General features: G+C 36.0%; 44 protein-coding genes, 1 other RNA gene and 1 riboswitch (1 of these 46 running past the window's edge). Of the genes, 21 read left to right on the plus strand and 24 right to left on the minus strand.

Annotated features, from left to right (window positions below):
• Window positions 1-292: 292 nt before the first annotated feature.
• The 13 genes from HHU12_RS03080 to thiS form a co-directional block, all read right to left on the minus strand.
• A complete protein-coding gene (locus tag HHU12_RS03080; protein ID WP_169654903.1) occupies window positions 293-1,315 on the minus strand; it encodes a glycosyltransferase family protein in 1,023 nt (340 codons plus the stop codon).
• Window positions 1,296-2,438, minus strand: coding sequence for a glycosyltransferase family 4 protein (locus tag HHU12_RS03085; RefSeq protein WP_169654905.1), 1,143 nt, complete (start codon window positions 2,436-2,438; stop codon window positions 1,296-1,298). The genes HHU12_RS03080 and HHU12_RS03085 overlap by 20 nt, the downstream gene beginning before the upstream one ends.
• 173 nt (window positions 2,439-2,611) lie before the next feature.
• Window positions 2,612-3,346 carry a polyprenol monophosphomannose synthase gene (locus tag HHU12_RS03090; RefSeq protein ID WP_169654907.1) on the minus strand — a complete coding sequence of 245 codons (735 nt, stop codon included), beginning with the start codon at window positions 3,344-3,346 and terminating at the stop codon, window positions 2,612-2,614.
• A gap of 63 nt (window positions 3,347-3,409) precedes the next feature.
• Window positions 3,410-4,276 (minus strand): glycosyltransferase family protein, encoded by an 867-nt coding sequence (locus HHU12_RS03095; RefSeq protein ID WP_169654909.1) that lies wholly within the window; start codon window positions 4,274-4,276, stop codon window positions 3,410-3,412.
• Window positions 4,277-4,291: 15 nt separating this feature from the next.
• Entirely contained in the window at window positions 4,292-5,293 is a 1,002-nt protein-coding gene (locus HHU12_RS03100; RefSeq protein ID WP_205959763.1) for a glycosyl transferase family 90, read from the minus strand.
• A 237-nt stretch (window positions 5,294-5,530) separates the two neighbouring features.
• A complete protein-coding gene (moeB, locus tag HHU12_RS03105) occupies window positions 5,531-6,643 on the minus strand; it encodes a HesA/MoeB/ThiF family protein (RefSeq protein WP_240970836.1) in 1,113 nt (370 codons plus the stop codon).
• Window positions 6,644-6,681: 38 nt separating this feature from the next.
• The gene (thiH, locus tag HHU12_RS03110; protein WP_169654911.1) at window positions 6,682-7,788 is read right to left on the minus strand and encodes a 2-iminoacetate synthase ThiH; all 1,107 of its coding nucleotides are present in this window, start codon (window positions 7,786-7,788) and stop codon (window positions 6,682-6,684) included.
• Between the two features lie 99 nt (window positions 7,789-7,887).
• On the minus strand, window positions 7,888-8,661 hold the full coding sequence (locus HHU12_RS03115) for a thiazole synthase (RefSeq protein ID WP_169654913.1): 774 nt from the start codon (window positions 8,659-8,661) through the stop codon (window positions 7,888-7,890).
• 67 nt (window positions 8,662-8,728) lie between these two features.
• On the minus strand, window positions 8,729-9,373 hold the full coding sequence (locus HHU12_RS03120) for a thiamine phosphate synthase (RefSeq protein WP_062618795.1): 645 nt from the start codon (window positions 9,371-9,373) through the stop codon (window positions 8,729-8,731).
• Window positions 9,370-10,131 (minus strand): hydroxymethylpyrimidine/phosphomethylpyrimidine kinase, encoded by a 762-nt coding sequence (locus HHU12_RS03125; protein ID WP_169654915.1) that lies wholly within the window; start codon window positions 10,129-10,131, stop codon window positions 9,370-9,372. The genes HHU12_RS03120 and HHU12_RS03125 overlap by 4 nt, the downstream gene beginning before the upstream one ends.
• Window positions 10,104-10,826, minus strand: coding sequence for a thiamine phosphate synthase (locus HHU12_RS03130; protein WP_169654916.1), 723 nt, complete (start codon window positions 10,824-10,826; stop codon window positions 10,104-10,106). Before HHU12_RS03130 ends, HHU12_RS03125 begins: the two co-directional genes overlap by 28 nt.
• A gap of 59 nt (window positions 10,827-10,885) precedes the next feature.
• Window positions 10,886-12,730 carry a phosphomethylpyrimidine synthase ThiC gene (gene thiC, locus HHU12_RS03135; protein ID WP_169654918.1) on the minus strand — a complete coding sequence of 615 codons (1,845 nt, stop codon included), beginning with the start codon at window positions 12,728-12,730 and terminating at the stop codon, window positions 10,886-10,888.
• Window positions 12,731-12,910: 180 nt separating this feature from the next.
• Entirely contained in the window at window positions 12,911-13,117 is a 207-nt protein-coding gene (gene thiS, locus HHU12_RS03140; RefSeq protein ID WP_169654920.1) for a sulfur carrier protein ThiS, read from the minus strand.
• Between the two features lie 104 nt (window positions 13,118-13,221).
• Window positions 13,222-13,316, minus strand: a riboswitch (TPP riboswitch).
• 235 nt (window positions 13,317-13,551) lie between these two features.
• On the opposite strand from thiS, the gene HHU12_RS03145 reads away from it, so the two are divergent.
• A complete protein-coding gene (locus HHU12_RS03145) occupies window positions 13,552-14,604 on the plus strand; it encodes a helix-turn-helix transcriptional regulator (protein ID WP_169654922.1) in 1,053 nt (350 codons plus the stop codon).
• Here the strand turns inward: HHU12_RS03145 and HHU12_RS35575 are convergent.
• The 6 genes from HHU12_RS35575 to HHU12_RS03175 all read right to left on the minus strand — a co-directional run bounded on the left by HHU12_RS35575 (window position 14,588) and on the right by HHU12_RS03175 (window position 21,470).
• Window positions 14,588-15,223 carry a DUF4915 domain-containing protein gene (locus tag HHU12_RS35575; protein ID WP_169654924.1) on the minus strand — a complete coding sequence of 212 codons (636 nt, stop codon included), beginning with the start codon at window positions 15,221-15,223 and terminating at the stop codon, window positions 14,588-14,590. The genes HHU12_RS03145 and HHU12_RS35575 overlap by 17 nt on opposite strands.
• The gene (locus HHU12_RS35580) at window positions 15,183-15,653 is read right to left on the minus strand and encodes a DUF4915 domain-containing protein (RefSeq protein WP_169654926.1); all 471 of its coding nucleotides are present in this window, start codon (window positions 15,651-15,653) and stop codon (window positions 15,183-15,185) included. The genes HHU12_RS35575 and HHU12_RS35580 overlap by 41 nt, the downstream gene beginning before the upstream one ends.
• Before the next feature lie 107 nt (window positions 15,654-15,760).
• Entirely contained in the window at window positions 15,761-17,992 is a 2,232-nt protein-coding gene (locus tag HHU12_RS03160) for a T9SS type A sorting domain-containing protein (RefSeq protein ID WP_169654928.1), read from the minus strand.
• Window positions 17,961-18,998: a hypothetical protein gene (locus HHU12_RS03165; protein ID WP_169654930.1), complete on the minus strand. Its 1,038-nt coding sequence runs from the start codon at window positions 18,996-18,998 to the stop codon at window positions 17,961-17,963. Before HHU12_RS03165 ends, HHU12_RS03160 begins: the two co-directional genes overlap by 32 nt.
• 20 nt (window positions 18,999-19,018) lie before the next feature.
• Window positions 19,019-20,887 carry an FG-GAP repeat domain-containing protein gene (locus HHU12_RS03170; RefSeq protein WP_169654932.1) on the minus strand — a complete coding sequence of 623 codons (1,869 nt, stop codon included), beginning with the start codon at window positions 20,885-20,887 and terminating at the stop codon, window positions 19,019-19,021.
• Window positions 20,853-21,470 carry an FG-GAP repeat domain-containing protein gene (locus tag HHU12_RS03175; RefSeq protein WP_169654934.1) on the minus strand — a complete coding sequence of 206 codons (618 nt, stop codon included), beginning with the start codon at window positions 21,468-21,470 and terminating at the stop codon, window positions 20,853-20,855. The genes HHU12_RS03170 and HHU12_RS03175 overlap by 35 nt, the downstream gene beginning before the upstream one ends.
• Before the next feature lie 6 nt (window positions 21,471-21,476).
• Between HHU12_RS03175 and HHU12_RS35585 the strand changes: the two genes are divergently transcribed.
• The 3 genes from HHU12_RS35585 to HHU12_RS03185 all read left to right on the plus strand — a co-directional run bounded on the left by HHU12_RS35585 (window position 21,477) and on the right by HHU12_RS03185 (window position 23,791).
• Window positions 21,477-21,608, plus strand: coding sequence for a hypothetical protein (locus tag HHU12_RS35585; RefSeq protein ID WP_262889370.1), 132 nt, complete (start codon window positions 21,477-21,479; stop codon window positions 21,606-21,608).
• 177 nt (window positions 21,609-21,785) lie between these two features.
• Window positions 21,786-22,400 carry a tRNA-(ms[2]io[6]A)-hydroxylase gene (miaE, locus tag HHU12_RS03180; protein ID WP_240970838.1) on the plus strand — a complete coding sequence of 205 codons (615 nt, stop codon included), beginning with the start codon at window positions 21,786-21,788 and terminating at the stop codon, window positions 22,398-22,400.
• A gap of 107 nt (window positions 22,401-22,507) precedes the next feature.
• Entirely contained in the window at window positions 22,508-23,791 is a 1,284-nt protein-coding gene (locus HHU12_RS03185; RefSeq protein WP_169654936.1) for an anthranilate synthase component I family protein, read from the plus strand.
• Window positions 23,792-23,882: 91 nt separating this feature from the next.
• Here the strand turns inward: HHU12_RS03185 and HHU12_RS03190 are convergent, their stop codons facing one another.
• Together HHU12_RS03190 and HHU12_RS03195 are read right to left on the minus strand one after the other, a co-directional pair.
• Entirely contained in the window at window positions 23,883-24,650 is a 768-nt protein-coding gene (locus HHU12_RS03190; RefSeq protein ID WP_169654938.1) for a sulfite exporter TauE/SafE family protein, read from the minus strand.
• 84 nt (window positions 24,651-24,734) lie between these two features.
• Window positions 24,735-26,543, minus strand: a complete 1,809-nt coding sequence (locus tag HHU12_RS03195) for an SLC13 family permease (protein ID WP_169654940.1) — start codon at window positions 26,541-26,543, stop codon at window positions 24,735-24,737.
• Window positions 26,544-26,723: 180 nt separating this feature from the next.
• Here HHU12_RS03195 and HHU12_RS03200 point away from each other — a divergent pair, with 180 nt between their 5' ends.
• A complete protein-coding gene (locus HHU12_RS03200; protein ID WP_169654942.1) occupies window positions 26,724-29,870 on the plus strand; it encodes a PAS domain S-box protein in 3,147 nt (1,048 codons plus the stop codon).
• Window positions 29,871-30,144: 274 nt separating this feature from the next.
• On the opposite strand, the gene HHU12_RS03205 is transcribed toward HHU12_RS03200, so the two are convergent.
• Window positions 30,145-30,702, minus strand: a complete 558-nt coding sequence (locus HHU12_RS03205; protein WP_169654944.1) for an NADPH-dependent FMN reductase — start codon at window positions 30,700-30,702, stop codon at window positions 30,145-30,147.
• Window positions 30,703-30,947: 245 nt separating this feature from the next.
• On the opposite strand from HHU12_RS03205, the gene HHU12_RS03210 reads away from it, so the two are divergent.
• From HHU12_RS03210 to HHU12_RS03240, 7 genes are all read left to right on the plus strand, one after another.
• Complete coding sequence (locus HHU12_RS03210) at window positions 30,948-31,982, plus strand: threonine aldolase family protein (RefSeq protein ID WP_169654946.1); 1,035 nt, start codon at window positions 30,948-30,950, stop codon at window positions 31,980-31,982.
• Between the two features lie 168 nt (window positions 31,983-32,150).
• The gene (locus tag HHU12_RS03215; protein WP_169654948.1) at window positions 32,151-32,603 is read left to right on the plus strand and encodes a DUF4199 family protein; all 453 of its coding nucleotides are present in this window, start codon (window positions 32,151-32,153) and stop codon (window positions 32,601-32,603) included.
• Between the two features lie 299 nt (window positions 32,604-32,902).
• Window positions 32,903-34,033: a T9SS type A sorting domain-containing protein gene (locus tag HHU12_RS03220; RefSeq protein WP_169654950.1), complete on the plus strand. Its 1,131-nt coding sequence runs from the start codon at window positions 32,903-32,905 to the stop codon at window positions 34,031-34,033.
• A 404-nt stretch (window positions 34,034-34,437) separates the two neighbouring features.
• Window positions 34,438-35,613, plus strand: a complete 1,176-nt coding sequence (locus HHU12_RS03225; RefSeq protein ID WP_169654952.1) for a T9SS type A sorting domain-containing protein — start codon at window positions 34,438-34,440, stop codon at window positions 35,611-35,613.
• A 727-nt stretch (window positions 35,614-36,340) separates the two neighbouring features.
• A complete protein-coding gene (locus HHU12_RS03230; RefSeq protein WP_169654954.1) occupies window positions 36,341-37,438 on the plus strand; it encodes a T9SS type A sorting domain-containing protein in 1,098 nt (365 codons plus the stop codon).
• A 254-nt stretch (window positions 37,439-37,692) separates the two neighbouring features.
• A complete protein-coding gene (locus tag HHU12_RS03235; RefSeq protein WP_169654956.1) occupies window positions 37,693-39,528 on the plus strand; it encodes a hypothetical protein in 1,836 nt (611 codons plus the stop codon).
• A 407-nt stretch (window positions 39,529-39,935) separates the two neighbouring features.
• Window positions 39,936-41,606: a T9SS type A sorting domain-containing protein gene (locus HHU12_RS03240; RefSeq protein WP_169654958.1), complete on the plus strand. Its 1,671-nt coding sequence runs from the start codon at window positions 39,936-39,938 to the stop codon at window positions 41,604-41,606.
• Window positions 41,607-41,689: 83 nt separating this feature from the next.
• Here the strand turns inward: HHU12_RS03240 and HHU12_RS03245 are convergent, their stop codons facing one another.
• Window positions 41,690-42,553: a glycerophosphodiester phosphodiesterase family protein gene (locus tag HHU12_RS03245; RefSeq protein ID WP_169654960.1), complete on the minus strand. Its 864-nt coding sequence runs from the start codon at window positions 42,551-42,553 to the stop codon at window positions 41,690-41,692.
• A gap of 35 nt (window positions 42,554-42,588) precedes the next feature.
• Window positions 42,589-42,971, minus strand: an RNA gene (gene rnpB, locus HHU12_RS03250) — RNase P RNA component class A.
• Between the two features lie 445 nt (window positions 42,972-43,416).
• Here rnpB and thrA point away from each other — a divergent pair.
• From thrA to HHU12_RS03295, 9 genes are all read left to right on the plus strand, one after another.
• The gene (thrA, locus tag HHU12_RS03255) at window positions 43,417-45,879 is read left to right on the plus strand and encodes a bifunctional aspartate kinase/homoserine dehydrogenase I (RefSeq protein WP_169654962.1); all 2,463 of its coding nucleotides are present in this window, start codon (window positions 43,417-43,419) and stop codon (window positions 45,877-45,879) included.
• A gap of 196 nt (window positions 45,880-46,075) precedes the next feature.
• Window positions 46,076-47,008, plus strand: a complete 933-nt coding sequence (locus tag HHU12_RS03260; protein ID WP_062618763.1) for a homoserine kinase — start codon at window positions 46,076-46,078, stop codon at window positions 47,006-47,008.
• Window positions 47,009-47,891: 883 nt separating this feature from the next.
• Window positions 47,892-49,754, plus strand: coding sequence for a GMC family oxidoreductase (locus HHU12_RS03265; RefSeq protein WP_169654964.1), 1,863 nt, complete (start codon window positions 47,892-47,894; stop codon window positions 49,752-49,754).
• A 59-nt stretch (window positions 49,755-49,813) separates the two neighbouring features.
• Window positions 49,814-50,296, plus strand: a complete 483-nt coding sequence (locus HHU12_RS03270) for a hypothetical protein (RefSeq protein WP_169654966.1) — start codon at window positions 49,814-49,816, stop codon at window positions 50,294-50,296.
• Window positions 50,297-50,621: 325 nt separating this feature from the next.
• The gene (locus HHU12_RS03275; RefSeq protein WP_169654968.1) at window positions 50,622-52,526 is read left to right on the plus strand and encodes a GMC family oxidoreductase; all 1,905 of its coding nucleotides are present in this window, start codon (window positions 50,622-50,624) and stop codon (window positions 52,524-52,526) included.
• Window positions 52,516-53,637 (plus strand): ferritin-like domain-containing protein, encoded by a 1,122-nt coding sequence (locus HHU12_RS03280; protein ID WP_169654970.1) that lies wholly within the window; start codon window positions 52,516-52,518, stop codon window positions 53,635-53,637. Before HHU12_RS03275 ends, HHU12_RS03280 begins: the two co-directional genes overlap by 11 nt.
• Window positions 53,630-54,895: an FG-GAP repeat domain-containing protein gene (locus tag HHU12_RS03285; RefSeq protein WP_169654972.1), complete on the plus strand. Its 1,266-nt coding sequence runs from the start codon at window positions 53,630-53,632 to the stop codon at window positions 54,893-54,895. The genes HHU12_RS03280 and HHU12_RS03285 overlap by 8 nt, the downstream gene beginning before the upstream one ends.
• A 2-nt stretch (window positions 54,896-54,897) precedes the next feature.
• Complete coding sequence (locus HHU12_RS03290; protein ID WP_169654974.1) at window positions 54,898-56,919, plus strand: amylo-alpha-1,6-glucosidase; 2,022 nt, start codon at window positions 54,898-54,900, stop codon at window positions 56,917-56,919.
• Window positions 56,916-57,671: the 5' end (the start) of an MGH1-like glycoside hydrolase domain-containing protein gene (locus HHU12_RS03295; protein WP_169654976.1), read on the plus strand. Its footprint extends 1,944 nt past the window's final position; 756 of the gene's 2,700 nt are visible here — the first part of the coding sequence; it begins with the start codon at window positions 56,916-56,918; its stop codon lies off the right edge, out of view. Before HHU12_RS03290 ends, HHU12_RS03295 begins: the two co-directional genes overlap by 4 nt.

Below are 57,671 nucleotides of genomic sequence, written 5' to 3' on the forward strand. Positions count from 1 at the left end.
CAAAAACACTCACCAAAAAGAATAAATATCCTGATTTTAGTGAGTGCTAGAGTCTATTTACCAAGACTCCCTATGTAGTTAATATTACTAAGTACAAATTCAAGATTATCTAATACTAATTCTATTTATTGTTTTGGGATTAATTCCTTCAAAAAACTTTTAATAGAACCACTATTAACACATTTTTTAGCGTTGTACTCACAAAAAATAAATTAGAATGAACTATAATTTATTTTTGACTTAGTACTTATCAATTTATTCAGATAGTACTTACTATGAACATGTTGTGATATTATAAATATTGATTATAGCGTTGAGACTGTGTCCCCAAACTTAATCTTTTTTGTGGAATATATGAATGATCCAAGGATAAATTCTCAATGATCTCATTAATTTTATCCATTGAATAAAAAATAGTATTGTCTTTAAACTCTTGATACTTATTGAAAGAATGATCCATAATCATTACTTTTTCATAAGCATAAGCAAGGTTAAAGGCACCAGTGATTCTTGTTTTATACATATCATTACTGAATGAAGTATCCACTAATGGAAGTATAAAATCACTGAGTTGAATGTAAGTATGAAAATCCTCATTGGACATAAATGAGTTTTTCAATTCTATATTCTTTTGAAGGCCCAGTCGCTTTACCTCTTCTAAAAGTTTCTTGTAATGTTCTTCATTACCTTTTCCTAAAAAGATAAATTTTACATTTGAAGGAACATTTTTTAATGCATTGATGAACCTCAAATATGGTTTTCTTTCAAAGAAAATCCCGCCAGGAATTGTGATCCATATCTCGTTTGCATCACTTTTTTTTATAGAGGGGTTGGTTTCAAACTTTGGAAAAAATTTAGGATAATAGGCTGTGAATTTATTTTTATCCGTAGAAAGTTCTTCAATTAGATAGTCACTCAATGCAAACAGTTTCTTACACTTTTTAGCAATAATCTTATAGCCAATACTTCCATTACACTTTTGTAAATTATGTAAAGTCCCAGTAAAATTGACGTTAGAAGGGAAAGGTAGCAGACACAAGTATTTTACAAAGTTGCCTTGCGCAGTATTGAAGATTACGGTATCAAACTTTTCTTTTAGAATATATGATCTGATTTTAAATGCCATTAAGATGTCATGATACTTATCCGTATCAATAACTTCCTTATGTTCATATAAATGATCATAGTCGATTAATTTCTCAACTTTTGGATCAAGAATTAAAGTGATTTTAGCTTCTAAATTTTGTAAGAAAAGTACCTGTGAGTAAATACATTCAGAGTGAGATCCTCCGATTTCAATGATTGCTACTTTCATAGTTTAATAGTTCGTTAAATTTTTTACGCCATATACCCCAATTAAGTCTTGAATGATATTCATTTAAAGAAGCTTTTCTCAAGCTGATCAATTTTTCTTTATCATTCCATAATTTTTCAATAGTATCAGCATATTCAGATGGCGTAGCATTAAGATCAAAGGTATAACCGTTTTTACCTTCCAAGATCACACTCTCCGTTCCTCCGACTTTAGTAGTGATTACAGGCAAAGAGTATGCCCCAGATTCAGAAAATACAATTGGTGTACAATCAGCAACGGTTGGAAGCACAAAAAATGTGGAATTTTTAAAATATTTCGTAAATAACTCCAGGTCTTTTTTAATGTTCTTATTTAGAAAAGGAATAATAGTGACATTTTTATCTCTAATAGATGGATTGCATCCAATAATCACCAATTCGGTATTTATTCCTCTTTTCGTCAATTCTCTTGTGATTGCCAATGCAGTTTCTCCTCCCTTTCTTTTCCAGTCTACTCCACTAAATAACAAACGGCATTTGTTATTGACATATTCTGAAGGGATATTTTCAGTATAATCTTCTAATGGAAGATTTGCCCCAAAGTCAATAAAAGAAACTTTATTTTTATCTGCATTGTAATAATTGACGGCACTGTCTACTGCCCATTGTGAACTATAAACTACTTTTGAAGCTCTCTTTAATAAGGCTCTTTCAATTTCGTGTCCTTCTTTGATTCCCTTTTTACTTAACCCCATAAAAGGTGCATAGAAATCAATCATATTTTCAAAAGTAGCATCATTAAGATAGATCATAGGGATTGTGGTATTTTTGATAAATGCTCCCATGAAAGGAACAGCACATACAAAAATATAATCGAAGTCCTGTGATGCTATAAATTCATCCATTTTGGAAGAATAGACCTTGGAGATTTCTAGATTTCGTTCATTAGCTAACCTTCCTTTCCCAATTTTATTGACATATTTATTGAAAAAGAGGCTTGCTTTTTCAGATTTGCTTAACTCTATTTTACCGTGCCAATAGACATCAAAATCTTTCTTTAATGTCATAAAGATAGTGTGAGCGGTACCGGACCAAGCCCTTTTATCATTAGGATTATCTTGAGATATAAATGCTATTTTTTTCATCTGAAATTTATTACAATAAGGTAAATGCAAGAATCAATGACTTTCTATTATACACAGAAAAAACCTGTTAAATGACTCATTAACAGTATTGATTTGAAAATTTATTATTTATGAACCTAGGAAATGTAATGATATCTTATTGATAAAATCACAAAGAAGGTGTTTATAAGTGTTTACTTCTCGAACTTTCTAAAGTAGCTCCTTATTTTTAAGGTGATGACACCAAAGAATGCTTCCTTAAAGATACTGCCACTCATTTTAGAATCACCTCTTGTTCTATCTGTAAAAACAATTGGCACCTCTTTAATTTTATAGCCGTATTTCCATGTTTTAAACTTCATCTCAATCTGGAAAGCATAACCCACAAAATGGATTTGATCTTTGTTGAGAATAGTGGTTAAAACTTTATTCGTGTAGCATTTGAAACCTGCTGTAGTGTCATTGATCGGTAAACCTGTAATAAACTGTACATATTTGCTGGCAAAGTAAGACATCAGTACTCTTCCCATAGGCCAGTTGACTACATTCACTCCAGACTTGTATCTAGAACCGATCGACATATCATACCCTTCTTCCTTACAAGCTTTATACAACTTTTCCAAGTCATTAGGGTTGTGAGAGAAATCGGCATCCATCTCATACACAAACTGATAGTCGCGGGCAAGTGCCCATTTAAAACCATGAATATAAGCTGTACCTAATCCATTTTTACCTGTTCTTTCTTCCAAATATAAACGGTCAGGAAACTCTTGCATGAGTTCTTTTACTTTTGCTCCTGTACCATCAGGTGACCCATCATCAACAATTAGCATATCAAAATGGGTTTCGAGATTCATCACTGCACGTATGATCAACTCTACGTTCTCAATCTCGTTATAGGTCGGTGTTATTACTAGATTCTCTTTCACTCTGCAAAGATAGAAGTTTTGTTCTTAGTTATGGACTAGTAGAATTTAAACTTTATATATTATTTATTTAATAATCTTATAATTTCTGTATTCACCAATAATATACCCTCCTGTAAGTTTCATAACTAGCTGTTTTACAGTTTCTTTGAATGAGGTGTTCTTAATTGAAATATCTCTTTCAAACTTCCAATTCTGTTTGTTTATTCTCTCCTGCATTACTTTCGGGTGCTTACCTTCAAAGAGGCTCAGCATATCAATTTCAGAATAATCAAATTCTTCATCTGACACAATTTTTTCACCTCCATTATATAATGACCCAAAATTGTTTTGTTTTGCCGTCATTTTCTTAGGAGGTCTCACCCAACCGTAATGATAGATCCATGCATCAATTGGAATAACATTCAACTTCTGATTGTTACCTTTCCTAAATCCTTGGGCGTCTCTGTAAGAGTAAATATCAGGATTGTTTTTTATAACACGTATTTCATTTCTATACCATTTTGTAGATGAACCAATATAGTCATACGAGCCATAAAAATGTTTGTAATTGAAAAGAAGCCCATCAACTTTTGGATTGTCTTTATACTTTTCCATGGCCTGTCTGACCACCGGAAGGAAATCCTCTTGAAGGGCTTCATCACCTTGTATATAAAAACACCAATCTGTGTCTTTTGAAATCTCTTTGAAAGCTTTATCAGTTTCAATTGCCAATACGCGTCCGCCTTCTCGTAAATTATCATCCCAGATAGTCTCAATAATTCTGATTTTTCCGGGATCAATATTCTTGATTAAATCCAATGTAGCATCATCAGAATTACCAACGGCAACAACAAATTCATCGCAGATTGGTAAGATTGATTTGATTGCTTCTACAATGGGATAGTCATATTTTATAGCATTACGTATGAAGCTGAAGCCTGTGACTTTCATAGTTTAGATTGTATTTTATTGAGTAGATGCTCGAAAATACTTATCTAATACTAAAAGTTCAATTTTTTTCTCTCTTTTATCATTCTTGAATTGTTCCACAAATCGGTGAGCATTTTTAAGAATTTCTAATGCTTTCTTGGTGTTTTTTGAATAATATTCAATTTTTTCAGGCAAATCAGACAGATCATCCTTTACATGAATATAATGATAATCCGGTATCAGTTTGCCTTCCATAAACCATGTTTCCATTGTTGGAGTGGGCATTACTGCGATAGAGTTGGAGGACATTACCCACTTCAAGTTTGTGGCCACATCATTTCCTTCCCAACAATAGATAAATTTGTAATGCAATTGCTCTTCAATGGTCATCTTTTCTTTGATGAATCGATTGTCAGTGTAGTTTTCAGCATTTGCTTCGCTGAAGTTCACTTTTCCGATGTCACAAAGAGGATGATTAAAATATTTTTCTAAAAATAGTAATCTGTTGTCATGATTATTAAAAACATTCCCTCTTGTCACGAGCATATCTTTTTTATTTTCAAATTTTATCCAATCATTGACAAAATTGAAATGTCTGATTTTATTCAGTTTTAAAAGAATACTGTTTTCATTTTGATCTGAGATCGGTCGGCTTTTAACAATAGAAGGAACCTCAGGAATGTGGATGACATCACCAAAGATAAAATCAATTTTTAACCAAGGGTTGAAGTATTTAATTCTTGATTTCAGGTCAAAAAAATAGGCACTGCCATGATTATCTAATTTAAATTCACCAACAGAAGTTGCTTGCTTGGAAGTACTAAAATTGGTTTCTTTTTTCATATAGTAATCCACCCTTGCATCAATATACTCTTGTTCTTTTTTATCAATCTTCAGATGCTCATCTTTCCTAGAAGGAAATAATGCAGTTGGTAAAATTATTCCACCGAAGATATTTTTAATAAAGTAATTGATTTTGATAGGTTTGTGTCTAAAGTGAAATATACTCCCTAGAGCATACATACCTTTAATGTACATGTTTAGTCGCTTTTATTATGATTGATTAAATAGGAATCGTGACGCTATCTGAAAAAATGATAGGTACTAAAAAAGAAAAATTGTTGCTTCAATTAGTAACTTTTCGTGAGTTCCAGCTCGTTAGCAAAAATACGGAAAACTTTTGATATTTTCCCAATAGTAAGATTTAAGATAGGTTATAATTAGGGCAAAAGTACAATTACTTCTACCCTGATGATTGTGAAAGGCGGGTGGAGCTTAGATTAATTCCATTCCACCTTTTAAACTGAAAAGCTTAGAATTATTGTTGTGAATAGATTGATACATCTCAATTGCTTTTCTACTTCTTTTACCCGATTGACAATAGAAAATGATATGATCCACCTCAGGAATTTCAGCTATTCTTTCTTCTAATTCAGCTAACGGAATATTGATCCCGCCAATATCATCAATATCTCTTTCGTATTCTTCGCGAACATCAATTAACACTGAGTTATCAACATTGTCGGTGAGTAGTTGCTCCACTTGTTCATAACTGATCTCAATTTCATCATCAGGAATGGCACAAAAATCAAAATTATAATCACCTAATGTTGATATGTTGGCAACTTTTGGATTTTTCTTGAATCTCAACGTCTGAAATTGCATATCTAAACCACTTACCAACAAAAGTTGACCACTTAATACATTTCCTGCTCCGGTGATCAACTTAATCACTTCTGTGGCTTGCATCGTTCCCATAATGCCCACCATTGAACCGACGACTCCAATTTCATTACAATTTGGAGCTTCTTCTTGTGATGGTGGATTAGGGAAAATACAGCGATAAGTAGGACCTCCTTTGTAATTGAATACAGAAAGTTGTCCATCAAAACTCTGAATAGAGGCGGAAACCAAAGGTTTGTCTTCTATCACACAAGCATCGTTGATAAGGTACCTTGATGAAAAATTATCTGTTCCATCTACCACAACATCTGCTTTTTTGATGATTGATAAAGCATTTTCTTTTGAAAACTGCTCTAAAATCACCTCCACATTGCAATCAGGGTTCATTGCAATGAGGCGGTCTTTGATCACTTCTGCTTTGGGTTTGCCAATATCAGAAGTTGTGAAAAGTACTTGACGTTGAAGATTAGAAACGGAAACGACATCATGATCAACAATAATCAAATGCCCAATTCCTGCTGCCGCAAGATATTGTAATACAGGACATCCCAATCCACCTGCACCAATCACCAAAACAGAAGCATTTTTCAGTTTTTCCTGCCCTTCTGCTCCAATCTCCTTTAATCTGATATGTCTGTCGTATCGTTTGTATTCTTCTTTCGTCAACATTTTAATTCTTGTATTGAGAATTAATAATTTTTTCAATTTCGGGTCAAGACATAGCTTGACCCCTACGGGTTATATTATTGTAACGCTAAATCCCAGTCCTTCCAAACTACTTCATAACCTTGACTTTTCACCATCTCCGCAAATTCTTCCGCAGATCTTTCATCTGAGATTTCGAATTGCTCCAATGATTCAGGTTCTACAACATATCCACCTGGGTTAGTTTTAGATCCTGCTGAAGCAGAAGTAATTCCTAACTTGATGATATTGTCTCTGAAAATAGGGTGTTCTCTTGTCGATAAAGAGAGTTCAACTTCTTCATCAAACAAGCGGTAAGCACAAATCAACTGTACCAATTCTCTATCATTCATTTCCACTTTAGGTTCCAAACCTCCTGAGAAAGGTCTTAATCTTGGGAATGAAATAGAGTATTTGGTTTGCCAATAGGTACGTTCAAGGTAGTCTAAATGCAAAGCGGTAAAGAATGAATCTGTTCTCCAGTCTTCTAAACCAATCAATACACCTACACCAATTTTGTGAATACCAGCTTTTCCCAAACGGTCCGGTGTATCAACTCTGTAATCAAAGTTCGATTTCTTTCCTTTCGGGTGATGCTTTTTGTAATCCTCTTTATGGTAAGTCTCTTGATATACCAAAACAGTATTCAAACCTGCCTCAATCAGTTCTTCATATTCATCTTGGTCCATGGGTTGCACCTCCATAGAAATATGAGAGAAATAAGGTTTCATCAGTTTGATGGCATTTTTAATGTACTTTACACCCACCGTTCTGTTGGCTTCACCAGTTACCAAAAGAATGTGTTCAAAACCCATTGCTTGTATAGCTTCCGCTTCGCGAATGATTTCTTCGTCCGAAAGTGTTCTTCTTCTTACTTTATTGTCTAAAGAAAAACCACAATACGTACAGATGTTTTGACACTCATTCGAAAGGTACATTGGCGTGTACATCTGAATCGTGTTGCCAAATCTCTTCTTTGTCAACTGATGACTTAATTGTGCCATCTGCTCTAAATAAGGAGCAGCTGCAGGAGAAATTAAGGCTTTGAAATCTTCTAAATTTCTTTTCTCTTTTCCCAAAGCACGCTCCACATCATGAGCGGTTTTGGCGTAGATACTCGCCTTTACTTCATCCCAATTATGTTGATAAAATAAATCTTTATACATAAGTCAGGGAAGAGGGAACAGGGAAGAGAAACAGGGAAAAGGAGAGAGGAATCTGAATCTCCGCCTCTTACCTCTTACTTCTTACCTCTTACCTCAACATTAAAGTTGGTTCAAAAATCCTGTTAATGGCGAACTCGCTTCTGCAGTTACTCTTGGTTGAGCAACTTGCGCTAAGTGTGCCGCTCTACCTGCTTCTACTGCTTGACCGAATGCTTTACCCATAGCAACTGGGTCACCGGCAACAGCAATGGCAGTGTTGACTAAAACCGCATCAGCTCCTAATTCCATGGCGTGTGCTGCATGAGAAGGGGAACCGATACCTGCATCAACAACAACAGGAACGTTACTTTGTTCAATGATGATTTCTAAGAAATCCAATGTTTTCAGTCCTTTATTACTTCCAATTGGAGCACCTAAAGGCATTACTGCATCACATCCTACTTCCTCTAATCTTTTACATAAAACCGGATCAGCATGGATATAAGGCAATACCACAAAACCTAATTTCTTTAATTCTTCTGCCGCTTGAAGTGTTTCAATCGGGTCAGGCATTAAATACTTAGGGTCAGGGTGAATCTCTAATTTTACCCAGTTGGTTCCTAGTGCTTCTCTTGCCAATTGTGCTGCAAAAACAGCTTCTTTAGCCGTTCTGGCACCAGAAGTATTCGGTAATAAGTTGAATTGATCGTGTTGAAGGTGCTTTAATACATCATCATCAGGATTGTCAACGTCTACTCTTTTTAGAGCAACAGTGACTAACTCTGAACCTGAAGCGATTAAAGATTTCTCCATCAGATCATTTGACATAAACTTTCCTGTACCTGTGAAAAGGCGAGAATTGAAAGTTTTATCAGCTATTTTTAATTGATCCATGAGGATAATTTTTTAATTCTATAATAATTAAGCAGTTGAACAATTAAAATCATTAATGTTTAACTACTTATAAAACAGGAGTTGAAGTTCTATTCAAAATATCGTTCATTACAGTAACTACACCGGCAGGGTTGATTGCATTGGCAATTACACCTGAAACAGCGATACCGTGAACACCTGTTTTTAATATATTTTCCACATCTGTCACTTCAATACCACCAATTGCAATAATCGGCGTATCAATACCTCTTTCTTTACATTGGTCCAAAAGTGATTGGTAGCCTTCTAAACCTAAGATTGGGCTCAGTTTCTTTTTTGTTTGTGTAAAACGAAACGGTCCTAATCCAATATAATCTACACCATAATCATACAGACGTTGAATGTCTTCGATGGTATTGGCTGTGCCCCCGACAACTTTTCCTTCTCCTAAAATTTCTCTAGCTTCTGCAGGAGAAATATCCTCTTTACCCACATGTACACCATCAGCATTTACTGCTTTGGCTACGTCTGGACGATCATTGATAAGGAGAATGGCATTATGAAGATCAGTGATGATTTTAGCTTTTTTGGCTAAAGCAATGTAATCTTCAGTGCTGATATCTTTGGCTCTTAGTTGTATCCATCGACAACCCGACTCACACGCTTCTTGGATATGTTGAAGGTGGTTTTTGTCTTTTTTTTCAGTCGAAATGTAATGCAGTTTGTGTATCATGATATTGTTATGAAATGATGTTGTCCAAATTTACTTGGGTCACTTGCTAAGTAATCTTCAATATAAATTTTACCTAAACGGCAGGCTTCTTCAATTGATTTTCCATGGGCAAGGTAACTACTGATGGACGATGCCAAGACGCAACCTGAACCATGTTTTTCGAAAACCTCCATCGGTCTACCTTCAATTTTTGTGATCTTACCTTTATAAATCAGGGAGTCCGTTCCTTTTTCTGTGGGATGATGTCCCCCTTTTAAAAGAACATGCGTAGACTGACTAATTTTGATGGCTTCTTCAAGCGGACCGTTGTCAGAAAGCTGTTGCATTTCCTTCCAATTAGGAGTGATCAGGTCCACTTTCTTTAAAACTTTATCCAGCTGACGAATAGTAGTTTCATCATGAAAATCAAAGCCAGCACTCGCACTCAATACAGGATCAAGTACTACTTTACACATTGGGTAAAATCCTTTGATCAGATCAATCCAATGTCTCATCAATTTGAAATTCTCGATGATACCAATCTTTAATACATGAATAGGATAGCGTTCGATGATCGGTAAAAGCTGTGCAGTAATCACATCAGCACTTACCCAGTTCATTCCTATAAATTCATCTCCGGTCTGATACGTCAGTGCTGTGCAAATTCCGAAACCATGAACATCATGTGCTTCAAAAGTTTTGACATCTGACAATACTCCAGCTCCGGCTGAGGGATCAAACCCTGCAAGTATTAAGGCATTAGGTCGAGTGTTTTCCATGACGATTGTAATTCGAAGGCTTTATTTTTGATTTCTTCTGAAGAAGCATTCCATAAATATCCCAAAATTGCTACTCCTGTAAATGAAGACCCATCTAACTCTGAAAGAGTTTTAGGAGTGATACCTCCTAATGCAATGATTTGATGATGTGGAAAACGTTCCTTTTTCATCCTTTTCAGAATCTCTTTGTTGGAATTGTACCCAATTTTTGAAGTGCTATCAAATACGGGGCTCAGAAACAAGTAATTGAAAAGTGTCGGGATTTCTGGAATCTCGTCCATATGATGTACTGATGAACTCAATCGTAATCCTTTCTTTTTCCAAACTTTTAACGTTGCTGTATTCAACTCTTTTCGCTGAAATTCTTTAAAGTGAATTCCACCAACATTATACTTTTCAGAAAGAGTATAATGTTGGTGTAAAGTGATTCTAGAGTGAAAATGAGAAGGGATAACTTCTAGTAAGTTTTTGATTTCCTCTTCAGTGGCATTAGGTTTTCGAAGGTGAATAATGTCAATGCCATTGTTCAGCCAACAAACGATCTGATCCACTTCAGAGTCGTAAAAGCTTTCTTTAGTTAAACCTATTGTGGGAGGTAAGAGGTAAGAGGTATGAGGGATGAGGTAACTGTCGTTTTCACGCACCTCAGCTTCTCTTAACTCTTCCTTCTTAATTATCTTTCTTCCTTCCTCCATACTTCTTGCTCATTTTCGGGTAGACACATAGGTCTACCCCTACGATGGAAACCTAAATTCTAGTGATAGATTTCTCCTCCTAATTCTTTAAACTCTTCAGACTTCTGCTTCAAGCCTTCTTCTTGCTCTTGCTTCGCTGCAAAATCACGAACATCTTGAGTAATCTTCATAGAACAGAAGTTTGGTCCACACATCGAGCAGAAGTGAGCTACTTTTGCACCTTCAGCAGGAAGTGTTTCGTCATGATATTCACGAGCAGTATCAGGATCAAGAGACAAGTTGAATTGATCTTCCCAACGGAATTCAAAACGAGCTTTTGACATAGCGTTATCACGGTATTGAGCACCTGGGTGACCTTTTGCCAAGTCAGCCGCGTGTGCTGCAATTTTATAAGTGATTACACCTTCTTTTACGTCTGCTTTGTTTGGTAAACCTAAGTGCTCTTTTGGAGTTACATAGCAAAGCATTGCTGTACCGTACCAACCGATTTGAGCGGCACCAATTGCAGAAGTAATGTGGTCATAACCTGGAGCGATATCCGTAGTCAATGGACCTAATGTATAGAAAGGAGCTTCGTAGCAGTCTTGCAACTGAGCATCCATGTTTTCTTTGATCATGTGCATCGGAACGTGACCAGGACCTTCAATGATCGTCTGTACGTCATGCTTCCAAGCAATCTTAGTCAATTCACCTAATGTTCTCAATTCTGAAAGTTGAGGCTCATCGTTTGCGTCAGCAATTGAACCTGGACGAAGACCATCACCTAATGAGAAGGCTACGTCATAAGCTTTCATAATCTCACAAATCTCTTCGAAGTGAGTGTACAAGAAGTTTTCTTTGTGATGTGCTAAACACCATTTCGCCATGATTGAACCACCACGAGATACGATACCAGTCACACGTTTCGCCGTCATTGGAACGTAACGTAATAATACACCTGCGTGGATTGTGAAGTAATCGACACCTTGCTCAGCTTGTTCGATCAATGTATCACGGAAGATCTCCCAAGTTAAGTCCTCTGCTTTACCATTTACTTTTTCTAATGCTTGGTAAATTGGCACTGTACCGATTGGCACTGGAGAGTTACGGATTACCCACTCACGTGTTTCGTGGATATTTTTACCTGTAGAAAGGTCCATGATTGTATCAGCACCCCAACGGCAAGCCCAAACTGTTTTTTCTACTTCTTCTTCGATAGAAGATGTAACTGCTGAGTTACCAATGTTAGCGTTGATTTTCACCAAGAAGTTACGACCAATAATCATTGGCTCAGACTCAGGGTGGTTGATATTGTTAGGAATTACAGCACGACCCGCTGCTACTTCATCACGAACAAACTCAGGAGTGATTTTACCTACTGGAGTGTTTGCACCGAAGCTGTTACCTGGGTGTTGTGTACCGAATTTACCTTCTTGCTCTTCAATTCTTTGGTTCTCACGAATAGCAATGTATTCCATTTCTGGAGTGATGATACCCTTACGAGCATAGTGCATCTGAGAAACGTTTTGCCCTTTTTTCGCTTTCAAAGGCTTTTTGATGTGCTCGAAACGCAAGTGATCTAATTCAGAATTTTCTAAACGTTCGATACTATACTCAGATGATAATTTAGGAAGCTCTTCTACATCACCTCTGTCAAGAATCCAATCCTTACGAAGTTTATCTAAACCTTTTCTTACATCGATCTCGATTTCAGGATCAGTGAAAGGTCCAGATGTATCATAAACTGTGATTGGTGGGTTCTTCTCAACTTTGTTTAAGAATTTGTGATTGGTGTCATCTTGTTTAATCTCACGCATCGCTACTTTGATGTTGTGGATCTCACCATCTACATAGATCTTTTTCGATCCAGTGAATGGCTCACGGCTGATGACTTCCTGACTAGGGATTTTGTCTTGCTTTTTCATTTTTTCGTAAGTGTTTATTCGAGTGAAGAATTAAGAAAATCGGGCGTTTCCTATGCTTAATTCATAAAAACATCTGATTTACCAATCTCAAAAAATCAATTTTGTTTTGAGAAACCAGTAAAGAATAGAAGTGAAAGATCACCAATGTTCTTAATTCTTCAGTTTTATTCTTCAATCAAATTATCCTCCTTGTGCAGGAGCGACTATCGTGATATGATCATTTTCAGAGATCGCATGGTTTTCCCAAAGATCTTTTGAAATAATCTCATCATTAATTGCGACCGCAACAGTGCCACGTGCCACCGAAATATTCATGTGCTCTAATAATTGTGCTATAGAGTAAGCACTTGGAAGTGAAACAGACTTATTGTTTACAGTGATATTCATTTCTTCATTAAAATTTGAAATGTAGGAGTTACCATGAGTAATATGATCAACTCAAAATCAATACAATCAATAAACCTTAGGAGGGAATGCACGGAATGCGTGCAAGAGTAGAAATGACTTTTCCCTTCGTCGGTACTAACCGCATCAGGTTCAAAGGGTATTTCTCAGTCCGATTTAACGAACACCCCTAAAGTGTAAAGTGAGGCAAAATTAATAAATAAAAATTAAAAGACTAGTTTAAAATTAGTTATAAATGATTTTTAAGGGGTAATGTGGGTGAAAGTCACGTTTTGGTGTATTATTTAAGTAGTGATAACGAGCTGATTTACTCCTGTAAAAACTTCTTAGAGATTAAAATGTTGATGGAATAATTGTATTAATAGAGAAGATCATCCACCTTTATAAAGTTATTTCTACTTTTTTACTACGGGCAAATGATTGATATCTTAGATGAAAAACATCGTATACACAAGATTCTGTATAGGCTAACTCACCTGGCCTTTGCGACTACATTGATTTATATTCCATTATACTTTTTTGCAAGGAATTACACTTTTATACCTGTTCAAATTGCCACTGCTTCAGTGATAGGGTTGATATTTTTCTTTATCAAAAAGCAATTCTATGTTCTTTCTGGTTATATGCTGTCGGGAGTGTTGACACTGTCTATTGGTTTAGCTTCTTATGTTACACCAGATGTGAGTTCGGAGTTGCTCTTGATCCCAGTCGGAGTGGTTTTAACGGCTATTTTTGAGAATAAGAAACATACCGTCATTATGTTTTTGGTCGTGTTTCTCAGTTATATTTTTATTGAAGAACATCGGCTGAATTGGGAAGGGATGGTTACTTATTCTGATTATTTTAAAGATATCATCTATCATCATAATATTGCCACCATTTTTATAGTTTCCTTTCTTATCGTTTTCCATTTCAATAGAAACATGAAAAGATATGTGAAGGCCTTGAAACAGCAGAATGTGGCATTGGAAGAACAACAAAAACAAATTGAAGAACAGGCGCAAGAACTCTTAGCAGAACAAGAAAAAAACCATGAATTGGAGCTTGAATTTAAAAGAAAAGATATTGAAAAGCTGAATGCTAATAATCAGCTCAAAGTAAAACTTCAGACCAAAGCAGTGCAGACATTGAGTGATATTTTGAAGTCAGAGGACATTAAAAAAGAACTCAAGACCGTGATTCGTGAATTGAAAATCAGTAATGCAAGTCAACAGAAAATTCAATTGATGCAAGAGAATATTGATGAAGTAAACACTGTTTTTGAAGATCGTTTGGCAGGGATTTGCCCCACATTAACGAAAACGGAACGTGAAATTTGCTCTTTCATCAAACTCAATCTTTCAACAAAGGAAATTGCTGATATTCGAAATACCACACCCAATTCTATAAGAGTAACGAAACATAGAATCCGTAAAAAAATGAATATAGAAGAGGAAGTAGAATTGGAAAGCTTTATTCAGCGTTTGTAATTTTCTGCCAATAGGAAGCAATCGGAGTAGAGACCGCCATTTTACTCTCTGGACTATCCGGATGAAGGATATTAGGTCTTTTTAGGTTAGGGAAAAGTTTGACATCATAGATTTCGTCCACTGAAGATTTATAAAGGATTTCGCCTTGAAAGGACATTGTAGGTAAGTGAATTATTGCTATTCCAGCTCTATTATTTTTGATATGAGGAATCAACTGTTTGAAAGTAGAAGAATTTTCTCTCAGCTTTGACATGCCTATAAATAAGTAATCTCCAATATGATCCATTCCTCTTACAAAAGCATTGAGTGATAATAATGTATTGACTTTCCCACTTTTCAGGTCTATTTCTACAAATTCTCCTTTTGCAGAAAGCAAGCAATACATTTTACCGTTGATTAATCTTGGGGAATGAGGCATTGCTAAACCATCAGTGATAATTTGATTGGATTCTATGTCTATTAATACGCCACCCGTTGTGATTTCACTTCTCCAACTTTGTTTTTGATTTCCTTGGTTGAAGCAAGTAGCGTATTTGGGTTGACCGCCTTTCATGACCATTCCATTAAGGTGACAACGATCAAAGAGCACTGATAAATGAAGGCTTCCAATAAGGTTCAAAATTGAAGTCTTCAGAGAGTTTCATAATACAAGAAAACAAGGTGTTCACACCATAAATTCCATCCTTTCCAAACTCTAAATCATGAATATCTAAGAAGTTGGTTTTGTAAGTGACTGTAGGTAAAAATAACCCATCATATTTATTAGGGGCCTTTGGATAGAACTGAGCCAATTCAGCATTGTTTTTAAAGACGATGACCTCATCTCTGCACGCCAACGCAATTTTATTGGCATCCGACGGGTGCTTTGCAATCCCCATAGGTTTATGAAAAGTACGGGGCAATTGTACTAAGTGTTCATTGTCTTTGGGGGAAATAAGGACCAATTTTCCAGCTTGATAAGTACTGATGCCTATACTGCAATTCAGTTGTTGAAGCAGTTCTGGAATATGTGGCGTAAATGTGCAAGCAAAGGGTGCGATGTTTTTCATATGACTTAAAATTTTAGATAAAGCCTATTCAGTAAACTTAAAAAGATAAGCTTAAAGAATAGGCTATTAGGTCTAACTTATTTCAATAATAATTACTGTGTTTCTAGTTACTGTGAATTATAATTTGACAATAATTTTTGGATTGGAATAGTAGCATCATCTACTGTGATGTAGACAATATATATTCCCGATGTGCCTTTGATATACTTCTCAATGCTTTGCGTATTTTGATGATTACTAGAGCTCACCAAACCACCATTCATAGCGTATATTTTGACGTTTATATTATTTTTTATGGATTGAAATGAAATATTGATTTTATCAGTGAAAGGAGATGGGAAAATATTCACTTCTTCAATTTCTAATTCAATCGAAGTAACATCATCTTCCTCTTTACAGAAATCGCTTCCTTCTTCATGTAGTATCAAATCTAATTTTAAGATACTGCTGTCGCATCCCACTTCATTTCGAAGTGTATCATAATAAATACCTGAAGTAGAAAGAAGTCTTCCATTAAAATCATAACTTATACAAGTCTCAACGACTATTTCATCTAGCGTAGCTACCGTTTTTGTGTAATCAATAGTAACAACACTATCACAACCAACAGAACTCATCAATGTCTGAGTGTAAATACCTGTAGAGGTGAGTAGTTCACCATTGAAATCATAGTTTTCGCATGAATTGATTTCGATTGTATTTTGAATAGCGTGGTGAATAAACAAATCTAACTGTACGATACTATCACATCCGACAGCATTAGTTAAAGTATCAAAGTAAGTCCCTGATATTGTAATGACTTGGTCATTGAAGTCATATCTCTCACAAGTTTTTACCTCTTCTATTGTATAAGAAGGCTTGTTTATTATTAAGTCCAATTGCACGATACTATCACATCCGACAGCGTTAGTTAAAGTATCAAAGTAAGTTCCCGATGTTGTAATGACTTGGTCATTGAAGTCATAACTCTCACAAGTTTTTACCTCTTCAACTGTATATGAAGTCTTGTTTATGATTAAGTCCAATTGCACGATACTATCACACCCGATGATGTTGGTTAAAGTGTCAAAATAAGTTCCCGATGTTGTAATGACTTGGTTATTGAAGTCATAGTTCTCACAAGTTTTTACTTCTTCAATTGTATAAGAGTGCTTGTTTATGATTAAGTCCAATTGCACGATACTATCACACCCGACAGCGTTAGTTAAAGTATCAAAGTAAGTACCTGATGTTGTAATGACTTGGTTATTGAAGTCATAGTTCTCACAAGTTTTTACCTCTTCAATTGTATATGAAGTCTTGTTTATGATTAAGTCCAATTGAATGATACTATCGCATCCTATCGCATTGATAAGTGTATCGATATAAGTGCCAGATTCAAAGTAAGTACTTTCACCGAAAATGAAGCTTTCGCAACTGCTTTCTTCAATTGAAGTAAAAGAAGAAATTAATCTTTCGAACTGTAAAGTAACAGTACTGTCATATCCTTCTATACTTTCTAAATAAGCATAATAAGTTCCCGTTTTAGTAATACCTTGTTCATTAAAAAGAATTGGATCACAAGAAGAAATTTCAATTGTTTCAAATAACTGTCCATTATTAGTGAGTTGGATGTCTTGTTGATAAAAACCTTCAGCAGAAAGTTCGAAGATCAGCTCATCATCTTTTTGAAGTTCATCAATAGTGATAGACTGCCCTTCATCAACGTCAGCATCATAATAAGCTATAGAGGCTTGTTCTTGACAAGAATTTAAGCGGACATCAACAAACATAGCATTAGAGAAATCAAAAATGACGTTTCCATTTTCAGGGACGGTGTATTTAAAATATTTGGTTTCATTGGAAAGGATCACAGAGAAGTCATTGTCTGTAATTTCAAGAGCTGTATCACAAGTCAAACCTTCATTGTCAGTGTAACCAATTTCGAATTCATAATGATCTGAAACATTATCTCTTTGGTCGATGAAAAAGTGATACGTTTCTCCTTCTGTGACATTGACTCTTACTAAGGATTGTAATCCATTTACATCATCTGAGGAACTGATGAAACTACTACCACAATCTTGTTTTAAGTTGATCCAAGTATCTAATGAAGTTCTCCCAAGCGTACTTATAAATAAGGTTCCTGTTTTTTCAGCGGTATATTTAAACCATTGATCCCCTCTAGAGTTTTCTGCATTATAAATACCAATATTATCTAGTTGTATAGCTGATGAGCAAGAAGTACCAGGAATGGGAAGGATAGAAATGTCATAAGAATGATCTGCTTCTTTGATATCAGCGTAGATGAAAATAGAAGTACAGTTTTCATTGTATAATTTGGAGTGAGACGGTATCATTTGAGATCGAAGAAGTACCGATTAAGCTGTCAAAACATGTCGATGAATATACTTCGAAATTATTTGTCGAAGGAGAAATAATATTAATCCATTGATCAGGTTCTGTTTTGAATTCTAACCATTGTTTTTCGGAAGTAACTTGCTTGGTTCCTGAAATTAAAATGCTTTCAGCTTCAGGACATCCTCTGTCAAATGAAACTTCAAAAACATAATCATCTGGATCAAATCGGTCTGAAAGATGAAATGTAATTGCTTCATCTTTTTCTAGATCAATCTCTGTATTGAAGTTTATCCAACACTTGTCATCTATAATATAATCAAGAACACAATTTCTATATACTTCAATAAATGTGTCCTCATCAGAGATTTCACAAGTAGAAATTTTTAGTGTTCCTGCTTCTTTTGCTGTATAACGGTACCATGGAGAAGTATTTTCATCTCTCACTCTATGATAACCTTCGGTAATTTCTAAAGCTGATGCACAATCATTTCCGAAAGAAGTATCCAGATATTGCGTAGATTGAGCATAACAATCATCTATAAATGATACTTCGAAAATATAATCTTCATAGACTTCATGTTCGATCATTTGGAAGAGGATAGAATCACCTTTCGTTAAAGGAACTGTGATAGAGGATTGATCATCACAAGCGTATTCATTGAACCCAACAAACAGATTACAATCTTTATAGATGTCAATTCTTGTTTCCTCTTCAGTGAGCCCACATGTAGAAATGGTCAGCAAACCATTTTCTTCGGCAATGAATTTATAAAATGGACTTTCATCATTGTAAGTAACAGCATAAAACCCTTCTTCAACTTGAGGTGCAAGACTACAATCTTCTGTTTGGATCGCTTCATTCATTCTATAAAAATCAACTTTCACTAAACTATCACAGCCTTGAGTATTTTGAAAAGTAAAATTATATTCTCCAGATGTCTCTAATAGTGAATCATTGTCTAGTAAATAAGGCGTTTTCGATTCTATTCTTATTTCATTGATCACCTTTGGAAGTTCTATAACAATCAGATAGCAATTGAATTATTGATAGTGTCAGCCAGTACTTGTGGAGTCGTAATGATAGAGTCTTTCCAATAAACCACATCACAATCAAGACTTTTGTATTCCCAACTGTCAATCTTTTGGGTTTTGAATTCTGTAACGGATGATTCAGAAGAAACTCCCAAATATACAGAGGAATCGGCTAGCTCTACATTTACTCTAGGGAAAATTCCTTTGTTACTTTCATATACTAAAGATTGATGCGGTAACCACTCTCCATTTGTTTTTTTATAGAGTAATAGATCAGAAAATGTAGTTTCAAAACCATTGAGCAAATGCCCTTTTTCATTGCTAGAGCCAATTAGTAAAAAGTCACTTTTGATTTGTGTGAAAGTGCCATAGTGTCTATGCGTAATATTGCTAGGAAGAGCAATATTGGTTTCCATTTCCCAACGGTCATTTTCATTTTTGTGTAAAACTTTCACAGAATCGTATTGAGGGGCATTGTACTTGAATTGACCAAGAATAAATTGATTTTGATCCAATTCTCCTGAAACGAAAGTAGCATTGTTGATGGTTGTAGTTTGAGAAATTGCCCATTTATTTTTTTGATAATGATAGATATCTAGTTTATCAGGTGTACCCACAAACAAATCATGATCACTTATTTCAATAATTCTTGTGTTAGAACTTATAGGTATCTGTTGAATTTCTATCCAACTATTAGATTTTTCATCCCAATCATATAAGAATAGATTATCAGTATTAGCAATGGCCATTTTTGAATTAGAAAGGCTAATCTCTTTTCCAAAATAGCTAGACCTGTCAGTTGATGCTTTAATAAATTGGAATTCTACCCAATCACCATTGACATCTTTTTTATAGATGTAAACAAACCCAGTGTTGATGTAAGCAGGATAATCTGCTTTATCATAGGCTTTAGGTGCACCAACGATTAAGAACCTCTCATTAATTTCTACTTCAGCGCCGAACTGACTGGCAGGGTTGAGATGATCAAAAGCGAAGATTTTTTGATGAAATTTCCATTCTTGTTGTTCATTCTTTTTATACATTTCAACCGCTCCGGTTTGATACAGTTTTTGATCGCCTTCTTGGAAATGCCCATAAAAGGAACCAATGGCCATTGAAGTAGCATTGGTCTTTACATCCCATCCAAAACGATCACTAGAACCACCATAGTAGGATAAATCACTTGAAGTGTAGGTTTGATGTTGTCGAAAATGAATCGTATTATTTGTTTGCCCTATTTCACGTTGAATCATTCGTTTTGGACTTGTTTTTCCATTTTGTGCAATGCTACAACCACCGATGCCAGCGTAAGAAGGAGCTTTTCCATTAAATTCAAAAAAGAACATATTGGGATACTGTGTACCTGCGAGAATCATATCTAAATCTCCGTCATTGTCAAGGTCGCCAAAAGCCATAGCTTCCCTTCTTATATTATCTAGGCCAGTATCTTCTAAATTGAAGGGATTAGTGATGGGAATTGTAAATTGAGGAGAACAATTATTACCGATATTTTCAAAAAACTGAATGTCCTCATCCCATGTTCCTACCAAAAGATCTTGATCTCCATCATTGTCTATATCATTAAAAATGGGAGTGCCTTCAGCAATAGGAGAGTCAAATAAACCGTAATCATTGTATTGGAATTCGGGCAATCCAAAAGGAGTTTTGATGGGTGAAGCAAAACGAGGGTTTGCTTTATCTCCTATATTTTCATAATAAAATGCTTCTCCATAGTAATCCACAACTAACAAGTCGTAATCACCATCGTTATCCAAATCAACAAAATCACTCGCATTGGTGGAGTATTCGCCAATATCACCTGTAACTTCAAATCCAAAAGCATTTTTTTTCTTTTTCAGCAAATTGAGGGGCCGTAGGTGTACCGGTGTTTTCATAGTAATAAAAGTCTCCGTATTCATAGACAGAAGTAAAAAGGTCATAGTCCCCGTCGTTGTCAATATCAACAAACGATGGTTCTAATGCCGGGTGGTCAAAAGGAATTTTAAAATCAAAAGGGGAAGCAACAGGAGTACTTTCAAAATTTGGGGTGTTTTTATCTCCTGTGTTTTCCACAAAATAAAGATCAGGGTTAGAACCATAGAAGAAATCCAAATCGCCATCATTATCAATATCTACTAAAGCAGGTTTATACATAGAAGGAGTTCCTGCATCGGTGATTTGAAAATTTGCAAATTCAGAGATGTGTATTGGTGCCTCAAAACTTTGAGCATTTACGGAATTGATACCACAATAGAGTATTGCTGTTGAGAGGCATTTTTGGAATGTCGTATTTGTGCTGAATTGAAAAACTTTGTTGAATAATCGTTTTACTTCACAAGAGAGCGAGTGATAATTTGAATGATTCTTTTGTAGAGTAATTAAAGCTTCAATCTTTCTTTTCAGTTGTCTTTTTGAGCGAGAGTTAAAAGTATTTTTAAATTTCATAGTAACATGTTTGAGATGTCTTTGCAAAGACGTCACTATGATCGTTTTTTGATGAAAATGGAGCATTACAAACCATTACAATTGACAGTAATAGCATTACATATCGTTCCTGAAAAGAGTGGAAAAGTGGGTTTTTAGTATTGTTATGGCTTATTTTATTGTAATGTTTACAATTTTGCTCAAAATATGGAATATTCTTTCAGATAAGCGTTAGTTCTTGCATTATCAGATCATTTTTAAATTTTAATTCTCAATTATTGAAGGAATATCTCTAATTTCGCATCGGAATTTTTAATGGAATATTATTCATAAATAATGGAAGAAGAATTCAAAGGGCAAGGGCACATGCTTCACCTCAAATTACCGACTGATCCGAAGTGGGTAAACATGGTGGAGAAAAACAATATTGAGGAAATTTTAGTTGATCATGCATACTGTGAACAGAAAGCGGCTACGGCAAGTATGTCTATCATAGTCAACTATCCTGAATTGGATGATGTGGTGGATACTTTGATGCCAATTGTGGCGGAGGAGTGGGAACACTTTGAGAGAGTCGTAAAGCAACTTCGAAAAAGAGGGTTGTCTTTGGGACGTATGCGAAAAGATGAATATGTTAATGCGATTGTGAAGTTTGCTCGAAAAGGAGGTTCAAGAATGGATCAATTGGTGGACAAACTTCTAGTAAGTGCTTTGATTGAGGCAAGATCTTGTGAGCGATTCAAATTACTTTGGAAAGGACTGGATGATGAAGATTTAAAAAGCTTCTATTATGAATTGATGATTTCTGAGGCAGGGCATTATGTCACTTTTATTGAGTTGGCAAGAAAGTACAAGCCAAGAGAAGAAGTGGATGCTCGCTGGCAAGAATTCTTGAAGTTTGAAGCGGACCTCCTCAAAACTATGGATGTCAGAGGAGATAGAATGCATTAATATTGCTGTTAGTCAGTTTTCTATTAATTGTTCTTTTTATGTAAAGATCAATTTTAAATGATTAATTTTGCACTGTGATGTTTTTGGAAGAAATAGAAGAAAAAAGAATGCGTTTTCAAGTCGAAGATGTGGAGTCGTTTCGTCTGCAAGCATGGAACTGGGGTAAGAATGAAACTTACTGCACTTACTTGTATGATCACGAAATAGATTACCCTAATGGTGGTTTTCAGCACTTATTAGCTGTTGGGGCTAAAAAAGTTTGTGATATTGAGGAAGGAAACTCTTTTGAAAGCGTTCAAAAATTCCATAATCAACACAAAAGTTGGCTATTTGGTCATTGGGGATATGACCTGAAAAATGAGGTGGAACTATTGTGTTCTGACCATCAGGACGGTATAGAAATGTCAAATGCATTTTTCTATATCCCTAAAACTTTATTCATTTTTGAGGGAAATGAGGTTCAAATTGTTTCAGACGGTGATGCTGAAGCTATTTTTTATGAAGTTTCTCAACAAGAAGTGCCTCAACCTTCAGAAGATGGCTGGGGAGGGAAAGTGAGCCCGAAGATCTCTCATAAAATTTATATTGATACTGTTGAAAGAATACAGGAACATATTTTAGAGGGAGATGTTTACGAGGTCAATATCTGTATGGAATTCTTAGCAAGAGAAGCGGAGATTGATCCGTTTGATTTGTATTTAAGAATTTCAGCTTTATCGCCTGCACCTTTTTCAGCATTCCATAAAGTGAAAAACAAGTTTGTCGCTTGTTCTTCTCCGGAACGTTACATGAAAAAAGAGGACAATAAAGTGATTTCTCAACCTATAAAAGGAACAATCCGAAGAGGAAAAACTGAGGAAGAAGATCATCAATTGAAAGTTCAGCTTCGTAATGATGAAAAAGAAGTGGCGGAAAATATGATGATTGTGGATTTGGTGAGAAATGACTTGGCAAGAACTTGTAAGGCAGGAACGATCAAAGTACCAGAGATTTTTGGTATTTATGGTTTCAAATCTGTTTTCCAGATGATTTCAACAATTGAAGGAGAAATCAAGGAAGGTATTCCTTTTGCGAAAGTATTGAAAAATGCATTTCCAATGGGAAGTATGACCGGAGCACCAAAAGTGATGGCAATGGCATTGATTGAAACGTATGAGCGAACGAAAAGAGGCTTGTATTCTGGTTCTATAGGTTATATCACTCCTGAGGGCGATTTTGATTTTAATGTAGTGATCAGAAGTGCCTTTTATAACGCCAGAAATAAATACTTATCCTTCCAAATTGGTAGTGCGATTACGATTGACTCCAATGCAGAATTAGAATATGAAGAATGTCTATTGAAAGCGAAAGGAATGCTTGATGCATTAAATGCTGAGATGGAATTGAAATAAAGAATGTGTAATCAATATACACTGAAAATAGATCACCCTTAATTGTGAAAGCAGTTAAGGGTTTTTTCTTGTATTAAGGGGGAAGTCCTGCTTAATATTGACTCAAATCGTAAAGTGTCTTTAATAAGAATAATATCAAAATCACATTAAAAAAAGCCTTCACAACTTTTGGATTCACTTTAACGACTAATTCAGCTCCAATCCAACTTCCAAGAAAAGCACCCACTACCCCCACTAATCCATAATCCCAATACACTAAGCCTTCCATCATAAAAAAGAATAATGCGGACATAGATGAGATCATGGCCAGACTTTTAGAAAAAGCAACGTTGACCATCACAGGAATATTACTGAAAAAAGAAAGGATAAAAAAGCAGATGACACTTGTGCCAGGCCCAAAGAAGCCACTGTAAAGTCCAATTAAAAAAGCTGTAGGATACACTATTTTTGAAGGTACATTGTCATCAAAATCCGTCTCAGATTTAGGGTGCTTTCGTTTATACCATTCTAAGGTAAACAGAAAAAGAATAATGACCAAGAGAAGGTAAAGCATGTACTTTGCATTCATCAGTTTGCTCAATTCTGCTCCACAAACCGCCATTACTAATGAAATGCCACAAGCAATTAATAGTTGTCGGTTGATCTTCAAAAAACCTTTTCTATGATACTGAAAAGTGGCAGTGATTGAAGCTGTAGTGAGGATTACTTTATTCGTACCGAGAATAACAGCATCCGGTAATCCAAGGTAAATTAATGCGGGTAATGATAACATTCCGCCTCCGCCAGAAATGGAGGTAATCACCGATGAAAAACTGCACACTAAAAACCAGAAAATATATTTGTAAATCTGTTCGTCCATTATCAGAAAGTATTAGGTTTTCACCTTTAAGAGATGCTTGAAACATACTCTATATCGCACAAAAATCGTTTGCCTCAAAGGTACCTAATATAAATGATAATATAGAATAATGAAGATGATACAAGTAGTACAGTAAATGCCCATCAATGGAAGGCCTATTTTCATAAAATCTTTCGTTTTATATCCGCCGGGACCATAAACAATCCAGTTGGTCTGATAGCTGACGGGTGTCAAAAACGCAGCCGAAGCGGCAAAGGCAATAGCCACAAAGAAAGGTGTACTTGGCAAATTCAACATCTCACTCACCGAATAAGCGATAGGGAACACAATGGATATAGCGGCCACATTGGTTACGAATGAGGTCAATAAAACGGTAACTAAAAACAGTCCTACAAGTACACCAATCACCCCGAAAGGCAAGAAAATAGTAATAAACATTTTACTGACGATTTCAGAGGCTCCCGAATTAATAAATGCATCACCTAAAGTAAGGGCTGACATCAGTAATATGATAAGGTCTAGATCAAGTTCTTTATTGACGGTATTAAAATTGGTGGCTTTGATAAGCAATAGGCCGGCAAAAGAAATAATAGCTGCCGTTAGAATAGACAAGACTCCAAAACCCACTAATAAAATCAAGGAAATCAAAACACCCAAATACACTGCTTTATGCATTTGTTTTACAACAGGTCTTTGACTCTTTTCAATAGTAGACAACACATAAAACTCTTTATAAGATTTCATATTAGAAAAGAAAGTGTCCCCTGCGGATAACAGCAACATATCACCGGCTTGTAGCGTCACATTTTCAAGTTCTCCCGTTACCTTTTGTCCATTTCTATGAATAGCAACCAATTCAACATCATATTTTTCCTTGAAATTGATTTTGCTGATATATTTCCCATCCAAGAAAGAATTGGCAGGGATTACAGCTTCTACAATTTCAGAATCGTCTTCATGATTGGGCACTTCGAGTCCCAATTCTGAATTTACAATCGTCATGATGTTGTCGGTTTGTCCCATAAACATCAACTGATCTTTGTGTTTGAAAGTGAAATCATCTGGAATAGGTGTAATGACTTCACCTCCTCTGTGGACCTCGATTAAATAAGCACCTTCAAATTTTTTGAGCTCTGATTCTCCTACCGTTTTCCCTATTATTTTGGATAGTTTATGTACTTCCAGTGCCATTAAATATTCCGGAGCGATTGCTTTCGCATCATCAAAAACTTCTTTATTTTCAGGTAATAGATTATAACCTACAGTGACTAAATAGAGAATTCCCAAAAAAGTGACCAAAATACCTAAATAAAGGAAGTCTGAATAAGCTAAAAGGGGTAAGTTATTCGTTTCTATAAAACCATTGAGGACTAAATTGGTTGACGTACCGATTATGGTGATCATACCGCCTAAAATGGTACTGAAGGAAAGCGGAATCAGTAGTTTAGAAGGATGAGCTCCCATTTTTTTACACCAATTGTAAACGTAAGGAGTCAATCCTGCCACTACGGGCGTGTTGTTGGTGAAAGAAGAAAGGAATGCGGCAAAGGAAGTCACCTTTAATAAAAAGAGCCGGGGATTTTTAGATTTGCCGATCATTTTATCCAAAATAGCTTCCAGATTGAAGGTATGATAAAGGTGAGTGGTCACAATAACTAGCACAATGATTGTAGCTATTGAAGGGTTGCTCATTGAGTGCAAAATGTCATTTGAACTAATCGTTCCTGTGACGAGAAGTATCACAACACCAATAAAGAAAATCACTGATGGTTTGGTACGTTCTCTCAGAAGACCTATTACCACTAATGAAACGGTAATCAGGACAATCCATTTTTCTACTTCATGAGGAAGGTAATGACTTATATATAGAAAGGGATGAAGAAATTTAGGCATAAATTTGGGTTATTAGGTTATAACCAATATAGACTTTTTGAGATTAGAAAAAAGTGATGATTATCAACGAAATATTGATAAAGATTAAAAAAAAATGCTTTTTAAAGTAGTAAAGTTATCACTTGATTTGAAATATTAAATTCATGTAGGAAAAAATCCTATTTTTTAGATATATAAAATATGAAAGTAAGCCCAGAGTTCAGAGGTACAGCAACTATTGTAGTAGTGAGTTTACTACTGCTGATGAGTTTTGTTTCTTTCTTGAGGTCTTCACAAGCAGAGAAAAGAGAAGTGTCTGAAATCCTTCTAAATCAGGAGTATAAGATTGCAAACTTCCCTTATCATGCAAGAGAATATTATAGAACGGATGATAGAAAAACACTATTAGGTCTGAAACAGGAAGCAGATAAAGTGCTTTCTCAGATTAATGCAATGGAGAGCGGTACTAAAATGCTTTCTTCAGAGCAGCAGTCTTTTTTGATCCTTACTTCTCTTGGAGATGACGACTTGTCGCATGCTTTGGAATTGTATCGAAAGCGTTTTGAGGATTACTATGAGCAGATTGATGTAATGTGGGATGCTAGTATCAAATCTAATTCCTCTATTGAAGAACTGCAGTATGGAAGAAGAACATTGGGCTACTCTTCTTCTACAGCACAGTTGATTGGTGAAGGAGAGGGAAGCGATGTGGTAGGAAAAGCACTCGATTTTTTAGAAAGAAGAAACTCTTCATTACTACTTCATAACAGAGAAACACGTTTTCAACTGGAAGAAAACATAAGACGCACAAAATCAACCAATATCATTTTCAATGGTCTTTTGGTGGTTATTGGTGTGGTGCTTTTGATTTCTCAAGGAGCCTATTTTAGAAACAAGCTCTTGGTTCCGATGAATTTACTGAGAAAAAACCTTGAGTATTTTACTTCAGAAAAAGGAGGAGATAATATTTCTGACATCAAAGTAATTGAAGACAAGGTAAATCATTTGGAAGATGACTTTGAGAGAATCACAAAAATGATTGAGCACTTGGGTGAGAAAGATTTTGAAGCAAATACTGATGGTCTTAACCCTAGGCTGGAAGAATCTTACGATAAAGCACGTAATACCTTAATGCAGCTGGCTAATGAGGAGTTTGTAAGTAAATGGATTACTGAAGGACTGGCTAAAACAACTGAAACGCTTAATGGTGAACATTTTGATTCGATCACAGATATGAGTTTTGCTTTTGTGAGGTTTGTCACTCGTCACTTAGGTGCACTCCAAGGTGGTGTTTTCTTAAGACTGGACAAAAACAGCGATCAGGTGGTGAATCAAGTGGCAAGCTATGCTTATGGCAAAAAGCGTTTTCCTCAGAAAAAAATCTCAGCAAATGAAGGTTTGGTGGGACAGGTAATGCTGGAGAAACAATATATCTATGTGGAAGATGTACCAGATCATTATACTGCCATTTCTTCAGGACTTGGAGAGGCGGCACCTACCAGTATTATAATTATTCCAGTGGTACATGGTGCGGATGAGGTATATGGAGCTGTAGAAATTGCATCTTACAGAAACTTGACTCCTCATGAAAAAGAATATGCGAATGCAGCTTGTGAGCGTTTTGCCTCAGCCATTGCAGTATATATGATGAATGAAAATACTCGCCGCTTGCTGAAAGAGTCAATGGAAGTCAATGAAAATTTGAAAAACAAAGAGGAATCATTGATATCTAAAACAAAAGAGATGCAGGGCTTCCAGGATGAACTCAACGTGAAATTGAAAGAGCTGTCCAAGGAATCTAACCTTAATAAAAACATCCTTGAAGCAATTGGTAAAACCATGGCAATTATAGAGTTTGACCTTGAAGGGAGAATTATTACTGCCAATGATATGTACCTTTCGGTGATGGGATATAAATTGGAAAACCTGATCGGAAAGTATGAAAGAGTATTAGTTCCTTCTGAAGAAGTGAATTCAATGCGTTATAAATTGCTTTGGGATAGTTTGAATAACGGTTCTTACATTTCGGGTGAATATTGCAGAATCAATAAAAGAGGACAGGAAATATGGATGAACGGTACTTATAATCCTATTTTCGGGCTGGATGGAAAACCATATAAAATCATTCAGTTTGCAGAGTTTACAACAGAGCAAAAAGCCAAAGATCTGACAAGTACAGAAAGACTGAATGCTTTCGGAATGCATTTCCCAGTGCTCGACCTTGATTTGGATGGAAAAATAAAATCTGCCAATACGACTTTCACAGAACTGCTAGGGTATCGAAGAAAAGAATATAGAAATATTGCTTTGGTGGAGCTGTTTGAAGATGCCAAAGAAATCCGCTCTTTTAAACGAATTCTTAGAGATATAAAGGCAGGGACAGACGCGACGGCCACTTTCAATTTTATGTCTAGAGAAGGACATGTCAAAACTCTAGAGCTTAATTTATTCCCATTAAAGAGTTTATCAGGCGATGTACAGAAAATTACATTGTTTATGGTAGATAAGACAGAGGAAAGCTTTATTAGAAAGGAATTGAAAACAGAGTCAGAGTCGCTCAATTTATTACAGAACGAGGTGGCTTCAAGAACAGCAATCATGGAAGGTATGTCTATGATTCTGGAAGTAGATCTTAATGGTCGAATCCTTTCTGGCAATGATAAAGTTGAAGAGCTAACAGGTAAATCTATAGACAGTATGATAGGGCAACCGCTTGCTGATATGGTCACAACTTCTTATCAGTCTGTTATTTCTACCTTGTTGTCGGATGATTCAGAAAGAAATGTAAAAATCAGAACCTTAGAATATTATACAACTAGAAAAGGAGCACTTTGGGGAGAGACAAGCGTGAGAGCAGTATTTAATGGTGATGTGCCGATCAAGTTTACATTTATCATTTTTGATGTCACAGAAAGAGTAGAGCGCGAGCAAGGTTTGACAAGACAGGTAGAACGTCAGAAAACCAAGAATACTCTTTTCAGAATGCAACAGAAAGAGAACAATAAGGAAAGTGGTTTTGCAGTATTAGAACAAATTTTCCAGGATAAAGAAGTGGATCTGTCTACCAATGAGTGGATCAACAAGCTTTCTTTACCTTCATTATTATTAGATGCCGAAGGAAAGATTGAAGCTGAAAATACCACCTTCAAGAATTTAGATATTACAGCCACTAAAATTTTGAATGTGCCTGATTTCTTATCGGAATCACAGAAAGAAAAAATCATGCATTCTGTAATCAATGCATCTCTATTGGAAGAATCTTTACCATTAAAAGGCGAAGAAAAATTATTGCTTTCTGTTCCTTTATTCCAAGAAAATACACACAGAATACTGATTATGTTTGCATAAAGTACTGTGACAAAAGAAATGGAACAATAATTACGTGCACCATGACTGAAAGTCATGGGCTTATGGGAAGCTATCATATTTTCCAACTTTCATTATAATCTTGACATACCTCAAAGATTTACAGTCTTTATTACCATTTAAATATGGATAAGCCAAATATTATAATCACATGTTGATAAATGAGTTATCTTCCCAAAAGCCCATAATTTCAATTATGGGTCTACGAAATACTCGCTTTCATTAGTCCGAGTACTTAATTCATCATTCTTATTTTTTAATCCAATTTCTTTTTGCTTACGATTGCTTCAGCCAGCCAGACATATTCCTTTATAAACATATCAACACTCCCTTTAAATTCAGGATTTAATAAAACACCTTCGGGATCCACTTGATCTTGAACATTTGCCACTGTCATCATTCTATACGTAGGGTAAGCCATCAGGGCAAGCACTTGAAGTTGCATAGCTTGAGCTGCTCTTATTCCTCCAAGCGGTCCAGCTGAAATACTGATCACACCAATCGGTTTTCTTTGATAAGTACTTTTAGGGAAAAAATCGATTACGTTTTTCAATGCCGAAGAAAAGCTTCCATTGTATTCGGGCGAAGCCAATAAAATACCATCTGCTTTATCTAAAATAGTACCCAGTTTTTTTACATTTTCCGGTGAACTGTCATGCAGAGTATTTGTGAGAGGAGGAAGAGCATATTCTTTGAGATCAATCACTTCTACATCGAGAGAAAACTGTTCTTTCATTCTTTGGGCGATATAAAGTACAGCGCCATGAGATTGTCTATCATCTCTTACACTTCCTGAGAGTAGTATTAGTTTCATTTTATTTCGGTTTAAAAAGTTTGTTTTAAGTTATAAAACTTAAGACTAAAAGGTACGCTTTTACTAACAAAACTTAGTAGTACTAATTGTATGTGGAATAAGTTGTCAATATTTAATAACCTTTTCTCTAACTTTATGTTTTTCTATGTTATTTACCCATAACCAATCTCTTTAAGCTGTTGAGGATATTAGCTTAAGTAAGAGAACAATTCAAAGAAGACTTCCATATTAAGTAGAAATATATAATGAAAAAAACATTAGCAAGTGACAATTATTCGGGAGCGAATCCTGAAATTATAGAAGCATTGGGGAGAGTAAATGTCGGACACCAAGGTTCTTATGGAGCAGACGATGCAACTGCAGGAGCAATAGCTGTTTTTAAGAAATTATTGAAAGAAGACATTGATGTGTATTTTACCATGAATGGCACAGGCGCTAACGTTACCGCTTTATCATCAGTTTGCCCTTCTTATGGTGCTATCATTTGTTCATCAGTAGCACATATTAATGTAGACGAATGCGGTGCTCCTGAAAAATTCGGTGGGTTTAAGTTGCTTACTGTAGAGAAGGAAAACGGGAAGCTTACTCCAGATGATATTACTCCATTTTTGGTAAACCTAGGTGAACAGCATTGGTCACAGCCGAAAGTCGTTTCTATCACACAAGCTACAGAATATGGCACTGTATATACATGCGAAGAAATAAAAGCGATCGCCGATATTGCTCATAAAAACAACTTATTGTTGCATGTAGATGGAGCAAGAATCAGTAATGCGGCTGTTTCATTGGGTGTTTCTTTCAAGGAAATGCTGGTAGATACAGGTGTTGATTTTATTTCTTTTGGCGGAACAAAAAACGGATTGATGTTCGGTGAAGCGGTTATCTTTTTGAACACAAAGATTTCTGAAAACTATAAATTCGTTCGAAAGCAAGGGATGCAGTTGTTGTCAAAAATGCGCTATATCGCTGTTCAGTTCGAAACACTTTTCGGTTCAGATTTATGGAAAGAAAATGCTCTTCATGCCAATAAAATGGCCAAAAAACTGGCTGAAGGTTTAGGTAAAGTCCCTGAAGTGGTCATTACTCAAGAAGTACAGGCCAACGGTGTTTTTGCTATTTTACCGAAAGAAGTAATTCCAGCCATGCAAGAACAATCTCCTTTCTATGTATGGAATGAACAGACCAATGAAGTCCGCTTGATGTGTTCTTTTGATACATCAGAAGAAGAAATCAATGCTTTCATAGAAAAACTAGAAATACTTACTGCCACTACGGCATAAGTTATTAAAGCTCTACAGCTCAAAAAGTCATGTATTCTCAAAAAATGCATGACTTTTTATGTTTTACCAAAACAATTCTTACCCGTATTGGTTTATTACACATGAACACTTAATAATACCCACCCTTAAATGTTCAATAACTCAGGAACCTTCTAACTAGCCCCTCTTATGAAAATTATTATTAAATACGCTTCTTTCATGTTCGTCGGATATCTGTTATTATTTCTGATCATGAAATTTTTAAATCTATACCATATTATAGAATTAAGAGCATTGAATTTTGTGATTCACGCTGGCGGTATTTTTTATGCTTTCAAGGAGATGCAAAAAGAAAACCCTAGTGATTTCGGTTATCTATCAGGTTTCTTGAACGGGATGAGAATAACATTACTAAGTGCAATTCCCTTCGCATTTTTCATGATGTTCTATCTGACATTTATAGAACCTGAATTTTTGCAATATCTCAGAGAAACGGCTCTATCTGGAGCTTACATCACAAAAGGGAAATTATTTATTGGTTTATGCGCAGAAGCCTTGGGATCAGGGATTCTTATATCATATATCGCTATGAGGTACACAATTCTGTTGGCTTCATACGACCTTAAAAATAATCAACTATAGACAAATTAGACCTACGAGCTGGAAACCTCACGGATTGAATCTGTGAGGTTTTTTATTGGCTTAGTACTTAAATAGCTCCATTTACCCCTGAAAAAAAGCGATAAAAGCCCATTGAAGCCCATTTGAAGTAGTACTTTGAAAAGTTGACGTAGTACTATTTGAATGTATTTGTAGCCATTTACCCTAGTTTTGAGAAGTACTTTATTAACACCAGTGCAAACGTAATTCATTCTCTAAACTTAACAGCAGCCGCTGATTTCATCCCATCGAAAATTGATGAAATTAAATTCTCTTAACTTATGAAAAAAGTTTACTGTTTAACTTTCTTATTGTGGACTTATTGTTTTCAGTCCGTCAATGCTCAATGCGTACAAACTGACCTTGCTATTGGAGCATTTGGGAACTACTATATTCCATCAGACTATGAGTTGTGTTCTGATCTGCGCGCCGACTTAAATGGAGTAAACGGCATTACAAGTGCAAGTTTACAGGAATCGAGTTTAACCATAAAAGCAGGAACGGATATTACCATCACCGCTGCTACGTTTTCTTTTTTCTATGTCAACTTGATTATAGAAGAAGGAGCGATACTCCGTATCAATGGAAATATGCAAATTGAAGATACCGACCCTTATGATTCTAGTTTTCAAATTGATGGACAATTAATCATTAGTGGTGACCTATCAACAAGTGCCTGGAGCTTTCGAGAGGAAGATACCGGAGCTGATATAGTGATAGATGGAAATGGATATGTTCAAATCGGAGGGGATTTTAATAGTGGAACAATGGACCCAGATAAAATATCGGATGGTATAACTTGGGATATTGACTGTGGAAATATAAAGGAAAATCTTACCTGTTCGGATCTTCCAGTAGAGTTGTCTTACTTCCAGGCTTCTGTAACAGAAGAGACCGTTATTTTAGAGTGGGAGACAGCAACAGAAGTAAATTCCTCTCATTTTGATATAGAAAGAACCTTAGACCTGAAAAACTGGGAGAAGATAGGCACACTTCAATCATCAGGAAATTCTCAAACGGCTATTTTTTATGAATTTGAAGATGACTTGCTATCGGAAAAATCATATTACAGATTGAAGCAAGTGGATATAGATGGGAAGTATACCTATTATGGACCTATAGAAGTAAACAAAAGTGGTAATTCATCTTTAAGCATGATGATTTTACCAAACCGAATCTCAAGTGGAGAAGAAGTACAGTTTAGTATTTCAGGTTTAAGTATAGGAAATGATATTCAAATTCAAGTTTATAACAATCAAGGACATCTAGTTTATTATGATAAAGTAGTGGATAATAATGTTAACCATTTTTTAAAGACCACAAATATTAATGATCAGCTTTCTTCGGGTATGTACTTCGTTGTCGTCAATTCAGGAAGAGATATCGTAAAAGAAAAGCTTCTTGTAAATTAAAAGAACAAGTTATTATATAAAGCTTCAAAACCTCATGGAAACTCTCTATGAGGTTTTATTAGTTGTAGATAGGATTTAAAGGAGAAGTGATTTTATTAATTTACTCTATATCAGTAAAGTATTAAATAAAAAGAATGGATATAGTATATTTAACAGGATAAAATTAGTAAATAATTGTAAGTGTTAAATATTAATGAACTTTTTGTTTGTTAATGTTGTTTAAGTAAATTTCAAAAATTTCTATTAATTTAAGTTATAACGAACAGAAATTACATTGAAGCAAGACTTTATTTTGTTATAGAGATTTGCATTCACACAGGCTATTTACATTTTTATTTTTCTCTAAATCAACACGATCACTGATTTCTAATGCTGGATTGGTGAGCTTTAAATTAACCTAACTTATGAAGGGATTATACTTATTATTTTTGTCTTTTTTACTGATTAATACAATCGTTTCTGCTCAATGTACTATAGATACAACACCTACTGATGATGTAAATTATAATCAGTCTGATGTTTGTTTAGAAGGGAATGGTACATCAATAGAAGTTGCTACTGATCGTGATATTACAATAACATATTCAGATGGTGGTAATGACCCTAATGATGGAGTTGATTACTATATTGACGTGACCTGGAATATAGGCATAACAATATTAAGAAATTTAATTTTGACTAGTACAACAACTACTACTGGACCTGATGGAAATGATTATGCAGCTCATGGTATAAAACTTGTAATTGCACCAAATACACATGTTGAGATTCAAGGAAACCTTGAATTAGATTATGGGTCTTCTATTGAAGTACAAGATGGTGGGAAATTGACGATTACGGGTGATTTGACCTACGTGTCGGCTTCGAATGCTAATTGTGATGAGTGTTATGATTGGAATATTCTTGTTGTTTCAGATGAGGAACGTGAGGCAAGAGATACTTACCATAATAATATTATTGAAAGTGTTGTAATAATAGGAGAAGAAAACATCACTGTTGGAGGTACAAATGACCTCCCAGTAGAACTAACCTACTTCCAAGCCTCATCCAACGAAGAAGCAGTAAATCTAGAGTGGGAAACTGCCTCAGAAATCAATGCTTCTCACTTTGATATTCAAAGATCAGCTGATAGAAAAACATGGGAAACGTTAGGTGCAGTTGAGGCGAGTGGTAATTCACAAGTGGCTATTACTTATGAGTTTGAAGATACAGAGCCATTACCACTTGCTTATTATAGATTGAAGCAAGTAGACTTTGATGGTGTTTATGAATTCTTCGGACCGTTGCAAGTAGCATTGAATGGCAAGGACGTACCAATGGAATTGTTATTAATGCCGAACAATATCAATAGTGGTCAGGAAGTTCAATTTAACCTTTCAGGACTGGATGTTGGAAATAATATTGAGATCACAATCTATAACGGTCAAGGAAATATAGTATTTAAAGAAATAGAAGAGGATGTTTCCTCCGAAGTATATTTAAAACCTCTTGATTTTACATCTACTTTAGGAACAGGTATGTATTATGTAGTAGTGAAATCTGGTAAAGATATGGTAAAAGAGAAACTATTGATCCGATAGATTAGAGCGGATAATAGAATTCGGAATATGAATAAGACTCATAGTTGTAAAAAGCTGTGGGTCTTTTTTATGCCTGAATAATTTTCCAGAAAGGTAAAATGATTGAAAATGAGAGAATTTGAAAAATATTTTTGAGCATTAACAAAATAATTTAGTCTTAAAAATGCATCATTTGATCTATTTCTTGAATTGGAAAATTTTGAGGAAAGAAATTAAAGCTTATTTCTCGTTCTGTCTATCTCTTATTAATCTCAAAAGCTACTTATTTACTTATGTATGTAAGAAAAATAAATTTCTTGTCTAAAAACAATAAAGAATTCCTGATAATCATGAAGTTTTTCTAAAGAAGTAGCACAATACCGTCTATAATTACGACTGTATTTTATTTTATATATTCTTATAACACATTGCACTATTTTAATATTTTATAGATAGAATTGTTGATTATATGAATAAAATCAAGAAAAAAAGTGAGATGTTAATATGCTCATAAGCATTTGTTTACTAAAAATGTTTTGCAATATTTGCTGTATGATATGATGTATTAAATTACTGAAAATAAGACAATTACTACTGTTTATCTAAAGGGTTACTTTGATTAATTACTCTATTGTTAACTTAATAACCCATATGCCCAATTTCTATTTTTAATTTAAAATCTTAGCTCAAATCATCTCCTGCTTTTAGTGTTGTAAAACTCTAATGGATGGAAGTGAGATTTATTATCATGAAAAAATTTTACTGCTTTTTCTTATTGTTATTTACTGCTCAATTTATTTATGGACAATGCACGCCAGTGGATAACATAGTGTATACATCTGATTGTACTTATGACAATGTTGGTGTAGCTGTTAACATAGGTTCAGGGAGCGATGTAACAATATCTGACAGTGGAGATCCTGCTGACCCAACTGATGTTATTTGGAATGTAGGTTCTTACACCATACAAGGCTGGACTATTATTCTCACCACCAATTTTGGCAATTTAACCGTGGATGAAGGGGCAACCCTTACTATAAATGGTGATTTGATAATGTCCGAGTTTGGGATTCTTACTGTCAATGGTACTTTACATGTAATTGGGGATGTTACCCATACAATAGGTGCATCTCTAGGAGATCGTTTCAATATTGGTCCTAACGGTACAATAAATATTGATGGTGATTTAGATCTTTCAGGTCCATTTGGCTTCACTGGAGTACTGGGAACTTGGGAAGGAGCATTAAATGTAACGGGAACAGTGGTTGGTACAGGAAATTTACCTGTAGAATTAACTTACTTAAAGGCATCTCCTGAAGAAGAAAATATTACAATAGAGTGGGAAACAGCTACAGAAGAGAATGCCTCTCATTTTGATATTGAAAGATCTACAGATCTTGAGAATTGGCAGGCCATTGGCTCGGTTCAAGCGGCAGGAAATTCACAAACATCCATCTATTATCAATTTGAGGACAAGAGTCCATTGCCAAAAGCTTATTACAGGCTGAAGCAAGTAGATTTTGATGGAGAGTATGCTTATTATGGTCCTTTAATTATTAATCATCAAGGTATTTCAGAAACCATGAATGCCACTATAATGCCTAATAACATTTCAACCGGAGAAAAGGTACATTTTAATATGTCAGGGTTGAACGTAGGAAATGATGTTTTCATTCAAGTCTATAATAATCAAGGGCATACCGTGCACTTTGAAGAAGTCAATGATATCAGTACAAATAATCTCTTTAAGCCCATGGATTTTACAAGTCATTTAAGGTCGGGTATGTACTATGTCGTTATCAAGTCTGGAAAAAGTGTTGTAAAAGAAAAACTCCTTATCAACTAATAAAGATATTACAGACAGACTAAAATTACTCATATCATATACTAAACGAAACGCCCATAGTACGCCACACTATGGTTTTTTTTATTGTATCATCCTTATTAAGTTTTATTAAGTAATACTGTTGCCAATTGGCGTAGTTTTTCGATGCTAAAAACTGTTAAGTGATGAAAAATCTTTATTAAGTACCATTATTAAGACAGGTGATTAACTAAACAACAAATACACCTAGTGTTAGCAAACAAACCTATTATGATATGATAAACATTAACTACTACAGGCTATTGTTCATAGCGTCTATTCTTTTGATATTCCATCATACCTCTTTTTCACAAATTGATGGTTGTTCAGCTGATTATTCTTCAGGTCCAGTGACCATTGGAGATGGGAATCTAATTTTTAATGAAAATTGTCAAGTGTTTTCGGAGTCTGCATTGACTTTTATAAATGATGGACAATCTAGATCTATTATTGTTGGAGATGTAGATGAAGCTAATACTGTTCTAATTGAGACTCCACAATTCATCATTGAACCTAATTCTAATGAAGTATTGGATCTTATTATTGAAGAGAAAGATACTCTGATTATTATCGGAGACCTTAGACTTTATAATTATAGCACGGTAACAGTAAAACAAGGAGGTGTCCTTGTCATAGATGGAAGTTTAGTAACAACAGGAGATGATGATCGTTCACCAGAAGAGTCAAATGAGGTAAACATAAATATTGAAACGGATGGAGAGATACATATCAGTGGAGATGCTATTTTAAATTATTCTTCAGGAAATATGGAAGGGTTAATTTATGTGCCAAATGGGAGGATAGTAAACTATACTTTACAAAGGGAGTCAGCACCTGGTTGGTTATATTTTTTCCTTTGGTTAGCTGAAGTTTCTGGTAATACAAGTTTAGCGGATTCGATTAGAGATACAATTGATCAAATTGAAAGTGAAGGAGGAATTGGAAATATTGATTTAGATAAAATCAAAGATGTATATCCTGATGATATGGATAATCCATTCACCAAAGATTATCCAGTTGATATCAATCTTCCAATTACTGCTAGAGGACTCGACTATTTTGATGAAACAGGAATTTATACTCAGTCTATTTTTACATCAGAGAACTTAGAAGAAATTCTTTCCAATGGTAATGTATTGAGTTTGTTGGGAAAAGAAATTGCTTTTACTGTACAAAGTGTAGAAGATAAAAATTGCTTGTTATACTCTACTTTTGAAGTTAATTCTATAGGTAGTCTTAAAAGTGCCTTAGGGGAAATGACATGGAAGTTACCTACTGAAATTGAAAATGCGATTGAAAATAGAAATAATGGAGATGAATCAGAAAATCAGTTAATACTTGATTATTTCATTAATAAAACAATCAAAATTGAAGTCGTGGAGCCTGGGTCGGTTTCAGACAGAATTGTTGTAGATGGTCAGTTAGGAGGAAGTACTGCTAGAGTTACTATGGTGCAGTCGAGTGGCAACATCATTATTGATTTTGAAAGTCAGGTGCCAAGTGATTTACCAGTTGTTCTTACTTACTTCAGAAGTAAAACAAGGGAAAACCAAGTACAGTTAGAATGGGAAACGGCATCAGAAATAAATGCTTCTCACTTTGAAGTACAACGTTCATCAGACCGTAAAAACTGGAATACAATAGGAACAGTAGATGCTAGTGGTAATTCTCAAGTATCTATTAAATATGAATTCACAGATGAGCATCAATTATCGATGTCTTATTATAGGTTAAAGCAAGTGGATTTTGATGGTGTTTATGAACTTTTTGGGCCAATAACGGTGAGATTAGAAGGTGTGGAAGAGACATTAGAATTATTAATCATGCCTAATATAGTTTCAAACAGTGAATCCATTCAGTTCAATATTTCAGGATTGCATGTAGGTACTCAAGTGAGTATTCAAGTATTTAATAATAATGGCTACCTAGTGTATGGAGAAGAACTAAATGATATAGTTTCAAGTAGTTTATTAAAACCAATGCACTTTACACAACAATTAACTACAGGCATGTACTATGTTGTGGTGAAGTCAGGAAAAGATATTGTAAAAGAGCGGTTAATGATCAAATAATTGAGTTCTTATTGAGGAATTGTTAATTAGATATTTGAAATCCCATAGTTTTATTGAGACTGTGGGATTTTTTTATGCTCATTTCTGATTGAAAAAATGACTTCAGTACTAATTTTTCGAAGATGTAAGAAAAATGGAAGAGGGGTAAGGGTAATTTCACCTGATTGCTTTTAATCACAAATTTTGGATAGAATAATCTACTTAACACCATGTATGATTCATTTCTAAAACGCCCTATTACCCTCTTTTTTTTATCATTAAAGGTGTAGAAACATACGGTTTCATTTTTCTTTTTGCTCAACACTACAAAAACATTTGCGTTAGAGATCACAACCACACCAAAGACTAGAAATAAAAAAACTAATCGTGAAAAGAGGTTGACGACTTCTTTTTAAAAAAATGAAAAGATGAGAGCTATTTACCCCTTATTATTAACTGGTGCATTAGGATTTATAACGATGAATAGTTATGGACAATGTAATACTAAATGGAATACATCATTATCGATAACTGATAATGTGACGATGGATTCAGATGGAAGCTGTGTTTATGGAACTGGAGCAAGTGATTTAACCTATTCATTAGCAAATGGAGGGAGAACGCTTACAATTGATAAAGATGTGACAATAGATGTGGGTGAATTCAACACATTTGCAATCACAGGCAGTAATCTTCTTAATAACTTCACGCTTCAGGTCAATGAAGGAGCAACATTAACTATTAATGGAAATTTTAGAATGAATTACCATTGTGATTTAATACTCATTGGCAACTTAATAGTGAAAGGGGATTTAAATACAGCGGGATGGGATTTTTTTATGAATTTTGATTTGGGAGATAATGCAGTTCTGGCTGTTGAAGGAGATGCAAATTTTAACCGCGGTTATGGAAGCAATAAAGATCGTATTTATGTCTTAGGTGAAAGTAGTAGTGTAGGGGGTGGTTTTGATGCTGTTAATGTAGGTTCTGATCCTTTTTCTACAACGCAATCCTTGGACTTTAACGCATTGAGTGCATCTATTAACTTTTGGGATGAATCAAAATTGGTAGAGGGAGACCGATCAGGTAATAAAGTTAGTGTTTACATTTTAAGTGAACTTACCGTAAATACCGCTTCTGGGTGGTATGGAAAATACTTAAGAGTAAAGGCCTTTGGTTTTGATAACAATGAAATCGATTTACCTAATCAAGCAAGTTTAGGGACAATCACATCACTTCAAGATTTAAAAGATAGGATTGCAACAGTGAAATGGGAGGTGAAAAATAACACAGTAAAAGACAAGTTGGATCACTATCATGATAATGGAAAGACGAATACAAATCATCTAACTAAAGAAGAAAATTCTACAATGCAGGACTATTTTTCACAAAATAGAAAAATTGTAATTGAGTTTGTTGATTCACCATCTGATGCTAAAGCTGTTTACGAGAGTTATCCCTCAAACGCAAGGATGAGTGCTGTGCAAAATATTGAAGAAATTGAGATAGAAAACGATATGGGTGACCTGCCTATTATTTTGAGTTCGTTTTCAATTCGTACCACAGATCAGCAAACAGTTGAACTGAAGTGGACTTCTGCCATGGAAATCAATAATGATTATTATGAGGTATTTCGTTCTGTCAATCAAACAAATTGGGAGAGCATCGGTACCATGGATGGGGCCGGAAATACAAATTATGCCATTGATTATACCTTCATTGATGAGCAACCTCTTCCAGAAGCTTATTATAAATTAGTGCAGTATGACTTTGATGGACAAAATGAAGCTTATGGACCTTTGTTCGTTACTTTGAAAGGAGATACAGATCCTACTTTTCAAGCGAAGCTTTACCCGAATGTTTTGCACAGAAATGAAGTATCAAACCTTTCCATTCAAGGGGCATCGGCAGGGGCAGATTTTAGCATTGAGGTCATTAATAATCAAGGAAACACCATCTATCAAGAAGTTATAGAAAACTTAGCTGGAAGCTCAATTCTTAAACCGCTGAACTTACCATCAAAAATGCCTTCAGGTATGTATTATATGATTGTAAAATCAGGTAGGAAAGTGGTAAAGAATAAATTGATCTTACAATAGAATAATAATTAGGTAAAGAGTATATATATAACGAGTGAAATTAATGAAGCTGTTCCACGAGTATCTTGTGGAACAGCTTATTTTTATTTCTTAGCATCAGAAGCTTCTATAGGAAGATCAGATGCGATGATATCTACACCTAAATCCCAAGCTTCTTGATATTCTTTCGTTCTGCTTTGAGCATCCTGTACTTTATCAGTAGTGTGGAAAGTAGCAGAAATACAGTAGATGCCTTCTTTATGTAATTTTTCATAAAGAGATTTATCTTGAAGTTTAACTCCCGTGAAAGCAATCATTCTGTTGAAAGGAATGCCCGAAGCTTTTGCCTCTTCCCATCCTTTGTCATCCATGATTGTTACAGAAATCATTAATTCAGGTGCTAATTGATGAACTAATTTAGCGTCTTCCCAATTGTAAGTGATTACTGCCGCATATTTCTCAACACCTGCGTCACGGATAGCTTTTGTGATTTTTTCAAATGGAACACCGCGTTTTACATCAACAGTTAAAAGTGCTTTTCCTTTTTTAGTCCACTTTAATACCTTTTCAAAAGTATCAAACTTATATTTCGTCAAATTACCTTCATCGTCCTTCAAACGAATTTTCTGTAATTCTTTCCAAGTGTAATTTCTCACAGAACCACTGCCCGTAGTTGTTCTTCCTAGCTCATTGTCATGCATTAAAAACATCACACTGTCTTTACTCATCTCAACGTCCAATTCAATCACAGGTACGTCAACATATTTCACAAGGTGTTTAAAAGTAGGAATACAATTTTCTGGATAACCAATATAAGGACCACCACGGTGAGCACTCACTAACTGTTTTGGCTCAGAAGCATTGTAATCGAAAAAAGAATAAAGGTCTTCAACACTTTTGAAATCTAAAGATTGTGCATGAAGCTGGAAGGTACCCAAGAAAAGGATAATGGAAAATAAGGTTCTCATTTTTTGGGGGAAATAAAATTAAGTGGATGAGAAAATAAAAACGTGCGTCTATAAGCCGAGTTCTGTACCTCCATTGCAAGCAATGTGGTCCCTGTCATTTATCTAGGCCTGCAATCGCTCACAGGCTCCATCGACCTACCCATCTTATCTGTCTGTGAAGACAATGAAGCGAGCAACTTCATTCCCGAAGGACAATAAGACCTATTTGGTCTTTCATCTCACAAGGTTTACCATGCCGTTCGTGTTGCCACCAACGCGGTGAGCTCTTACCTCACCATTTCACCCTTACCCGAAGGCGGTTTACTTTCTGTTGCACTTTCTGTCACCCATTGCTGAGTGCCTTCCCGTTAGGAAGTGTGACGCTCTGTGATGCTCGGACTTTCCTCTTCATTACTGAAGCGACAAGGCGACGCACGTTTGCAGCAAAAGTAAGAAGAGAAAAATTAATAACTAAGAAATAACAACTAATAATTGCCAATTAATAATTAAAAATACGAGAAGTAGATATTTTTCATTTTTGACTAAGAAAAGTCTCTAAAAATGAGAAATTTTAGAAAAAATGACCCTTTTAATGATAAATTATAAAAAACTTCACCTATCATTTATCAAATTGTTGGCGATTCACTGATTTAAATACTACTTTTATAACTTTAGTACTAAGACAAATGGTATCGAATATTTGGAATTGACTTTTTAGCCTGCCTTTTATCGGAATTCTCATTACATGGTTTGAACAATGTTTTCACGAAATTCCGGAGCAGAAAATCGAAAAGTGTATTTCTAAAAAGATTGATTTTGCCTTAGCATTGTACTCGCAAATTTTGCGAATTGTTTATACTTATGGACTAGCAAACAGGAAAAGGATGAAAGTACTCAAGTTTGGAGGTACATCGGTTGGAAGTGCGAAAAATATCCAACAAGTGGCCAATATCCTTTCTGATTACCAGCAAAGCGGACAAAGAGTCGCAGTTGTGGTATCGGCGATGAGCGGGATAACAAACAAGCTCATAGAAGTAGGGAACAGAGCAGCGTCAGGTGACGAAACCTATAAGTCATTATTGAAAGATATTGAGTCTACTCACTTAACCGCGATTCGTGAGTTAATTGAAGTACGTAGACAAAGTAAAACCATTGCGTTCGTGAAACTTCAGTTGAACGACCTAGAGGATATTTTAAGAGGTATTTTCCTTTTAAAAGAATTGTCTCTACGCTCATTGGATATTTTACAGTCTTTCGGAGAACGCCTTTCATCATATATTATTGCTGAGTTCTTAACACAAGAGGGCGTTCCTGCTGAACAGTTAGATGCACGTAAAGTAGTGCGTACTAACAGTGTGTTTGGCGGAGCGAAGGTTGACTTTGTAACAACAAATTCTGCAATTACAAAGCATTTTGCAGAAACAGATAAAATGCAGATTGTAACTGGATTTATTGCTTCTTCTGAAAGTGGTGAAACAACTACTTTAGGTCGTGGTGGTTCAGATTATACTGCGGCGATTTTCGGTGCGGCATTAAATGCTACTGAAATCGAAATATGGACAGATGTTGACGGTGTAATGACTACCGATCCAAGAGTTGTGCCTACAGCCTTCTCATTACAGCAACTGTCTTATGAAGAAGCAATGGAGATGTCACACTTCGGTGCGAAAGTGATCTATCCTCCAACACTTCAGCCTGCCATCAAGAAAAACATTGATTTAAGAATCAGAAATACATTCAACCCGTCTTTCCCTGGTACACTTGTAACAAGCAAGTCAGGTCAGGAAGATTGGCCAGTGAAAGGTATTTCTTCGATCAAAGAGATTGCTTTGGTAACTCTTTCAGGTAGTGGTTTGATTGGTGTTCCGGGTGTATCATCAAGATTGTTTGGTGCATTGGCAAGAGGTGGTGTATCGATGATTTTGATTACACAAGCTTCTTCAGAGCATACCATTACTTTCGCGGTAGCTCCAGGTGATGCTACGGAAAGTAAGAAAATCATTGAGGAGGAATTCTTCAATGAAATGGCTTCTGGAAAAGTAAATCCAGTAGAAGTTCAGAATAACTTATCAATTCTTGCAATTATCGGTGAGAATATGGCACACCGCCCAGGTGTTGCAGCCAAGTTATTTAGTGCATTGGGTAAAAACGGTGTAAACATCGCCGCAATTGCTCAAGGTTCATCAGAGCTAAACGTTTCTGTAGTAATTGAGCAGAAGCATTTACATAAATCATTGAATGCATTGCACGAAATCTTCTTCTTGTCAGATATGGCGGAGTTGAACGTGTTTATGTTGGGTCTTGGTTTGATCGGTAATACGTTACTGACTCAAATGAGAGATCAGGCAGAGTACTTATTAACTGAGCGTAACTTACGCTTGAACGTAGTAGGTGCTGCCAATTCAAAGAAAATGATCTTCAATGAAACAGGTTTAGATATTTCTTTACCTAAAGACGAAATTCTAGCAGAAGGAGAAACTTCAAGCGCTGCAGGTTTCGTAGAGAAGATGATTGAAATGAACTTGCCTAATTCTGTATTTGTAGACTGTACAGCAGGTGATAGTGCGGTGAAATTGTATGAAAAGATTCTATTGAATTCTATTTCTATTACTACACCAAACAAGATCGCCAACTCAAGTAGCTTAGATTATTACTTGAGATGTCAAGCAGCTGCAAAACGTAGAGGCGTGAAATTCTTGTATGAGACAAACGTAGGTGCAGGTCTTCCTGTAATCGGTCCTCTTCAAGATTTAAAGAGATCGGGTGATAAGATCATTAAAATCGAAGGTATTCTTTCAGGTACATTATCGTACTTATTCAATACTTTCTCAGCAGGAATGAAATTCTCTGAGTTAGTAAAAGATGCCAAAGAAATGGGTTATACTGAGCCAGATCCACGTGATGATTTAGGTGGAGTAGACGTTGCCCGTAAGATCTTGATCTTAGCACGTGAAGCAGGTTATCATATGGAACCTTCTGATGTGACAGTAAAACCTATCCTTCCACAAGCATGTATGGATGCTGAATCTGTAGATGATTTCTTTGTAGAATTAGAAAAAGCAAATGACCTTTTCGAAAAACAAAGAGCAGAAGCAGAAATCGACGGTAAGGCACTAAGAATGGTGGCTACTTTAGATGAAGAAGGAAAAGCAACTGTAAGTTTGGAAGCGGTAGATAACTCACATCCATTCCATGGATTGGTAGGTTCTGACAACATGGTAGTATTTACTTCTCGTCGTTACTTCAATGAGCCATTAGTAATCAGAGGACCTGGTGCTGGTGCAGAAGTGACTGCTGCGGGAGTATTTGCAGAGATTATTACAATCGGAAACTTCTTGATCAACTAAGAGTTGAGAATGAAGAATGAAGAATGAAGAATGAAGAGATAATTACTCTTTACAAATTGCTTCATAATTCAATTTCTAATTTGATTATAAAATGAGGATAAAGCTAGTCTTTGTCCTCATTATACTTTTTATAAAATAAGGCCTAATTCACATTGTTGAAAAGAGACCTTAACTACTACAGGTAGCAATAAAAATAATGAAAGAAGTAAAAGCATTTGCCCCTGCTACAGTGGCTAACGTAGCTTGTGGCTTTGATATCTTAGGTTTTGCCGTAGATAGCCCTGGTGATGAAATCGAAATGAAATTAGTCGATAAGCCGGGTATTGTAATTAAAGACATCACAGGTGATGGTGGCCGTCTTTCTCGCAATCCAAGAGAAAACACAGCGACCGTTTCAGTGTATCAGTTTTTAGAGAAAATTGGAGCAGAGAAGGCAGGGATTGAAGTAACTTTACACAAAAAAATGCCTTTTGGTAGTGGTTTAGGTTCTTCATCAGCAAGTACAGTTGCTGGTGCTTTTGCGGTCAACGCATTATTTGATAATCCATTAACTTCTGAAGAGTTACTTCCTTTCGCAATGGAAGGAGAAAGAGTAGCTTGTGGAGCGGCACATGCTGATAACGTAGCACCTGCATTGTATGGTGGTTTTGTTTTGGTGCGTAGTTATGATCCGTTGGATGTAGTTCGTTTGAATGTACCAGAGGAATTATGCTGTGCAGTAGTTCACCCTCATATCGAAGTATCCACAAAAGATGCTCGTAATATTTTGAGAGGTGAAATTCCATTAGTAGATGCCGTACGTCAGTGGGGTAACGTAGGTGGTTTGATTGCTGGATTAGAGCAAGAAAACTATGATTTGATTGGCCGTTCATTACAAGATGTAATTGTTGAGCCAATCCGTTCAATGCTGATTCCAGGTTTTGATGAAGTAAAAAGAGCAGCAGTTTATGCAGGTTCAATGGGTACAGCAATTTCAGGTTCAGGTCCATCTGTTTTCTCTTTATGTAGAGGATTGGATAAGGCAGAAAGAATTGCAAATGCCAAGGTAGAAGCTTTCAAAGCGATCGGTATTGACAGTGACAAATTTGTGTCAAAAGTGAATAAAGTAGGGCCGAAGATTATTTACTAATCACACGACCTCAAACATAGGAACACCCTAGTATTATATTCGTAATGCTAGGGTGTTTTTTTATGGATATTAGATGATAAATTAAGTTTTAGTTCATTTAAATTATCTAATAATAAAGCTATAATTTACCTCCAAATTCCCCTTGGAGTAAAGACTATGTTGTTCAAATTACAGTGTAGACCTTAGAAGAAATAGATCAATATTAGTTGATTTGAGGAATGAATTAGTAAAAGACTTCAATTTTGTTGAATTTTTTTGATGTAAACTGATACAAAATAAAGGTCTGGTTCAACAAGATAATTTCTCACTGTCTTTGTTTCTGTAGTTCCGTGTTTTTTAAGTTTTCGAATAGTTTTTTTACCAGCATCTTGAATAATTATCATTTTGATAATGTACGTGTTTTTCTTAAAAAGAAGTGAGGGATATTTATCGTTATCATGTCTTTTGGTATAAAATGTAGCTTATGAATTTTCTCCTAACTCAATGAAGTAAATAGGTTTAAACTTTTCTTTTTGTGTTCAAATAGTTCAATTCTTTAAATGCAAATAAGTGTAAAATGCAGGTTATTTATTTTGTTATTTTATAATTAATCCAAATAAAAAATGTCTAAAATGGGTGTTTTTATACTTTTATGTTAATAAAAATTTAACATTTGAATGCCTTGTATGTTCAGATTAGAGTCCTAAATTCGTAGTGATTCAATTTTAAAATGATGCCTTCAACCAGCACTATTTTTTAAAAAAGAACGAACTGTAGCCATTTATCCAGCTGAATAAAAATAATGACTAAGTACCCAATCAAAATAACTAAAACTACTTTTGATTATTTTTTGTGAGTACTTACGACCAAGCTATTTCTAACTTAATAATAACAACCAAGTAAAATGAGCAACGATCATGGTGGTTTAACGACAACCATCGACCACAAAACTGCAGCGTCAACCAATTATGATGCGGTCATCGTTGGTTCTGGTATTAGCGGTGCTATTGCTGCTAAGGAACTATGCGAAAAAGGTTTCAAGGTGTTGATTCTTGAAGCCGGTCCGGGCAAAGATCTTTCATTAAATGGGTATGAAAAGTATTTGGATAACTTTTACACAGCCACATCCAAAGACAATAATGCTCCTTTTCCAAGGAACCCTAACGCCCCGATGCCAAGAGGAACAGACGTGGATAGCCTAAGACCTGGCGAACCCAATTCTGCTAACTTTTTAGTCCAAAATGGTCCATTAGTAACAGATACTACTTACTGTAAAGTAGTGGGAGGTACTACAATGCACTTTGAGTCAAAAACACCCCGAATGCTTCCTGAGGACTTTCATATGAAAGACAAATATGATGTGGGAGTCAATTGGCCAATGGACTACAAAGAGTTACAGCCTTACTACAGAACAGCAGAGAAAGAAATGGGAGTATCTGGTGAAGTGGATTCTCAAAACATCACTGGAACTGACAATTACGCTGAAGGATATGTTTTCCCTATGCATGGAATGCCACCTTCTTATCTTGACCAAACTGTTGGAAAAGGTTTGAATGGTATGACGGTCGACATGAAAGGGGAAGAGCATACACTACAGGTAAGACCTTTCCCTCAAGGTAGAAACGGTATTCCAAACTTGGAGTACAAAGCATTCAATGACGGTGAGAATTTTGTTCCTGAAGGAGCTGTAAGTTTACACCAAGCTGAAATCGGTGAACGTTGCCAAGGGAACAACAACTGTACGCCTATCTGTCCTGTACAGGCGAAATACGATGCGCGTAAAACGTTGGTGAAAGCTCTTCGTACAGGCTATGCTGATTTATTGCCTCAAACTGTGGCATCAAAAGTAGTAGTGGATGATAGTGGTAAAGTCACAGAAATCGAGTACAAGCACTATGACTCAATGGAATCATCAGAGTATGAGTCAGGAAGCTTCAAAGGAAAGATTTTCGTTTTGGCTGCCAATGCTATTGAAAACGCACGTTTGATGTTGGCTTCAGGTCTTCAAAGCAGTAGTAAACTGATGGGTAAGAACTTTATGGATCACCCTTATTTACTGACTTGGGGATTACTGCCAGAAGTAGCAGGTACAATGAGAGGAACCGTTTGTACATCAGGCATTTCTGATTTAAGAAGCGGTGAATTCCGTAAAGATCATGCTGCTTTTGCCATTGATATTCACAATGATGGTTGGGGATGGGCAACAGGTTCACCTTACACAAACCTTCATGATATTGTGGATAACATGAATAAGTACGGTAAGGAATTGAGACATGAATTGGTCAATCAGATTTCAACACAGCTATTGATGGCCGTGATGATTGAGCTGATGCCAGACCCGTCAAACAGTATTACGGTAAGCCCAGACTACACTGACCGTTTAGGCAATATGCGTCCTATTGTTTCACTTTCTATCCCTGATTATACGCTTAAGGCCGTAGAAAAGGCAAGACAAGTGACACGTCAGATCTTCCAGAGATTGGGAGCAGAAGATCACACTTCATATGATCCATTGGATTTCGGTTACGTTTCTTATAATGGTGAAGGTTATGCACTTCGTGGAGGTAACCACATCGCAGGTACTCACATTATGGGAGATGATAAAGCTACTTCAGTAGTAGATAAAAATCAGAAGTCATGGGATCATGAAAACTTGTATTTGATTGGGGCAGGAAGTATGCCTTCAATTGGTACTTCTAACACTACACTTACATTAGCTGCTTTGTGCTTCAAGAGTACAAAGAAAATGCTAGAAGATCTAATCTAGATTTCGCTCAAAAATTATAGGAAAATCAACAAACATTTATCCAAAACTCTCTAATTACTATGAATGCTAAGACATTAGAAATTCAACAATTTCTACAATTGTCCGTAAAACTAACGGCCTTCTCAGAATTCCAACTTCAAGGTACTGGACAGTTGGAAGAATATTATGATGCTGTATATCAAATTATTGGTGAAAAGAATATGATACAGTTGCTTACTACTTTTGATAAAATCCAAGACGACACAGGATCAGATGAAGTTGCTTTTGATAAGCAATTCCGTGCTAAAGTTTTAAGTGATGAAAAACTAGGACCAATTACTAGAAGTCTTATTAAACTTTGGTTTGTAGGAACTTGGTATCAATTGCCAAAATCATGGAATGATACATTTGGATTATTAGAAAACGATAAGACGTATGTGATCTCTCCAAGTGCTTACAAAGAAGGTTTACTTTGGCCAACAATTGGTTCACACCCTATGGGAGCAAAAGCTCCAGGTTATGGTACATGGTCAGCTCCTCCGGAAATTCCAGCAATAGACTAGTATACTGTAAACTAAGTTTTTAAATAGCCATGTATTTAGAAATCAGGAGATTTCTTATGATCTGTAGGACACGAATGACGCTTACGCTTAACATTCGCGCCAGTTGGTTTCTACCATTTTTAGGTTGGTAGTACTTACTCAACCTTGACTTCTAAGCCTAAATTTCGCTTCGTTTTTGTTTCAAGACAAAAATGAAGAAGAAGGAAGCTTGAAAGTATTCCGTAGAAAACTTACTGAACTATCGATTGGTAGAGGATGAAAATTTAGTTTACAATGTTCGTTTTAAACGAACACCCAAAAAGTACTCTAACTAAATACTATAATCATGGAAAATAGAAAAAGTCACTTATTGGAAGATATAGTGACAGACCATAAAACTGCATCAGAGATTCTGTATGATGCAGTGATTGTTGGTGCCGGTATTTCTGGGGCAATCATGGCCAATGAACTAAGCCAAAAGGGTTTTAAAGTACTTGTTGTAGAAGCAGGACCGGGTCAGGACCTTACAATTCCAGGCTATGAGGAATATGTAAAAAGGTTCTATACTAACTTGGACAAGGACCCTAACGCTCCTTACCCTGTGAACTCAAGTGCACCTATGCCACGCCCTCAAGATATCAAACCTTTGAAAAAAGGAGAGATTGATGATAGCGGTTACATTGTACAAAAAGGGCCGGATGTTTTTGATGGTACTTACGCAAAAGTCGTTGGAGGAACAACGATGCACTTTCAATCCAATACACCAAGAATGTTGCCTGAGGATTTCGAAATGAAATCAACTTTTGACAAGGGTATTGATTGGCCAATGAAGTACGATGACCTGAAACCTTATTACCGCAGAGCGGAAAAGGAAATGGGTGTCGCTGCTAATGTAGAAGATCAAGCCTATGACGGTATGACTTTCGATGAAGGATATGTTTTTCCTATGGAAGCGATGCCTCCAACTTATTTGGACAAGGTGATTGCCGATACTGTAGATGGTACGGAGATTAACTTGGCTGGAGAGAAGCACGAATTGAAAGTACGTAACATTCCGCAAGGGCGTAATGGAATTCCAAATCCAAAATATAATAACGGAAAAGGTTTTGTTCCTGATGGTGCAGTAAGTGATCATCAAGCTGAAATTGGTGAGCGTTGCCAAGGGAACACTAACTGTACGCCGATTTGTCCTGTGCAAGCAAAATATGACGCTAGAAAAACACTAGCAAAAGCATTGCATACAGATCAGGTAGATTTCTTGAATAAGACGATTGCTTCTAAGGTGATTGTTGATCCCAATACGGGTGAAGTCACTTCATTGGAAGTGAAATATTATGATGAAGTAGGGGCTGAACATTATGAGGTTGCTACTTTGAAAGCAAGAAAATTTATTCTGGCAGGTAATGCTATTGAAAATGCCTGCTTGATGTTGGCGTCTGGTCTTAAAGGAGAAAGTGAGTTGATTGGTAAAAACTTGACGAATCATATTTACTTATTCAATTGGGCCTTAATGCCAGAAAATGTAGGTGCTTTCAGAGGTACTCAAGGTACTTCAGGAATTGAAAACTTCAGAAGTGGTCAGTTCAGAAATGAGCAGGCGGCATTCCATATGGACATCATTAATAATGGGTGGAACTTCGCAACAGGAGCCCCTTACAGTGATGTAGCAGATTTGGTAGACAACAAGAACAAATACGGAAAAGACCTTCGTAAAGGCTTGGTAGATAAAGTTTGCCGTCAAGTGCTCTTCACATTTATGGTGGAAATGACTGCTGATCCAAACAACGCTGTCACTGTTGATCCTCAATACAAAGACAAGTTTGGCAACCTTAAGCCTGTTGTCTCTTTCAAAATTCCGGAGTATACCTTAAACGGACTTCAGTATGGAAGAAAACTGGCGAAGAAGTTATTCCAACAACTAGGAGCAGAGGATTATACAGAATACAACCCAACAGACTGGGGCTATATCATTCATAATGGAGAAGGTATTGTAGTAAGGGGTGGAAATCACTTCTCAGGTACACACATTATGGGAGATGATCCTAAAACTTCAGTAGTGGATACTAATCAGAAGTCGTGGGATCATCAAAACCTCTTCTTAGTAGGATCTGGAAGTATGCCAACCATAGGAACTTCAAATACTACGCTAACGCTAGCGGCACTTTGCTATAAAACAGCAGATGCCATCACTAATGAATTAAACAACGAAAAAAATAACCAACAAAAAAAGGAACTAGATTATGTCTCTTAAGCCAATAAAAACTCTTGACGACGTAAAGGATTATCTTTACGCAGGTATGCAATTAGAACATGCCACTATACCAACGTACATCACTACGATGTATTCTATTCATCCTGATACAAACTTAGAAGCTTATAACCTTATTCGTGTTATTGTGATTGAAGAGATGTTGCACCTTACTTTGGCGGCTAACATTTTGAATGCAGTAGGAGGTACGCCTGACATGAATAAAGAAGGTTTCTTACCAGAATTTCCAACTTATTTACCTAACGGCGAAACTGATTTTGAAGTAAGTTTAGCTCCTTTCTCTCATGAAGCAATAGATATGTTTTTAGAGATTGAGCGTCCTGCTAAACCTGAAGAAGAGCATACAGGTGTACGCTTGAAGGCGGTAAATCCATCTCAAAAGAAATACTTATTACCTTGTCTGAAAGATGAAAATGATCAGGATGTAAGTTATTACAGTATTGGTGATTTCTACAAGGCGATTGAAGAAGGTTTGGAAACGCTTTGTGATGAATTAGGAGAGGAAAATGTATTTGTTGGCGATAAGAGCAGACAAGTAACTCCGGAATATTACTACTCAGGTGGTGGTGATATTGTTCCTGTTTATGATTTAGATAGTGCAAAAGAAGCGATCCGTTTAATTTCAGAACAAGGTGAAGGTTTTGAGGGAGGCATCTTTGATTATGAAGGCGAATTAGCTCACTACTATAGATTCCAGCAGTTGAAATTAGGAAAGTATTACCATAAAGGTGATCAAGCGGATGAGCCAACAGGTGAAGCATTAAGTATTGATTGGGATGCAGTTTATCCTATCAAGACCAATGCAAAAATGGATGAGTATCCGAAAGATTCTGAGTTGTATGCTGCCAACTTGAAGTTCAACCAATACTATAAGAACTTCATGGACAAGATCAATACAGCCTTCAACGGAAAGCCTGAAACATTGATTCCTGCTATTGGAGGTATGTTTATCATTAAGCAAATGGCTTATGAAATCATCAAAAACCCTATTCCTGGACAGGAAGGCGTGAATGCTACCCCAACTTTTGAGGTAGATAAAGTAGAATTATTATCAGATGAAGAACTAAACGTAGTAACACCTCAACATGGATAAGGAAGCATTAGATATACACGGTTACTTAAATGATGGAACGGTAAAGATTCCAAAGTTTAAGAAAATCACATTAGCAGAAAATCAAAAAGATGGATATTGGATTTCTGCGATTGATATAAATGGCAATGGAAAATTGGATATTGTCACTTCTGGATTAGCAGAAGGTGAGGTGGTTTGGTATGAAAACCCTACTTGGGAAAAGCACTTGATTGCTAAATTCCCTGAACCTGTAGCGATTGACGTTGCTGATATCGCAGGTAACGGTCGTAAAGATTTGGTAATCTCTCACAACTTCGGAACGTGTGCTTTCTGGTGCCGTCCTGAAGATGGTAAGATTTCATGGCTGGAAAATCCAGGTGAATACAAAGAAAATACACCTTGGAAACGTCACTTCGTAAGTGATCTATTAGCAACGCACAGAGTAAAAATAGGTTATTTTACACAGTCTGAAAACTTAGAACTTTTGGGTATTCCGGTAGTAGGATGTAAGCCTTACGGAGAAGGAATTCATCAGCCAATTGCGATGACACTTTTTGATCGTCCCAAAGACCCTGTAAACGCAGGAGACTGGAAAGGAAGAGTGATCAATGATACAGATTTCCGTTTAGTACATGACGTTCTTTTAGGAAAATATGGTGGTTATTCTGGCGAGAAGCACGACTCTATGTTGATTTGTAGTGAAGAAGGATTGACTTGGTTCTACTACAATATTGAAACTGGAAAGTGGGATTCGGCTCCATTATCAGAAGGTGATCGAGAATATGAAGATATTGGGTTTACAGGTTGTTCAAACATCGCTTACGGAAAATTAGGCGATGATCCTTACGGCTACATGGTATCATTAGACCCATTCCATGGTAACAAATTGGCACTTTATACGAGAAGAAATAAAGGTGGTATTGCTGATGGACCTTGGACACGTAAAGTGATAGATACTTATGGTGATTTTGATGCTCATGGTCAAGGAGCAACTCACCATGTGATCTGTGCAGATTTTGATGGAGACGGCGATGACGAATTCTTGGTAGCACTAAGAGGTCCTATGCCAAACCAAGGTGTTTATTACTATAAAGTAATTGACTTGGAGCAAGGATTGATTGAAAGATGGAGAGTATCCACTGCATCAGCTTCATTAATTGTAATCGGTGATTTCAACGGAGATGGTCGTTTAGACTTTGCAACGACGAGTTATTACACACCAGGATTTTTCCTTTGTGATAATGCTCAAGTGAACGTTTTCATTAACGATTTTGCATAGTCATGGCGGTTCACTTCGGACGTGACATTACCGGAAGCCTAGAAACGGCTGAAGAAAGAGAGTTTCTAGTGACAAATGGTATTGGCGGCTACTGTTCAGGAACAGTAGCCGGTTCACTTACTCGTGGATACCACGGGCTTTTGGTGTCTTCTTTAAAACCGCCAATTGACCGTCGATTAATGCTTGCTAAGTTGGAAGAAACAATTACGTACAGAGGTACTGCCTTTGCATTGACTTCCAACAGATGGCAAAACGGAGCCGTAGCCCCTGAGGGGTATAAAAACATTCAAACTTTCGCTCTTGAAAGCTCGATCCCAACCTGGCAATATGCTTGTGCGGATGCTTTGATAGAAAAGAAAGTGTGGATGAAATATGGAGAAAATACAACGTATGTGTCTTATGAAGTACTTGAAGCGGATGAAGTGGTTGAACTCCAAATCAGTGCAATTGTAGACAACAGAATTTTTCACAATACAGGACAAGTGGAATGGCCTGTGAATGTTTCAGCTATTCCATCAGGTGTGAAAATCACTTCCAATAATTCTTCTGATTTACCGCTTTTCTTAAAGCTGGAAAACAGTTCTTGTACTATTTTCAATGAATTGTATCAGAATTTTCACTTAGAAGAAGAACTGAAAAGAGGGTTGAATGATACGGATTCACACGTACACCCTGCTACTTTTCAACTTCAGCTTTCAAAAGGTCAACGCATCACTTTTGTAGCATCTACAGAAGAAAATGCAACGGCTGATGGAAATGATCTTTCTGAAAGAGTTCAAAGAGATGAAGCGGTGGTGAAGAAGTGGTTGAAAACACAAAAGCTGAAGAAAAATCAGGTTTCTGACTGGATGAAACAATTGGTTTTAGCTTCAGATCAATTTGTGGTCAACAGAGTGAGCCAAGATGATCAAAATGGCAGAAGTGTCATTGCTGGTTACCATTGGTTTGAAGATTGGGGCAGAGATACAATGATCAGTCTTACAGGCTTGACACTAGAGACAGGAAGGTTTGATGATGCATCAAAAATTCTGAAGACATTTGCTTTATATCTTAATGAAGGAATGTTGCCGAACCGTTTTCCTGATGTAAGCGACACACCTGAGTACAATACCATTGATGCTACACTTTGGTATTTCCAAGCTATTCATAATTACTATGAAAAGACCTCAGATTTAGGATTGATCAAGGAGCTGTATCCAAAGTTGCAGGATGTGGTACATTGGCATATTCAAGGCACAAGGTATAATATCAAAATGGACCCTCAAGATCATTTATTAAGTGGCGGTCAAGATGGCGTTCAATTGACTTGGATGGATGCAAAAGTGGGGAATCACGTTGTAACACCAAGAATTGGAAAGCCCGTTGAAGTCAATGCACTTTGGTACAATGCCATTTGCGTGATGGATCGTTTTGCAAAGCTTTTAAATGATCAAGAATCCAATTACAATACATTAGCTGATAATATCAAACAAGGTTTTCAACGTTTCTGGAATGAGGAAAAACAATATCTGTTTGATGTATTAGATGGTCCAAATGGACATGAAGATTTACTTCGACCCAATCAACTATTTGCTGTTTCATTGCCCGTTTCTCCATTAAATGAAGAACAACAAAAGAAAGTGGTAGATGTCTCTGCCGAGCATTTACTCACTTCTTTTGGGCTTCGTTCATTGGCTCCTTTTGAAAAAGAGTTTATTGGATTTTATGGTGGAGACCAATTCCACAGAGACAGTGCGTATCATCAAGGTACTGTGTGGGGGTGGCTGTTGGGTCCATTTGTAAGAGCACATCTAAAAGTTTATCAGGATAAGGACAGAGCCTATGATTTCCTTATGCCAATCTCAGATCACTTAAATACATCTGGCTTGGGTACCATAAGTGAAATTTTTGATGGAGATGCTCCTTTCACACCCAAAGGCTGTATTGCACAGGCTTGGAGTGTTGCGCAGATTATTGAAGCGTTTCATGCTATTGAAACCTTAACCACTACGTCTCAATCTCAACAAAATTTAGTATCAGCATGACATTAAATAAAGAACAAGAAAGACTAGCAAAAGCCTACTCCAATAAACAAGATCATGAAGATTGGTTGGAGTGGGGTCCTTATTTATCCGAACGTCAATGGGGAACTGTAAGAGAAGATTACAGTTCAGATGGTAATGCTTGGGATTATTTCCCACATGATCAGGCAAGATCAAGAGCTTACCGTTGGGGGGAAGATGGATTGGCAGGGATTTCAGATCCAAAACAAAAACTATGTTTTGCCTTAAACCTTTGGAATGGAAATGATCCTATTCTGAAAGAAAGATTGTTTGGTTTGACCAACAGTGAGGGAAACCATGGTGAGGATGTAAAAGAATATTACTTCTATCAAGATAATACACCTACTCATAGTTATATGAAGTGGTTGTATAAATACCCTCAAAAAGCATTTCCGTATCAAGATTTGATCGATGAAAATGCAAGACGTAAGCAGTTTCCAGAATCTATGGAATATGAGCTGATTGATACAGGTATTTTTGAGGAGGACCGTTACTTTGATGTACAAGTGGAGTATGCGAAATCATCTCCAACAGATGTATTGGTAAAGATAAAAGTGACGAATCATGGTCCAGATAAAGCACCGATTCACCTATTGCCTACCCTATGGTTTAGAAATACCTGGTCATGGTTTTTTGATGTAAAAACACCAGTGATTGAAGGTGCAACAAAAGGAAATATTGGAGTATTAAAAGCGAGTTCTGATGCGGATGGAAGCACAGACGAAATGGCTTTG

Origin of the sequence: Flammeovirga aprica JL-4, assembly GCF_012844305.1 — a bacterium.
Lineage (GTDB): Bacteria > Bacteroidota > Bacteroidia > Cytophagales > Flammeovirgaceae > Flammeovirga > Flammeovirga aprica.

What these genes read in the sequence shown, in the direction of transcription:
- HHU12_RS35580 (WP_169654926.1), bottom strand. Translation starts at nt 15,653, where the DNA reads ATGAAAAACATCGCACCCTTTGCTTGCACATTTACGCCACATATTCCA.
- HHU12_RS03240 (WP_169654958.1), top strand. Translation starts at nt 39,936, where the DNA reads ATGAGAGCTATTTACCCCTTATTATTAACTGGTGCATTAGGATTTATA.
- HHU12_RS03205 (WP_169654944.1), bottom strand. Translation starts at nt 30,702, where the DNA reads ATGAAACTAATACTACTCTCAGGAAGTGTAAGAGATGATAGACAATCT.
- HHU12_RS03185 (WP_169654936.1), top strand. Translation starts at nt 22,508, where the DNA reads ATGCGTTTTCAAGTCGAAGATGTGGAGTCGTTTCGTCTGCAAGCATGG.
- HHU12_RS03275 (WP_169654968.1), top strand. Translation starts at nt 50,622, where the DNA reads ATGGAAAATAGAAAAAGTCACTTATTGGAAGATATAGTGACAGACCAT.
- HHU12_RS03260 (WP_062618763.1), top strand. Translation starts at nt 46,076, where the DNA reads ATGAAAGAAGTAAAAGCATTTGCCCCTGCTACAGTGGCTAACGTAGCT.
- HHU12_RS03085 (WP_169654905.1), bottom strand. Translation starts at nt 2,438, where the DNA reads ATGAAAAAAATAGCATTTATATCTCAAGATAATCCTAATGATAAAAGG.
- HHU12_RS03160 (WP_169654928.1), bottom strand. Translation starts at nt 17,992, where the DNA reads ATGATACCGTCTCACTCCAAATTATACAATGAAAACTGTACTTCTATT.
- HHU12_RS03175 (WP_169654934.1), bottom strand. Translation starts at nt 21,470, where the DNA reads ATGAAATTTAAAAATACTTTTAACTCTCGCTCAAAAAGACAACTGAAA.
- HHU12_RS03080 (WP_169654903.1), bottom strand. Translation starts at nt 1,315, where the DNA reads ATGAAAGTAGCAATCATTGAAATCGGAGGATCTCACTCTGAATGTATT.
- HHU12_RS03230 (WP_169654954.1), top strand. Translation starts at nt 36,341, where the DNA reads ATGAAAAAATTTTACTGCTTTTTCTTATTGTTATTTACTGCTCAATTT.
- thiH (WP_169654911.1), bottom strand. Translation starts at nt 7,788, where the DNA reads ATGTATAAAGATTTATTTTATCAACATAATTGGGATGAAGTAAAGGCG.
- miaE (WP_240970838.1), top strand. Translation starts at nt 21,786, where the DNA reads ATGGAAGAAGAATTCAAAGGGCAAGGGCACATGCTTCACCTCAAATTA.
- HHU12_RS03120 (WP_062618795.1), bottom strand. Translation starts at nt 9,373, where the DNA reads ATGATACACAAACTGCATTACATTTCGACTGAAAAAAAAGACAAAAAC.
- HHU12_RS03200 (WP_169654942.1), top strand. Translation starts at nt 26,724, where the DNA reads ATGAAAGTAAGCCCAGAGTTCAGAGGTACAGCAACTATTGTAGTAGTG.
- HHU12_RS03100 (WP_205959763.1), bottom strand. Translation starts at nt 5,293, where the DNA reads ATGTACATTAAAGGTATGTATGCTCTAGGGAGTATATTTCACTTTAGA.
- HHU12_RS03190 (WP_169654938.1), bottom strand. Translation starts at nt 24,650, where the DNA reads ATGGACGAACAGATTTACAAATATATTTTCTGGTTTTTAGTGTGCAGT.
- thiS (WP_169654920.1), bottom strand. Translation starts at nt 13,117, where the DNA reads ATGAATATCACTGTAAACAATAAGTCTGTTTCACTTCCAAGTGCTTAC.
- HHU12_RS03245 (WP_169654960.1), bottom strand. Translation starts at nt 42,553, where the DNA reads ATGAGAACCTTATTTTCCATTATCCTTTTCTTGGGTACCTTCCAGCTT.
- HHU12_RS03220 (WP_169654950.1), top strand. Translation starts at nt 32,903, where the DNA reads ATGAAAAAAGTTTACTGTTTAACTTTCTTATTGTGGACTTATTGTTTT.
- HHU12_RS35585 (WP_262889370.1), top strand. Translation starts at nt 21,477, where the DNA reads ATGTTTGAGATGTCTTTGCAAAGACGTCACTATGATCGTTTTTTGATG.
- HHU12_RS03290 (WP_169654974.1), top strand. Translation starts at nt 54,898, where the DNA reads ATGGCGGTTCACTTCGGACGTGACATTACCGGAAGCCTAGAAACGGCT.
- HHU12_RS03095 (WP_169654909.1), bottom strand. Translation starts at nt 4,276, where the DNA reads ATGAAAGTCACAGGCTTCAGCTTCATACGTAATGCTATAAAATATGAC.
- HHU12_RS03270 (WP_169654966.1), top strand. Translation starts at nt 49,814, where the DNA reads ATGAATGCTAAGACATTAGAAATTCAACAATTTCTACAATTGTCCGTA.
- HHU12_RS03265 (WP_169654964.1), top strand. Translation starts at nt 47,892, where the DNA reads ATGAGCAACGATCATGGTGGTTTAACGACAACCATCGACCACAAAACT.
- HHU12_RS03225 (WP_169654952.1), top strand. Translation starts at nt 34,438, where the DNA reads ATGAAGGGATTATACTTATTATTTTTGTCTTTTTTACTGATTAATACA.
- thrA (WP_169654962.1), top strand. Translation starts at nt 43,417, where the DNA reads ATGAAAGTACTCAAGTTTGGAGGTACATCGGTTGGAAGTGCGAAAAAT.
- thiC (WP_169654918.1), bottom strand. Translation starts at nt 12,730, where the DNA reads ATGAAAAAGCAAGACAAAATCCCTAGTCAGGAAGTCATCAGCCGTGAG.
- HHU12_RS03130 (WP_169654916.1), bottom strand. Translation starts at nt 10,826, where the DNA reads ATGGAGGAAGGAAGAAAGATAATTAAGAAGGAAGAGTTAAGAGAAGCT.
- HHU12_RS03235 (WP_169654956.1), top strand. Translation starts at nt 37,693, where the DNA reads ATGATAAACATTAACTACTACAGGCTATTGTTCATAGCGTCTATTCTT.
- HHU12_RS03115 (WP_169654913.1), bottom strand. Translation starts at nt 8,661, where the DNA reads ATGGATCAATTAAAAATAGCTGATAAAACTTTCAATTCTCGCCTTTTC.
- HHU12_RS03145 (WP_169654922.1), top strand. Translation starts at nt 13,552, where the DNA reads ATGATTGATATCTTAGATGAAAAACATCGTATACACAAGATTCTGTAT.
- HHU12_RS03195 (WP_169654940.1), bottom strand. Translation starts at nt 26,543, where the DNA reads ATGCCTAAATTTCTTCATCCCTTTCTATATATAAGTCATTACCTTCCT.
- HHU12_RS03280 (WP_169654970.1), top strand. Translation starts at nt 52,516, where the DNA reads ATGTCTCTTAAGCCAATAAAAACTCTTGACGACGTAAAGGATTATCTT.
- HHU12_RS03285 (WP_169654972.1), top strand. Translation starts at nt 53,630, where the DNA reads ATGGATAAGGAAGCATTAGATATACACGGTTACTTAAATGATGGAACG.
- HHU12_RS03125 (WP_169654915.1), bottom strand. Translation starts at nt 10,131, where the DNA reads ATGGAAAACACTCGACCTAATGCCTTAATACTTGCAGGGTTTGATCCC.
- HHU12_RS03210 (WP_169654946.1), top strand. Translation starts at nt 30,948, where the DNA reads ATGAAAAAAACATTAGCAAGTGACAATTATTCGGGAGCGAATCCTGAA.
- HHU12_RS03215 (WP_169654948.1), top strand. Translation starts at nt 32,151, where the DNA reads ATGAAAATTATTATTAAATACGCTTCTTTCATGTTCGTCGGATATCTG.